The following is a 57,671-nucleotide window of genomic DNA, read 5'->3' on the forward strand; positions in this document are numbered from 1 at the left end:
GAGTGCTCCTGCGATCAACGGCTAATATAAAGTAGTCTGTCAGATAAATAAAAAAGCTCCCTCCGAAGTGGAGGGAGCTTTTTTTTAAACGCAGAGGGACGCAGAGTAAACGCAAGGGAACGCGGAGTTTTTTTACAGAGAATTTGCGATGAATTGATGAAACACTCTATCAACGCATACGATTAATCTATCTGTGTCAATCGGTGTTCATCTGTGTGCATCTGTGTTCGATTTCAACCCAAATATAAAATTACTGGGTCTTATTTCCATCTAACGCAATGCTCAGGCGCTACATTAGCAGGGAAACAAGACCCAGTATAAAGTTGATGTATTTACTCTAAGCGATCGCAGTAGGGATTTTAGCGTCTACTACGATTTGGTACTAAGTTGAGGTAATCAAGCTCAGCCGCACGAATGTTTTGAGCGTAGTTGCCCTTAGCATTAATTGAGGCTGCCATATCGGCGTACTTCCGTGGATCACCTTCTGCCAGGCGCCGTTCTTGGAACTTGCGGCTGTAGAATTTCTCTAGGGTAAAGCGCCAATCTGTGGTAACAGTACCAGCACTTTCTTGGAAATCTTCGCCGTAGCGAGGTGTTACCAAGTTGTGGGGACGATCTACCAAACGCTTACGCTGGTAGGGTACGGTGTTATCACCAAATGCCTCGGTGTACTCATCACTGTCTAGTAAGGCATCAACGAAACCGTCAAAACCTTTGGTGGCGATGACAATAGACCAAGCAATTTCTTCTTCTTTGTTGTAAGCAGAACGACCTAAAAAGCGCTTGAGGCAGATGTCTACAAGACGGTAGTTATTGTTAACTGAAACAACCAAGCGGTAGAAAGCTTCAGACTTTGCCAAACCACGAATGAAGTCGCGTACAGTCAATGAGCCATTTTTCAGTTGAGATTCGATGTGCTTTTGGCGGTTGAACTTGAGAATCTCGTGTTCGCTGAAAACTTGGCGATAAGCTGCCCAAATGATGTCTTGCATGTCAGAAAAAGAACTGACATCTTCTAGGCGGTAAATATACGGTGTATCTTCGTTTAGGTCAGCCTTGCCAAAGCTTTTGACTCGATGATTTTGGCTGCTGGGTTTGTATTCAAGTAATGGCAGTGCCATTTGCGATTTTCCCCTTTAATTATTAACAGATTAAACAGAGCTTGCTCTTGAAAACTGAATGAGGTTTGATTTATTGAATCAATCCTCTTTCATTTTTTAGTTAAGTTTCTGCATTTTGTTAAAAAGCAGAACTGTTTACAAACCAGTTTAGTATGAGCAAGAAAGCGATTATTCCAGACAGGCCGATAATTACGGCTGATATTGTCCTCCAATCCACTTGCTTGGGATATGGCGATGGAGCCAAAAACCCATACCATTCAGTATGATGTATCCAACTGGTCTGAACAATACCCGCGCGATCGCGATAATCTTCACCGTAACGCGGGGTAAAGCTGAATGGTCTATCTGTTGACATTCGTTTGCGTTGATAGGGTACGGTATAATCACCAAAAGCCTCTGTGTACTCTTCACTATCAATTAACGCATCTACGAATCCTGACCAACCGCGAGTAGCGATTTGAATAGACCAAGCAATTTCTTCTTCTTGATTGTATGGAGCGCGACCCAACAATCGCTTTAAACAGATTTCTACCAGCCTATAGTTATTATTAGCTGCAACTACTAGCTGATAAAATCGTCCAGATTTTGCCAAACCACGAATAAAATCACGTACCGTGATGGAGCGATTTTTCAGTTGTGTTTCTAAAGCAATCTGACGATTAAATTGTAGGATTTCCTGTTCGTTAAAGACTTGACGATAGGCTGCCCAAATCAGTTTTGCTATTTCACCACTGGAATTTGTGTCTTCGAGACGGTAGATATAAGGACTGTCTTCATTTAAATCCGCCGTTCCAAAACTACAAACTCGTTGATTTTGACTAGTGGGTTTGTATGTATGTATAGGTAGTGCCATATTTCCATTCACCTTTTACATAACTTGCCACATAAGAAGGTTGTGAGATTTACACTTTAGAAAATTTCCAAAAGCAAATCTTGCAACCTTCTAAACTGTGTGAAACAATGACTGGATTTAGCAGACCCACTCTTAATTTTTTGTTGTTAGTTATTTGTTGTTAGTTATTTGTTACAAGCAACAATCAACAACCAACCACCAACACAGTTTACTAACTACTTTACTTTAGCTTAACGCACAGGAAAACTTGCACTAGGGCTGATAGAAATAGGGATACCTTGCGGTTTTTCCTTCTTTGTTGTATCGGGTATTTGAATGTTGGCGGTGCTAACTGGTGTGTAAGAAACTGTTTTGATCTCAATAGACTTCGCCATATCCAAGAAGTTATTAATATCACCCCATTTATAGCGCTCAGTTTCTTGTTTATCACGCCAGTAATCACCGTAACGAGGTGTTACCAAATTAAATGGTCTGTCTTTAAAACGACGGCGTTGGTAGGGAACAGTGTTATCACCAAAATTGATTTGATACTCTTCAGAGTCTACTAAAGCATCAACAAAACCGCTAAAACCTTTGGTGGCAATTTTAATTGACCAAGCTATTTCTTCGTCTTTGTTGTAGGGCGCACGACCTAAAATCCGTTTGAGAGTAATTTCTACAATACGGTAGTTAGAGTTTGTCTCTACTACTAGACGACGATAAGCTTCTGATTTGGCCAAACCCCGGATGAAGTCACGTACGGTAATTGCCCGATTCTTCAACTGGGATTCTAAATTTTTTTGGCGGTGAAATTTGAGATTTTCGTGTTCGCTAAATATTTGCCGATAGCCAGCCCAAATTAATTCTTTGATTTCGCTTTCGGTGGGAGAATCTTCTAGACGATAAATTCTGGGAGTATCTTCGTTTGGGACTTCGTAACCAGGAACACGCTGGTTTTGAGAACTGGGTTTGTATTGGAGTAGTGGTATTGACATTGTTAATATTTGTCCTTTGTTATGTTAGTTGTTGGTCGTTGGTTGTTGGTTGTTGGTTGTCAAAAAGTATTGCAAACCACTAACAACTAACCACTAACTATGAACTAATTAAGTTGTTTTGTTACCAGGAATGTAACGATAAGGTAAAGCAACTTGTGCAGGTTTTACGGTTGGAGGCGGGGTAGTAGATTCGCGGCTGGTATCGGGAATCTGTACACTAGAGGCAATATTTCTCGCGCGATCGCTTGAGCGTTGATATTCTGCCCCACCTGGTGTGACACTAGCAGCCATTGACAGGAAGTTGGCTGGAATGGCTTGACGAACTCCTCGTTGCACAGCTTGTCCTGAGCGAACGACTTGATAGAAGGAACGTCCGCCGAGATACTGCTCTATTAAGCGACCACGCCAGTAATCGTTATAACGGGGGTTAACTAAGTTAAAGGGTCTGTCTTTGAAGCGGCGGCGTTGGAAGGGTACGATGTCATCACCAAAGTTTTGACGATACTCTTCAGAATCTACAATGGCGTCGACAAAACCATGCAATCCTTTGGTGGCAATGACAATTGACCAAGAAATTTGCTCGTCTTTACCGTAGGTAGCCCGTCCCAAAAACCGCTTGAAGCTGATGTCTACTAAACGATAATTAGAATTGGTTTCTGCTACTTCATCACGATAAACATCGGATTTACCCAATCCCCGAATAAAATCTCGGACGTTAATAGCCCGATTTCTTAACTGTGATTCTAGGAAGGGTTGACGATATTTTTCTAAAATTAGGTGTTCGCTAAATATTTGCCGATAGGCTGCCCAGATAATGGCATCAATATCAGCATCGGAGGTAGCGTTTGCTAACCGATAGATAGTAGGTGTGTCTTCGCCGGGTACTTCGTAGCCGTCTACACGCTGATTTTGGGTAGTTGGAGTAAATTCAAGTAATGGTATCGGCATCTTGAAATTGTTACCTTGTTTTAGGGTTGCGCAGAGACTGGTTAATGGTTGTTTGTTGTTTGTTGTTTGTTATTAACAATTAACAATCAACTACGAACTAACAACTAACCAATACTTGTTTTTGAGCTAACTGCACGCGAGCTCGAAGTGAGTGTTCGGCATCAGTAGCTAAGATTTGTGCAAATTTTGCTAAGATTTGCTGTTGCAATTCGGGTATTTTTGCTAGACTTTGCAAACCAACAACAGCGGCATAACGAATTGACCAGTCTGGGTCTTGAGAAATAAACATTAGGGTTTCCAATGCTTTTGCTTGCGCTTGTTGACGTTCTGGGTTATCCAACTTGTGAAAACGCAAGTTTCCCAAGCCTTTGGCTGCGGCGCGACGAACGCTAGGAGCAAAATCGCTAGCAGCTGATGCTAACAACACATCTAGGGCGCGGGGATCTGCGATCGCTGCTAAAGCACGAATTGAATAAGCCCGTGCGCCATAGTTGTAGTCGTCAATTTGCTCTAGCAAATGCGGTACTGCTACTTCTCCTAACTGAGTTAATCCAGTTACTGCTGCTACTGCTGCGGCTGGATTGTTATAACCAAACACGGCAATTAATGTGGGAATTGCCGCTTCATCTTGCGCTGCTGCTAATTTTTGTACTGCCGCTACCATTCGCGCTGGCGAGTCTGCCTCTGCTACGGCACGAATTAATTGTTGGGTGTTAGTCATTGGTCAAGAGTTAGTAGTTAGTAGTTAGTAGTTAGTAGTAGTTCTTTGACCAATAACCACTAACCCTTCGGGTTCGTCAGTCGCTCATGGGGGACTCACCGGCCCCCACGACCGACAGGGAGGAGCCAGTGCGGTGGACGGGTTTCCCGGCATAAAGCACCTGGCGTTGGGGATTGGGGGCTAGGGGCCCCCTTTGGGGTTGGGGGAGGGACCCCCCTTGGGGCGCGCTGACTCACCACTAACTACTAACCAATCACTACAAAAGTGAATCCATCAAGTTCATTACCCGAATAGCATCCTCAGAAAGAGAGGAAACATCTAACTCCTGTTGAAGTTGATGTTCCAGTAAACCTTTGAGGGCTATCAGTTTGAAGCTATTTTCGACTTTGGCGTTCGCGATCGCATCTGCTGCTGGTAAATAACCTATGGCACCCAAATCTCCTAAGGCAACGCGTCGCAATTTCAAGTCGTTGCTGTCCAAAACTTGCACTAAACGCTCTCCATATTTGGCGTCTTGCGTCAGCTGGTACATTGCTCTTGCTGCTGCACACTGCACTCGTGGTACTGGATGCTCAAGGAAAGGTTCTATTAGGGAAATAGCCTCAGTTGCACCAATTGCTCCCAAGGCTTCTAATACTGCTTCATAGGGCTGGGTCAAGTGGGGACGTCCTGGCACTGGCACTGCTGCTGCTACTCCACCATTGAGTAATTGCATCAGCGCTGGGGCAGCAGCTATGCCTTTTAGTGTTGCTAAGGATTGGGCAGCGGCTTCGCGCACATAAAAATCAGAGCATTCCAAGGACTTAATTAAGCTTGGCACAGCTCGCATGTCGCCCAATTTTCCTAATGCTCTTGCAGCATTACGGCGTAGAGGATAGCCTCCCATTTCTGTTCTGTCGGCTTCATCCTCTAATGCCACGATCAGAGCATCTACAACAGCTTGCTCCTGGACGCGGTTTTTACCTAGCCACCAAGCGGCATAATAGCGGAGACTTAAATCTGAAGATTGCAGGTTAGCGATCGCTTGCTCTTTTGTTAAGGGCGGAGCGTTTTCGGCAGAATATTCTTCTGCACTTGGTTCAATCATTGCCAAAGCGTTAGTTTGCTTCCGCTGTCGTTAAAGGCTCGATTTTAACGATTCTGCCGCCCATACGAGTGATCCGCTGCATTTCTTCATTCATGCGGTTGTATGGCACAGTCATGAATACGCTGCCGCTGTTGCGGATGTTGTAGTTATTTTTGTCGTTTTCTTCGTTTTGCCGCAAGCCTACGACTTCATAACGAAACATCCGGCTGTTTGCACTAGAAATGCCATTAGCACCAACTGTGGTTTGACCGAACATTTTTGTTAACCTCTCCTGTAAAATTAGCTTTTGGGCAATTGTTAAGGAGTTAGGAGCTAGGAGTTAAGAATTAGGAGTTAAGAATTAGGAGTTTTGAAGTTTATATTTTCTTCAACCCATAACTCATAACTCATGACTCATAATTCTTAACCCATAGCTCCTCACTACTAACTTTTATACGGGTGTTCGTGCTGCCTCTCCCTATAGGGGAATGGCGTTGAGAGAGAAGTACTTGGTATCAAATCGATAAATTACCACCTAAATGCTTCGCTCGTACGATTATGCTGGGGTGACACTAACGATTTTGCCGCCTTGACGGACAATTTGCTGAATTTTGTCCGAAAGACGCTCGTAAGGTACAACCACGGCGTAGCTACTACGACGTACGCTGGGGAAGCCGGGATTGCGCTGTCCGGTAACTTCGATGCGATAAACGCGATCGCTTTCTCCTACAGCATTTCCCATGTTTTTTCTGGGTGTGACATCCGCGCTTGCACGGTATCCCCAGTTAGCATTGCTACCAGAAGGCCCGACGATTGAGGAAGTGCTATTGGTTGCTAGTTCACGGGCAAGACGAGTTTTAGTGCCTTCTACTTGGGCGCGATCGCTATTGGCATAACCCCGGTACAAACGGAACATCCGGGTAAACCCAGCTGTTTTTTGTCCGGTTTGAATCTCAAAACCGCGATAGTAGGGGACAATATTGTCGCCGAAGTTATTCAGATATTCAATTGAATCTATGTAGGAGTCGATTTCAGTATCGTACCCTTGATTTTGGTACAAGTCTAAGTGGAAAATCACCTCAGACTCATCGTAGGGAGCGCGGCCCAATAAATGCTTGTAGTTGAGTTCGATAAACCGGGTTTGGAAGCTGTTGTAGAAAAATTTCTTCTTGTAGAGTTCTGACTTGGCAACGCTACGCACGAACTCCCGCACTGTCAGGTTCCCATCCCGCAGGAGTGATTCTGCACTCTTCAAGCGTTCTGATGCCATGATGTAGTCATTACCCAACACTTGCCGATATACGGCTCGAATTACTGCTTCTACCTCATCTCTGCTTGCATTGGGGCGTAACTCAACTTTAGCTGCGCTTGTGCTACTAAAGGCTTCTGTTCCTAGCCTGGATGCTGCTGCTGTAATCGGCATGTTTATTTCCCCCTATTTATTTACACGCTTAACTTTTGCGTGTCTGAATAAATATTTTTTTATCAATCCCCAGATAAAACTATGCCCGGAGCTAGATCCAACTGCTTGGTGATTCCATACAGCTGCATCCCTCTCCGGGCATTACGCTATCTAGCTAAGAGCGTTGATTGCGTAATCAATGTAGGTGTTGGCTTCGTTAGCAGCTTGACCACTCAAACCGTGGTTAGCTTTGATGTACTTCAGAGCTTCTACATACCAGCTGGGAGACAATTCAAAAGCGCTGTTGATTTCATCCAAACCAGCAATTAGGTATTCATCCATTGGACCAGTACCACCAGCAACTAGGCAGTAGGTTACCATGCGTAGGTAGTGACCGATGTCACGAGCGCACTTGGATTTACCACGAGAATCAGCAGCGTACTGAGGACCACTCATTTGGGTGGTGTAGGGGAACTTTTGGTATACAGCTTGAGCTGCACCATCAATCAAGCGCTGAGCGTTGGAGGTCAAAGCACGAGCAGCTTCCATGCTAGCGGTAGCACGCTCTAAACGACCACGAACAGCCTGAAGTTCGGTGTTGCTCAGAAAACGTCCTTGGGTATCAGCAGCTGCGATTGCTTCGGTAATGGGTGTTTTCATGATGTTAAATCTCCTTAACGTTTCGTAATTTTTTTGCCTGAATACCTAGCTTTTTGGTTCTGGGCTTTTTTTATGTTTATTACGCAACAGCAGCAGCAGCGCGATCAAAGTAGCTAGCTACTTCAGACATTAACTGACTGCAATCACCCTTGGTGATACCGTTGGGGTCGTTAGCAATGTTGATCGCAGCTTCTTTCATTTTCTGAACACCAACTGCTACAGAAGAACCGGGAGTTCCCAGAGCTTGGTAGGTTTCGCGCAAGCCATTTAAGCAACGATCGTCAAGAACGCTTGCGTCACCTGCGAGGATAGCGTAGGTAACATAGCGCAAGATGATTTCCATATCGCGGAGGCAAGCAGCCATACGACGGTTGGTGTAAGCGTTTCCACCAGGAGAAATCAATTGAGGTTGCTCTTCAAACAAAGCACGAGCAGCGTTGGTAACGATGGTGGAAGCATTGCTGGTGATGCGGTTGACTACATCCAGGCGCTTGTTGCCGTCCTTAACTAAGTTGCTCAGACCATCGAGTTGTTCGCTGCTGAGAAATTCGCCTCTGGAGTCAGCTTGAGAAACCACCTTGGCAAATGCGTCTAACATGGAAGATTCTCCTAATTCCTTAGTTGAGTGCTGTCTTGATTAAAACTGGAATTGTTTTATCAATTTGGATTGGTCTATAACAGACGTTAAACAAGAGCGTTTCTCTTTTGCTCTTCACTTTTCTGCTCTGCAAACAGAATCAGAAAAATGAGAAACTGGGGTGATTTTATGAGAAACTGGCAAACTTTACGAATTGATTGCCATCTTTAACTTTTGCCTGTTAATTAACCCCTCCAGCTTATGTTTATACAACGCTACAGGGGCATTATTTGTTACAAATTATGAATAAATGAGATATACCAATAAGAAAAGCCTCAAAACCTTTACATGCAAGGACTTTAACTGAGAAATAGTGCTTTTTTTTTAACACTACTTCACAAAACAGCAAGATAAGACGCAACTTTTCTTTGCTTAGATTTTCTTAATTTTTGCTCAATATCTATACAAAACAACCTATTCAAGTTCTACATGACTTTGATAGACATAGTCTGTATGTTAAGACTTTTTAACAAAAAAATTCTAAATGTTGCCATTAATTGCAGAAATTTGTCACCACAGATGGAGAAGTGGGATTGATTGAGTTTTGAAAGCAAAACAAGCAGGAGGAGAGGAAGGGGTGGCAAAAAATTAATTCCTCTCATCCTGCTGATTTATATATTTCCAGTCTGTAGTTAATCTGGCAGATTTTTTGTTGCAGCCATTGTAATGCGCGATCGCACTACTTTGTCTGCTTCTTGATTTAGTGACGCCTGTAAGGCAGCATAAGCTGCTGGTGTGGCAATTTCTTGTAGAGAAACCGCAGCAGCGTAACGTAGTCCCCAATCTTCTGGAGTTAGTAAAGCCCAAGTTAGTTTTTCGACAGCATAGCGGATGACTTCTGGTTGTTCAGCAGTCCTCCCTATCTTTCCTAGTCCGCGTGCGGCAATCCGACGGACATTTCCTTGACAGTGGTTAGCTACTTCTGTGCCAACAACTTCTGCTAATAAATCAACTGCTCGCTTGTCACCAATTAGTGCTAAAGCTTGAATAATGTGAGCCTGCACGCCCTGATCAGGAGAATTACGGAAAGCAAAAATCAGTGGTTCTACGCTTGCAGGTGCTAGCTTTACTAAAGCTTCAACTGCCGCTTTACCTACAGAAGGGTGATGATGGCTAAAAGCTTGAATTAAAGCTGAAATCGCCTCAGGTTCCGTAATTTTGCTAGCCGATAGAGCAGCAATTGCAGATATCGCATCAGTTGGTAGCGGGGCATTATTTAATTGCGAAATTAGTTGCTCGGTATTTACATTCTGTGTATTCATGATTGTTAAAGATTGCAGACATAAAATAAATTGTTGATTGTTAATAGTTGGTTGTTGTTTGGAATCACCAATCAACAACCAACTAACAACCAACAACTTCTAACTCAAAGCTGAATTAACAAATCATCAATTGCCTGAAAAATTAACTGAGTTGTTTCCTGATCAGCTCGTTCGTTATCTAATAAGGCTTCCAAAATGCGTTTCAAATTTAATAACTTTAAACTGTTAGGAACCCGAGCAGCTAAAATCGCATTTATTGCTTGACGATGACCAACGGCTCCCAAATCAAATATGGCTGCCCAGCGCAAATACATATTGTCATGATTCAAATTATTAATAATACGTTCTATGTACTGGGGTTCTTGGGTTAAAATAAACAAATACCGTGCCGCAGCACATTGTACTCGCTCGGAAGTGTGATTGAGAAAGGGTTCTATTTGGGGACGAGCAGACCATACTTGTAAAGTCGCTAGCGCTTCTATCAAGGCTTCTAGTGGTTGCTGTTGATGAGATTGTAGCAGTTTCAGCAACGGCTCAACAGCCCGCTGGTCGCCAATCGCTGCTAAAGCTTGAATAACTGCTTCCCGCAGGTGCAGATCATCATCACATGCAAGTGCAGCAATTAACGCTGGTACTGCTTGTGGATTCTTTAATTGTCCTAAAGCACGTGCAGCTTGACGACGTAGGGGATAGCCTCCTGATGGAATGCGATAGCGCTCATCAAACAGGGCTTCACACAATGCTGTACAACCTGCTTGCACTTGATGTTTTCCCAACCACCAAGCAGCGTAATAACGAATTTGATTATCTTCGCTCTTTAGTGCTGCGATCGCTGCTTCTTTTGAAAGAATGGGTTCGGCAGAATATGCAGCAGTCATAAGCAAGTCAAAAGTTAAAAGTGACAGATGTGGGGAGGTGGAGAGGTGGGGAGGTAGGGAGGTGGGGAGGTAGGAAGAAATATATTTATCCCCCCATCTCCCCATCACCCTATCCCCCCATCTTCTACGAGGCTGGGGTAATCTTGACTATCTTACCGCCACGCTTGTGAATTTCTTGGTAGGTAGCTGACAGTCGCTCATAGGGTACGGTGTAAACTTGTCTGCTACGACGCACTGCAACTTTCGTGTTCACTCCACCAGCGATCGCTTCGATGATGAACATGCGATTATCTCCCAATACAGGAGAACTAATCAAAGTTGGTGCAATTGATGTAAAGCCAAGGCCTGGAGATGATGGTGGCGAAATCATGTTGGACATGTTCATCGCAATTTTCGAGCGTAAGCGCGAACTTTTACCACCAAATTGAGCGTTGTCGCTGTTACCTCTGCCACGGTAAAGCTCGAAGATACGGTTGTATCCTACCGTCTTCATACCAGGAATCGACTGAAATCCCCGGTAATAAGGAACAACATAATTACCAAAGGCATTGTCATATTCGGAACTGTAAATGTACGATTCTATTTCAGCGTCGTAACCACTAGAAGCATAAAGGTCTGTGTGGTATGCAATTTCTGATTGATCGTAGGGTGCGCGTCCCAACAAATGCTTATAGTTCAATTCAATGAACCGCACTTGGGAGTTTTTGTAAAAGAAACATTCTCTATAAAATTCAGATTTTGCCAGGATTTCCACAAATTGTTTAACGCTGATTTTGCCGTTACGTAGCATTGCTTCAGCGCTGGTAAATCTCTGGCTAGCATACACACCTTGACGACCAAAAATTTGCTCATAGGCAGCTCGAAATACTAGCTGCAATTCATCTTCAGTCCAATTTTGACGCAGCTCTATTTTTTTGCCTATCTCATCTCTAATTGCTAGACGTTCTGCGACTGAAGTAGTCATCTTGACAATCGCTCCATATTTGCGAATTTTTTATTGTTTCTTTTCTCAAATACAACGAATGGCTAATTGCTAATTGCACTCTTGCTAGTTGTTAGTTGTTGGTTGTTAGTTGTTGGTTGTTAGTTGTTCCAGACACCAAACAACTATTAACGATCAACAATTACTAACTACTAACCAGTCTCGATTAGCCATTAGCCATCAAAGAAGGACAAAGGACACTTGCTGTCTAGACTTAGCTCAATGCATTAATTGCATAGTTGATATAGGTGTTGGCTTCACCAGCAACATCACCTGTCAAACCATGATTGTCACGGACAAATTCTAGAGCCGCTACATACCAGCTGGGAGACAAGCCAAGAGCGCTGTTGAATTCTTTTAAGCCTGCAACTACGTATTCATCCAAGGGGCCAGTGCCACCAACTACGCAGCAATAGCTGATAGTACGTAAGTAATGGTCAATATCACGTACGCACTTAGATTTACCTTCTGGGGTAGAAGCGTACTGAGGCCCTTGCATTTGGGTGGTGTAGGGGAATTTTTGATAAACGTGATTGGCTGCTGCTTCTGCCCATTTTTGGCCATTGTTAGCAAATGCTTTAGCTGCTTCTAAGCCAGCGCGAGCGCGGTTAAAACGACCAAATACTGCTTGGAGTTCAGTATTGCTCAGATAAGAACCGCGAACATCAGCAGCGGCGATCGCTTCAGTTAATGGGGTTTTCATGATTTAATTAATCTCCAAAAATTGCTAACTAAAAAACTCAAAAAGTCTTGCCAAAAAATTATGAAAACAAGTTGTACATGCAACTTTTATATTCATATCATTTGCAATTACAAATGACCCAGGCATCATGACAAAGGATACTTACAAAAAGTGCAATCTACAACCAAAAAATTTTTAAGCAACTGCCGAAGCAGCACGGTCAAAATAGCTGGCAACTTCAGACATTAACTGACTGCAATCACCTCTGGTAATCCCATTAGGATCGTTAGCAATATTGAGGGCAGCTTCTTTCATTTTTTGAATTCCAGAAGCTACAGCATCACCAGGAGTACCAAGAGCTTGATAGGTTTCGCGTAAACCATTCAAGCAGCGATCATCCATCACACTGGAATCACCTGCTAGTACAGAGTAGGTAACATAGCGCAGAATAAATCCTAAATCGCGGATACATGCAGCTTGATTGCGATGGTGGAAGCAAGCACCACCAGGATTAAAGACTTGAGGGCGTTCTGCTACCAAAGCACGATAAGCATTAGCAACAATGGAGGAAGCATTGCTGGTGAGTCTATTAACAACGTCTAAGCGCTTGTTGCTATCAGCAACCATTCCTTGCAGAGCGTTGATTTCGTCACCGCTTAAATAAGCACCTTTCTTATCAGCCTGTTCAACTACTCTGGAAAAAGCATCAAGCATTTTTTTCTCCTAGTATTCACAGCAGCAAATTAAAGCCATTAAATCAGCTTGTTTTGGTAGAAGCAATCAGAAATTCAGGACAAATAGGCAATAGTATATTTAGCAAATATTGCACATAGAAAAATCAAATCAACATGATTGATGTGTGCAAATATTTACCACGAAAAACCTTTATTGTCTTGATATTTTTAAATTGCTTTCTCACCTAGTTCGTATTTTATATTTGGCTTGCAGATTTTTTTATGAACTTTATTTAACAAGTGTAAAAATCTAGATTATTTAGTGAAACCTATGAATCGACAGGCATATATACTTATGACTTAAATCCTTACTTTACATTATGAAATTTTTGTTAATCTAACTTCATGTTTTTGTTCCATAGGATTAATAGTAGTAAAAGTTACATTGAATGTTATTTTGGTCTGAAAAAAATAAAGTTTTTCTATCTTTCTTGAAGAAGATGCAATTAAAAAATCTGTATTGTATGTAAAGATTTTATTGATTTTTCATTTCAGCCAAAATACTTAAAATCTAAATCTGGAATTTTCTCAAAAATAGTGGTTAAAATTAAACATCTCGCAAGTTTACTGAAGCTTTGATGAATGATAAATATGTAAAATTATGTAAAGATGAGTAAAGAAGATTCGTAAAGATTTCTCATTTGTAATTTTTATCGGCAGTGGTCACCCGTCTTTTCAAAACTTCTAAGAGAGTCTTGAAGGTTTGAGGAATAGGTGCAGTGACTTCGATCCATTCTTCAGAGACCGGATGCTGTAACCTGAGTCGCCATGCATGGAGTGCTTGTCCCGGTAAATTCACACCCACCGAACGGCCAGAACTATAAACAGGATCGCCGACGATGGGATGACCTATGTGGCTGCTATGGACACGAATTTGATGGGTACGTCCGGTTTCCAATTGAAAGTGCATTAATGTATAGTTGCCCAGACGTTCAAGTATTCGCCAATGGGTAGTTGCATGTCTTCCACCTTTTTCTGGTGAGACAACAGCCATTTTTTTTCGATCTACTGGATGACGACCGATGGGTAAGTCAACTGTACCGTTTTCAGTTTTTGGGACACCGTAGACAACACCTAGATATTCTCGTTGTGCGGTTTTAGCTTTGAGTTGTGCTTGGAGATGCTGATGGGCAAATTCAGTTTTAGCAATTGCGATCGCCCCTGTTGTATCTTTATCTAATCGATGCACAATTCCTGGACGCTGCACACCCCCTATGCCGGGTAAATTGGGACAATGAGCTAAAATGGCGTTAACCAATGTGCCATCGGGATGACCGGGTGCAGGATGGACAACTAAGCCCGCAGGTTTATTGAGAATTAATAGTTGGTCGTCTTCGTAGAGGATGTCTAGGGGAATATCTTCTGCTGCAAGTTCAAGAGGTTCTGCTGGGGGAATTTCTAAGGAAATGCGATCGCCTCGTTTCACAGTAGTCTTTTTAGATGTGCAAACTTTGCCGTTGAGTTGAACTTGACCCTGTTCAATTAACTGTTGGATGCGGGAACGAGATAGGTCTGTTAATTGTTCAGTAAGGTAGCGGTCGAGGCGTTCTCCCTGTTCTTCTACTTGTAAACTAATTTCGGTCACAGTTGTATTAGTCTCATCTCCAGTTTTTGTAGTTTAGCTTGTCTGGAGAATAGCAGAAAGTTTTATTAGCTGGTTGACCGATAACTTGATCATTCTTCTTGTCTCCCTTACGCTTTACACTTTGCTCAATTTTCATAGTGGGGGGTGACAGCAATACTGGTATTGCACCCATTGCCATACTCTAATTTCAAGTTTATTGTTGTTGGATAAGAGAAAATATATGCAGTTATTTTAGATGTGGATAATGTCGAATGGCTGAGTTTCACATCTTACATATTTCTTGGCTAGATTTTGTATAAGAAACTGCTTCTCAAAAGGCGAAGATTTCATGCCCATATTTGAGCTGATTTAGCTCTTGATTTGCTGCGTCGTTATTTTGACTGCGCTGCACTATTACTATATGGACAGTCAAAAAATTGCTAGTAAAAATACACTATTTTTATGATGCTATCCGGATAAACTTTAATTTTTAAATCTAAGTAATAGTTCTTAGTTTTATCTTTATTGATTGAAAACAAAACTTCTATTTGTATCAAAGATACCTAAATCAACTATCCAGCTTTACTCGGTTGATTTGATGACTTGAATAGGAAGCTTGAGTTTGTGATTTTTTCTTTAGTTACTACTGATGCTTGTGAACGCACTAACTTCAGCTTTAGCTTTTTAAGCACCAATAAGCGGTGCAAAAAATTAAAATTAACACAGTCAAGATAATGCCATTTTGGCTAAATAAAATCCTATCAATGGGCTTATAATGCATACATCATTACAATTATTCTAGTATTTCTCTATTTATCAACATGAACTCTCAAGAGTATTTATTTAGTTATAATTGTTAATCGAACAATCTTTTCAATTATATAAATGTATCCGCACAAACAGAATGAGAAAGGATTAGTTGGTAAATAAACTACTAAAATGATGTATCAAATAAATAAAAACCTCTAATGTTAAGTTGTACATTTTTGTACAATTAGGTATCGATATTTGCAACAATAAACCTTGTAGATAAATTTGTTGTTACTTATGACAATAACTTCTATTTCACAATATCTTTACTTCTTAATAGTATTTTTCATGCTTCTTTTATTTTTTTTCTTTAAATTAGAGTAATCTAAAAGTAAGGAAGATCATTTTATTTTTAAACATGGAGTAAATTGTTCGAGTTACACCACGCTCATCGAATTTAATAGTTGTAATTCACTACAGTAGCTACTTATCCAGATCATCAGGGCAAACTTTATTTTCATTAAGACAATACTTTAGAGGGTGTTTTCAAAACATATGCAGAAATTACCTTCTTGGGAGTCAACCACAACTGCATCTTCTACTCCAGCATTAAAATTCATGCAGAATCTGCGGGAAAGGTAAGCAAGTGTACCGTTAAAGGTTTCCTCATTGAGTACAACTGCGTTTAAAGGACAGGGTGCAAGGCATAATTTTTTACCTTACTCCTGTCATCTGTAGCCTTTCTCTATTTCTTGCTAATGCGATCGCAAAATTAGTGACGATGAAATCTCAGTATTGACAAAATGCCCTACACCCGACTCAAAAATGATCAATTTTGGGTTAGTCAATTACGTAAGTCACATTAATTATTAAATTTATGGATTAAATCTTTAACAGCCTGCTTGTATGCTACCTGCTATTCCATTCTGCTCCAAAAACCAACAGCAGAGTCTGTACAAAGCACTAAATAACCTTAATATGGCTCTGTCAGTAAGTTTTGCTATTGCTTTTTGAGACGAATTATCTACTTTACCCATTTTTTATCTTTTTATGTGGGTATATGCACCCACGCCATAAGCTAATGTTAAGTAAGTGCAATATGCAGGCGCTGTTTCATGGCAACAAGTAGAGCCATTTGCATTTGTCAATTTTGAATTTATTTGAGAGCCGTAGCCATGAAGATACTCCCTATTAATAGATACAGGTTTTATCAATCGTTACAGCCGTTATTTCTACTGAAGAAAATAACTAGTAAATCTACTACTGGTTGTTTACAAGTTTTTACTGCTTCTGGTTATTGGTCAATCTACGTAGAGGAGGGTAAATTAGTTTATGCGTGCTGTACAGAAAAAATGTTTGAGTTGCTTTACAAGCACTTGCAGCGTTTAAGCCAAAAAATACCTACTCTCCACAATGGCATCAAAGAGCAATTGCGGGCAATTTTTGAAACTGGGATTGAGAATCAAGCAATACCGAATCCAGACTATCTAGCTATTTGCTGGTTAGTTAATCAGAAATATATTACCCCAGCTCAAGCCGGAATATTGGTGGAACAATTGGCACTAGAAGTTCTAGAGTCGTTTTTATTGTTAAAAGAGGGGAGTTACGAATTTGCTCCTGAAAGCTTTTTGGATGAGATGCCAAAGTTCTGCCATTTAGATGTGCGTTTGCTAGTGGAACGTTGCCAAAAGCGATCGCCTGGCTATGCATCTATCCCTAGTAGTAAATCAGAAAGATCCAGTACTGATGCAGCGCCACCACAACCAGCTTCCTTTGAAAGACGCCATCTCAATCATCAATCAGCTTCGGAATTTGCAGCTAACTCCCCACAACAAACTTCCCAGAGGGCATCTAAGGGGGAAAGTACACCAAATTCTGGACAGCAACAGCATCTGCATGTTGTCCCCCCAACTCAGCAACCCTTGCCCAAACCAAGGTTGAATAATGTCTTACCTCATCCTATTAACACTAACAACACTAATCGTCCACAAATTTCTCAACCAAACGTTGATAAAAAACTCTACACAGTTTTTTGTATTGATGACAGTCCCGCAGTGGTAAAGGCTATTAGTCAATTTTTGGATGATCAAATGTTTTCTGTTGTGGGCATCAACGATCCACTCAAGGCTTTAATGCAAATTATTCGCCTCAAACCAGATTTGATTTTACTAGATATTGAAATGCCAAACTTAGATGGTTATGAATTGTGTTCATTGGTACGGAAACATTCTCATTTTAAAGATACACCTATAATCATGATTACGGGTAGAACAGGTTTTATCGATAAAGCTAGAGCCAAACTTGTGAGGGCATCAGGCTATTTGAGTAAACCTTTTACACAGGCAGACTTACTTAAAGAAGTATTTCAACACATTAAGTAGCTGTAAAAAATTTAAGTTTTAATTGTAGATGCACAGACTCTTGTGTCATCTTCTATTTTCTGCAACATACATATAGTCATTACAAGGAGATAGAAGGCATAAGAAAATAAATTATATTATGCCTGTATTGTTGCTTTTTGCCATACTTTACTAATACAGCTTTATGTGGAAATGGTAATGTTTTTAAACGCGGAGGTACGCAGAGTTTTTCTACATAGAGTCCGCTACGAGTTAATGAAAAATTACATTAGTAACTCTCAACCTCCAGAAAAATCTGTAGAAATAATCTAAAATCCAACATCGCTTCACCTTCTGAGTATAGAGATAACTTAATGGTTAACAGAATTAATTCAGAACCGAAAAACAGTGGTTATAATCGGCGCACGTTTAGAGTTACTTCCGAAACCGAAACTGTACTTCAGCGTAGAAATTATTCTCTCTATTCTCCGATCAATAGTGTTATAACATGGGCAAAACAAGTTAGTTTCCGCACGAAAGCGATCGCTTTTGCTGTTGCTATTTCCACATTACCAACGTTGGGAGTGGGAGCTATGACATATTACCTAGTAAATCAATCTCTCACCAAAGAGATTAGTAATATTAAACAAGCCAGCGCTCGCAATTTAGCAGACAATGTTGAGCGATTTATGCTGAAACGATATAAGGAAATTCAGCTATTCGCTAGCCAAAAATTTCTCGCTGACTCCGTACTGCGAGAGAGTTTAGATGCTCAAGATAAAACAGCGCGGCTCAATAACTGGCAGGATATTTATCAAGTCTATGAAAGTATTGCTGTTGTGGATCTCAGTGGTAATGTTGTTTTACAAACTCAAGGTGAAGCAATTCCTAACCAAAAAAATCAGGAATATTTTCAAGCAGTTTTGAAAACAAATCAACCATATATTAGCCAGCCACTGGTAACTACAAATGTAGAACAAACCAAAATTTACTTGGCTGCACCAGTTAAGGATAGTGTGACTAATGAAATAATTTATATTATCCAAGCAGTTATACCTATACAATCATTAGCGCAAACACTCAATAAGCTTTCCGGAATTAAGGATGAGTACCAGTTAATAGATTCTGGGGGCAAGATTTTTTTGGCAAAAGATCAGAATCATTTGGGTAGAGATGCTCAAAAAGTTATTCCTAAATGGCAGGAATTACAAACATCAAAGCAAGTAGTCACACGTATACTGCGAGATCGAAAAGGTAAAGCTGAAGATTTAACAACCTTTGTTCCTTGGCAAAAAACAGCAGGTTTACCGGATTTAAATTGGCAATTAGTCTTGAGTACAGACAAAGCGATCGCCTTGGGTACACAAAGACAATTATTGTTGACATTGGCGATTGGAACGATTGTGACGGCGTTATTAGTGGGTGCGATCGCTGCTATTTTAGCTAATCGTCTCACCTTACCCATTCAAACTGCCACGATGGTAGTAAAAAAACTGGCTCGAGGTAATTTTGACACACGTATTACTGTTAAAGGAGAAGATGAATTTGCTACTTTGGGAGCCAGTATTAACCGTATGGCTGACCAACTGCAAGACTTGCTCAACAAACAAAAAATCGAGGCTGAACGCCTCAAGATGTTTACAAACATTTTAACGGCGATTCGTCAGTCACTCAATTGTGAGGATTTATTTAATACTACAGTTACAGAAGCCAGACAAGCATTAGGGGCACATCGAGTTGTCGTCTATCACTTTAATGCTCACGGTAGGGGACAAGTCATCGCCGAGTCTGTCGCACCTGGATTACCGGTAACTTTAGGGGACACAATTGAAGACACTTCTATTGCTAGGCAATTAGTGGAAACCTACACAACCAATGGCATTCTCATCGCCAATAACGTCTTTGAAACAGACTTGGTTCCCGAACATCTCAGATTGATGGAAAGACTGCAAGTCAAGGCAGTATTAGCGACACCAATTCTCAAAGACAATCAAATTTTTGGCTTTTTGATTGCTCATTACTGCTGGGCGCCCCATGTTTGGCAACCTTTTGAAATTAATTTCTTGCGCCAGTTAGCAGTTCAAGTCGGATTGGCTTTAGAACGAGTCCATCTACTGGAAGTCAGCCAGGTACTTAAGGACTTTGCGATTCATTTATCTGGAACTCTCAATTCCCAGGAAATCTACAACTTGGCAGTTCAAGACATCCGTAAAGCCTTAAAGGTGGAGCGTGTCGTCATCTGTAAATTTGATGAGAAATCCCAAGGTAGTATTTTAGCTGAGTCGGTAGTTGAGGGTTTACCTGGTGTAGAAACAAGATTTCATGAAGCTGTTGTGCAAGATTACCTAGAAAAGTATCGCCAAGGTGGTGTACTGGCTGCAAATAATATTTACCAAGCTGGTTTTTCAGAAGTTTACGTCAAACAGCTAGAATCATTTGCAGTCAAAGCCCACTTGCAAGCACCAATTTTGTTGGGGGGTAATCTACTGGGCTTGTTAATTGCTCATCAATGTACCAGAACTCGGGTATGGCAACAGGCAGAAATTGAGTTATTTGAGCAATTTGCTAGATTGGTGGGACTGGCTTTAGAAAGAGCTAATCTGCTAGAACAAAGTGAAAAAGCTTCCCAGCAGCAACGTCAACAAGCAGAACAACTGCAACAACAGCTAAATAGGCTTTTAGATGATGTGGTGGGAGTCAAAAGAGGCGATTTAACAGTACGCGTCGAAGTTAGCAAGGGCGAAATTGGAGCGATCGCAGACTTTTGCAACTTCATTGTCGAAAGCTTGCGGGAGGTTGTCGTACAGGTGAAAGCAGCTGCTACCCAATTGAATGTAGCGATCGCGGAAAATTCCGGGATCATCAGCCAATTAGCTATTGACACATTTAAACAAACACAGGAAATAGATCGTTCCTTGGATGTTGTTGATCAAATTCGGCTTTCCATCAAAGGCGTAGCCAAAAATGCCAGATTAGCCACAGCAGTGGCGCGCACAGCCTCCCCTACTGCCGAAATTGGCGACGCCGCTATGGATCTCACCGTCGAAAATATCTTTAGCCTGCGGGAGTCGATGGGAGAAACAGCTATAAAAATCAAGCGTCTAGGGGATTACTCGCAACATATTACTCGTCTGGCTTCCTTAATCAAACAAATCTCCTTACAAACTAACTTATTAGCTATCAACGCTGGTATCGAAACAGCGCGTGTGGGTGGAGATAGTGACGGTTTAATCTCTTTTTCTGAAGAAGTCGCTGCACTAGCAACCGAAAGTGCCACAGTCACAGGTGAAATCGAAGGAATCGCCGCCAATATAAACCTGGAAGTTAACGAAGTAGTCAAGACAATAGAATTAGGAAGCGCCCAGGTAATAGAAGTAACTCGCCTGATTGAAGATAGCAAACACAGCTTAAATCAAATGCTCAATGTTTGTTGCCAAATTGACGAATTAGTACAGTCAATATCTCTGGCTTCAGTATCTCAAGTGCAAACTTCTAAAGAAGTAATTAATTTAATGAAAGAAATTGCTAAAGTGTCTGAAATGACTGGTGGTTCCTATCGCAAAATATCCGCATCTCTTCAAAAAACATTAGAGATTTACCAGCAGTTACAAGCAAGTGTTCGTAGTTTTAAAGTTTAAGTAAAAGGCAGAGGGCAGAAGGCAGAAGGAGTAAAAGAAACTTTCCTAACTTTATTGTGAACTCTGCTGATGAAAGCACTCTTGCACTAGAAGTCGCACGTCAGGATTAGAACCCGCCTAGAACTTCAGTTCTAGGCTAATAGTCTAAGTCCACTTAAGTGGACTGAAATTTTTGTTGACTCTACTGAAACTTTTGTTGAGTCTACTTCAGTAGACTTTAGTTATTAGCAAGAGAATTTATTCCAAGGCGGGATAGCAACGCCGCGCGAGAGATTTATAAAGATGTGGGTAACGACAAGCCTTACTAGGGAAGGGGTTGGGGTTAGGTTTCGTCAAACTCACGTTACCACCATGTAGATATTTTTTTATTGGAACTTCCCTAAGCTGCAATTACATTAACCTAAGTATATGATCATCTGCCAATGGTGTGATTCAATCTACATAATACACAAAAATATTTAAGTGATTAGCAATGACTTCTAGGCAAATATCCTTAAAGACTATAGCGCCAATAGTAGTTGCAGCAGTTGCGATCGCAGCTGGATTATATCTGTTTAAATTACAACCATCGTCCAAAACAGATACAACAGCAGGTTCCAATTCCAAAACTCTTGTACCCCCAGAACTTTGGCGCGATACTCAACTGCAAACTACTCTTGCACAAGCTTCTAGTCGTAATGAGTGGGTTAGTTCTCTAGCAGTCAGCACAGATGGCAAAACCCTAGTTAGTGGTAGCGATGATAAAACTATTAAAATCTGGAATTTAGAAACTGGTAAGCTACAAAATACTCTTTCTGGTCATAATGCTACTGTTAATTCTGTGGCAATTAGTCCTGATGGCAAACAAATTGTCAGTGGTAGTGATGATAAAACTGTTAAACTTTGGGATTTAAGTTCAGGTAAAGAGTTACATTCTTTTACTGATAATTCTGGTGAAATCAAGTTTGTTGATTTTAGTGCAGATGGTAAAACTCTCATCAGTGTTAGTGATGAGAAAAAATCTGACAAAGATGACAAAACTAATAAAACTATTAAAATTTGGGATGTTAATTCTTTTAAAAAACTTGAGACTTTCACTGGTGGTACAGGGACAGTAAATGCTGTTGCTTTTAACCCCAAAACCCAAATTCTGGCTATTGGTAGCAATCATGCTAATACCATCGATTTGTGGTATTTAGCCAACAAAAAATTAGTAAATACTGTGACAACACAATCACCTAAAGTTGTGGCTGTGGCACTCAGTCCAGATGGTACAACCTTAGCAGCTAGCGGTAATTATGGTGTGGTTGAACTTTGGAAGCTTGACTTGGAAAAATTAAAGTTACCCATTGCTAGTTTAGATCCTCAACAAAGCAAAAGTCTTTCTGGCAATTCTGGTACTGTGGAAGCGATCGCTTTTAGTCCAGATGGTAAGACATTATTTACTGGTTCGCGGGATCTAACCGTCAAAACATGGAATGTTAGCAACGGTGAGTTAGTTCGGATTCTCAAAAATAGTGCTTGGGTAGAAGCTGTTAACGTCACGCCTGATGGCAAAAGTCTCATCACTGCTACCGCGCTAGGTGAAATTAATTTATGGCGTCCTTCTAGTCAAGTATATACACTTAGAAAAGAAGTGGCAGAAAATGTGAGTAAATTGTTATCAACTAGAAACTGTAAAGAATGCGATCTTAGTGGTGCGGACCTAAGTAATTTAAGTTTAAATGATGTAGATTTACGTTGGGCAAATCTTAGCGGCGCTAACTTAAGTAATACGAATCTCACTAGTGCGAATTTAGAAAATAGTATTCTGTTTGCAGCTAATTTAGAGCGTACAAATTTAACTAAAGCTAAACTTGAAGGTGCAAATTTAGCAAAAGCAAAATTAACTGCTACTATTATGCCTGATGGCAAAGTTACCCAGGATCAAACCAAGCAGGAAAATAGTGCATCCATTGAGGCAGTTAAAGAGTAAATTTGTTGTTTGTTGATTGTGTGTTGTTAGTTTAAATCAACAAACAACACGCAACGAACCACTAGTCAATTTTTTAATAATCGTAAACCACTCAGGGTAACTAACACAGTAGATCCTTCGTGTCCTACAACACCGATAGGTAAGTTAATTTCACCTAAGAAATTACCAATCAACAATAAAATAATAAACCCTAAAGCAATAGTGATATTCTGTTTTACTATTGCTTGTGTTCTTTTACCTAAGCGTATAGCTGCTTCGATTTTTTCTAATCTATCTGCCATTAAGACAATATCCGCAGTTTCTAATGCTACATCACTTCCTGCTGTACCCATGGCAATACCCACGGATGCTTGGGCTAGGGCTGGTGCATCATTAATACCATCACCTACCATTGCCACTGTTTTATACTCTTGCTGCAAACGGCGAATGACATGCAGCTTATCTTCTGGTAGTAACTCTGCATACACTCGATCTACTCCCAACTCTCGCGCTACACTTTCAGCCGTCTGTTGGTTGTCTCCAGTCAACATGACTATTTGCTCAATTCCCAATTTTTTCAGACGAGAAATAGTTTCTGCTGCTTGCGATCGCACTGTGTCAGCAATGGCAATTATACCTAGTACTTGATGTTGGGGTAATGGAATGTTGGGCTGAAATCTTTCTCCCCATCTCCCCATCTCCCCATCTCCCCATCTCCCCATCTCTCCTTCTCCCCATCTCCCCATCTCCCAATCTCCCCATCTTTTTTCTGCTATCCAAACAACTGTTTTCCCCTGTAACTCTAAGTTTTTAGCAATCTCAATTAAATTTTTCGGTAAATTTGCCACATATTTTTTGACAAAATCATCTTTTCCAGCTAATACTTCCTGGTCATCGATCATACCTACAATTCCCTGTCCAGGGAAAGCCTGTACTTCTGTTGCAGCCTGCCAATCTAGGTTTGTTGAAGCTTTGACAATTGCTTGTCCAAGGGGATGTTCGGAACGCGATTCTACAGAAGCAGCAGCTTTTAATACATCAGCTTTTGTGTAATCACTAGTAGAAATGACTTCACATACTTCTAAGAATCCTGTAGTTAGAGTACCTGTTTTATCAAAAGCGATCGCTCGGACTTTCCCAATCATTTCTAACTGCGCGCCATTTTTAAACAAGATCCCCTGTCTTGCACCATTAGCAATTCCCGAAAGCAGTGTTGGCATAATAGCAGCCATCAACGCACAGGGAGAAGCCACCACCAAAAAAGTCAAAGCCCGATAAATCGCTGTTTCCCAATCCCAATTCCAAAGGAAGGGTGGCAAAATTAACAGCAGTATTCCAGCGATCACAATTACCCGCGCATAGCCTCGTTCAAATCGTTCAATAAATTGTTGGGAAGGAGGCGTTTCTGTTTGGGCTTGCTGTACCAAACGAATCACCCGTTGAATTAAGCTACTTTCTGGTGGTTGATGCAGCTTTAATTTCAACGCCCCATACCCGTTTAACGTACCGGCAAATACTTCATCACCCACCGTCTTCTCCACAGGTAAAGACTCACCAGTAATCGCAGCTTGGTTGAGAGTACTGTAACCTTCCACAATCACTGCATCTGTGGGAATTAACTCTCCTGGCTTGACGATGATTTCATCTCCTACTTGCAATTGCTTGATGGGAATAACCTCTTCTTTTCCCCGACGCACAACCCTAGCTGTATCTTGCGTTAAACTCATCAAACTGCGGATACTCCGTTCAGTTCGCTGCATAGCATAACCTTCTAAAGCACCACTAATTGCAAAGATGAGAATCAAAATAGCCCCATCAATAATTAAGTAATACTCTCTACGCCATAAACCAAGCCCCGCAGCACCAAGCGCCGCCACAATCATCAGCAAATCTACATCCAGTTCTTTTTCTTTGATGAGGGTTGTCAGTCCCTCGCGGGCGCTTTCGTAGCCACCAATCACATAGGCTATGGGTAGCAGCAGCAACGCCCATCCCAAAAAGCCAAGATGCAAAGCAAACCATCCGCACAATAAAAACAACGCACACGCAAGGGCTGCTACCGCATCTGCATGTTCTTTGGTAAATTGATGCAACCGTTCTGGATAAAGCATGAGAGTCGAATTAGTACTGACTCTCTTACGCTAAACTTTGACATTAATGTCAATGTCAAGGTTTAGTTGTTGGTTGTTGGTTGGTGGTTGTTGGTTTATTTCTCCAAACAACAAACAACGATCAACAAATAACTATTTAGGAATCTCTTCGCGGGATTCAATCACTATTTGCATGGTTTCAATTGCTAAATCGCGTAAATCATTGTTCAGAAAAACCACACCATGGGAACCAAACCAGCGATCGAAGATAGTAGTATATCGTTTGTCACCATCCACAAATCCTTGCATGAACTTGTAGAGAGTATAGTTAACTGAGTCGAGGAATCTGGAGTTATTCTCAGGAACCATACATGCAATGCCTTCTCTAGAGTAAGGGCGATCGGGTACTACTTGAAAAGCATCTGGATTTTTCGTTGTTCCTAACCACCCTTCTAACAAGATGCTATCTGATGCGAAAGCATCTATTTTCCCCTGTTGCAATGCAGCATATCCTTCTGCCCGATCTTTTAAAAAGACTAGTTTAGCTTGGGGTTGTACTCGCTTGAGTGCTAATTCATTGGTAGTTTGGCTAAGTACACCAATACGTTTACCAATTAAAGACTCAGGAGAACCTAAGTTGCTTCCCTTTTTGACTAATAATTGAGTACCTGTAGCACCATAACTAATTGAAAAATCTACTTTTTTATCCCGTTCCCAAGTAAAACTACTCGCATCACAAACAATATCAAGTTGTCCATTCAGAATTTTTGGAATCCGTTCTCCTGGTGTCACTGTTACCAATTGCAATCGAATTTTCCTTCCCAGTTCTTTTTCTAATTGTTCTTTAATCAGATTCAACATATCTACGGAATAACCAACCAATTGTCCCTGATTATTGGTGTAGGCAAAAGGAATCGCATCTTTGCTTGTGCCTGCTGTCAGTACTCCTGTCCGTGCTATTTTTCCCATCACCGTTTCTGCTTTAGCAACGGCAGGTGTGAATGTTGTTAATAAGAGACTCAAGGTAGTTATTGCCAGTTTTTTATACATATTCCATCTGGGAAATATTGCTTTTTGTCGGCATATTGTACAAGGATGTTCAAAAGTAGTAAAGTCGCTTTATTTTTTTACCTTAGCTTTGTCGATGGCAAAATTACGGATTAAATTCCTACTTGTCAATGGGAATTATAAATTACGTTTTGTTAAACTCAACTTAATAATCAATAATCATATTTACCTTGAGATAGATATACAATATCAAGAAATATATGTTACTTTATTGTTTTAAGTAGAGTAAGTCAGCCTAATCTAGCGATTCACAACGCTAACGCTGGAGCGGAGGAACCATATTTTGGGGCGTATCTCAGATGAGAAGGGCATCTCTCAGCCCTAGCCCGTCAGCTAACTTCGTAGGCATTGAGAGGAGACTGAAGAGGCAGCATTTTTTTAATGTTTTAACCTCATCAGAATCCTTGGCTGGTACTGCTCAGGTTTTTGTACCTGCACTTAACTCTGTTGAGGTTGCATCTGATGATATTTCAACTGAATTTGGCTGCAATATTTGCAGTCGCTGGGCAAACAGCTTGGAAAAAGGCAAAACCTTTCGTTCTCAAGGATGTAATCTTATACCCTGCTTTGGGATTTTTAGGGATTATCCTGTTGTGGTGGGTAATTGCGCTGGTAAATCATGAATTAATGCCCACCCCACCAGAAGCACTGGTTGCCAATTTGGACTACATACTCAACCCTTTCTACCAACGTGGACCGGGCAACTTGGGGATTGGTTGGTTATTACTGGCAAGTATCAGACGAGTATTAATTGGTTTTCTTTTGGGTGCTGTAGTGGCGATTCCTGTGGGATTTCTGATTGGCATGTCTCGATCAGCAATGCTAGCGATAAATCCTATCATTCAGATTTTTAAACCTGTGTCGCCTCTAGCTTGGCTACCTATTGCTTTAGCGATATTTAATTTGGCAGATCCTTCAGCGATTTTTGTGATTTTTATCACTTCTTTGTGGCCGACAATTATTAACACTGCTCTGGGAGTTTCTAGCGTTTCTAAAGATTATTTAGATGTGGCGCGAGTATTGGAAATGCCGCGTTGGCGACAGATTACCAAGATTATTTTACCTGCTAGTTTGCCTTACATTTTTACAGGTTTGCGAATAAGTTTAGGAATTGCTTGGTTAGTAATTGTTGCGGTAGAAATGCTAACAGGCGGTATTGGTATTGGCTTTTTTGTTTGGGATGAATGGAGTCGTTTAAACCTGAGTTCTGTATTTCTTGCTGTATTGGTGATTGGCTTAACTGGGTTAGTTCTTGATTACGCTGTGGGCAGGCTGCAAGAATTTGTCACCCATCGTCCGAAAACTTCAACTTAAGCTAGTGATTTATCGCATTAATTTTGATGGGCTAGATAAAATTACCCTTTTTTTCTCTTCTCTTGGCGCACTTGGCGTCTTTGCGGTTTAATTTTAACCCCTCAGAACTAATAAAACAGACCACTACTGCCTAATAACTAAGTCCAATCAACAATTAACAATTCATCTCCTGTGGAGCTAAAGCCATGAGTAACGCCGACCAAAATTATTGGCATCGACGAGACTTTATTAAGGGAATAGGAGCAACAGCAGCAGGAATGGCGCTCTCTTCCTGTGCAATCTCAGGTGATCGCTCTGCCAAAGGACTGACGGAAGAAGCTGCGGCTGTCGAACCTGTAGTAAATCCCAAATCTTTAGAAAAACCAAATATTACTGTTGGCTACGTTCCAGTTAACGACTGTGCGCCCTTTGCGATCGCTTGGAAAAAAGGTTTTTTCCGTAAATATGGATTGAATGTCAAACTCAACCGGGAAGCCAGCTGGGCAACATCCCGTGACGGACTAATTTTTGGTCGTCTTGATGCCTCACCTGTAGTATCCGGTGCTGTTACCAATGCCAGAATCGGTGCAGAAGGTGCACGTCACGCTCCTTTGTGTGCAGCGATGACCATTCACCGCCACGGTAACGCCATGACGATGAACAAAGCCATGTGGGATTTTGGGCTGCGTCCTTGGTACGAGTACAAACAACAGTATGGCGATCGCGCTTTGGAAGCTTTTGGTCGTGATTTTAGAAGCTATTTTGAAAAACAACCAGCAGAACGCAAAGTCTGGGCAGTAGTCTTAAGTTCCGCCATTTACGAATACTTTGTCCGCTATGTATCTGCTGCTGCTGGTGTCGATCCCTTCAAGGAGTTTCGCATTATTATCGTCCCCCCGCCGCAGATGGTAACTAATGTGCGGATTGGTGCAATGCAAGCCTACATGGTCGCAGAACCTTGGAATACACGGGCAATTACTGGTAATGAAGGTGTCGGTTTTACCTTCGCTCAAGGTAAAGAGGTCTGGTTAGGACACCCAGACCGATTATTGGGGGTGATGCAATCTTTCATCGACAACTACCCAAAAACCTACCGTTCTCTGGTGAAGGCGATGATTGAGGCTTGCCAATATTGCAGTAAACCTGAAAACCGCAAAGAAGTTGCTGAACTGATCACAGACCGCTCATTTACAGGTGCAAGACCCAAAAAGCCGGGTGCGCCAATCACCAAATTTACAGGCCCTGCAATTCTTGGCAACTACAACTATGGTGGGTTTGATGGTAAAGACCGCACTATCAAAGCTGCCGATACAACTATTTTCTTTGACATTCCTGACAATCTTCCCCAAGAACCAGGTGAACACTCTACATTTTTGTGGAGTTCCAGAAGTATTTGGTTGATGACACAAGCTGCTCGTTGGGGACAAATTAAGGAATTTCCCAAAAATGCAGACAAATTAGCCGCAGAAGGGTGGCGAACAGACCTTTATCGAGATATTGCCGCTGAAATGGGTCTTGAGTCCCCTAAAGAGGATTACAAAGTTGAATCACCAGAGGTATTTATCGACAATAAGGGTTTTGACCCCAGTGATCCTGTAGGGTATCTCAACAGTTTTGAAATTAGAGCCAACGCTCCAACTCGTTTTTATATGTCTTAATTGTTGGGAGAAAAAATTATGGCGATCGCCCTCTTGATCAGTACAACTAAATAATACCTATTTAGGCTTTAGATTTTACGAAAAAAATCTGACCATTTACTTCTAACAGTATCAATAATTCTTCTAACTTTGGAGTATCCCATGACTAAATCTACCGCCTTTACTATGGATGATAGGCATAAATTGAATAACTCTGCTTTTTTAGAAATAGAAAATTTAGTCAAGTCTTATCCCAAAAAAGATGGCGGTGAATTTGTCGTCTTAGATAATGTCAATCTCACAGTAGGTGAAGATGAATATATTTCTGTAATTGGTCATTCTGGCTGTGGTAAATCAACGCTGTTAAAGATTGTTGGTGGTTTGGAAAAAGCAACTTCCGGATCTGTACGACTTGATGGCAAAGAAATTCGCAAGCCTGGTGCAGAACGCATGATGGTTTTTCAACATTATTCCCTCCTACCTTGGTTAACTGTGAAAGAAAATATTCGCTTAGCAGTTGACGAAGTGTTAAAAGATGCCACTCGTGCCGAAAAAATTAGCATTGTTAACGAACATTTAGCAATGGTAAATTTGACAGCAGCAGCAGATAAATATCCTGATGAAATTTCTGGAGGAATGAAACAACGGGTCGGCATTGCTAGAGCCTTAGCAATTCGTCCAAAAATGTTATTAATGGATGAACCATTTGGAGCTTTAGATGCCTTAACTCGCGGAAAATTACAACGTCAAGTTTTGGATATTTGGGAAAATCATCGCCAAGCAGTGATGATGATTACTCATGATGTTGATGAGGCTATATATATGTCCGATCGCATTGTTTTAATGACAAATGGCCCAGCTGCTAAAATAGGAGAAATTTTAGAAGTTCCCTTTTCCCATCCACGCGATCGCTCCGAAATGCGAAATTCAAAAAAATACTACGAACTCCGTAATTATGCGCTAAATTTCCTAGAGCAGAATTTTACTACTGATGACTAGTGATTTGTTAGTAAATAGTAGATAGTTGTTTGTTGATGGTTGTTTGTTGTTTGGAGAAAGAAACTACCAACAATCAACAATCAACCAGCAACTACTAACATCCAATTTTGATTGCAAAGAAGTGAATGCTGTGAATATCAAGCCAATGTTAATGCGTTTGCAAGACGCGCTCAATAGAGATGACTTAATTGAGCAAATGTTATTGCACTGTAACCCAATCACATCTTTTTCAGAACAAGTTCAATCTACAAAATCAATCAACTTTATAGTTGGTTATAACAGTTCTCCCAAGAGTCATACTGCCTTGGATATTAGTTTATTGATTGCTCATCAAACACGCTTAGCAACAAAATCACATGTGATAGTTCAAGCTGTCTATGTGTTAGAAGAATACAAAACCAATGATTTTTTTGACGTTTTGCCAACACAGGATTTTAAAACTAGTGAATCCTTTGAGGCACGTCTATCATATTGCCCAGTCAATTTACCATCAACAAATGTTCAAACTCCCGTATTAACTCAAACAAATAAGTTTGCACAAGCAGAACATATCTTATGGCAAGCACGTTGTTTGGCTGAAGAATGGCAGAGTTATTTTAAAGCTCATCTGCGGTTTGGTTGTGTTGCTGATGAACTAGAGAAAGTAGTTGCATCAGAAGCTGCGACTGTGCTGTTTTTAGGTTGTAAATCAGCAAAACATCCGATTGTGCAAAAACTTGGTTCCAATTTTCCTTGTGCGATCATAGGCATACCCACTAGCATTGATGAAGAATGAAGATTAAAGCTTGTAATGAGTACTAATTGATCAGAAACTACTACACCTCTGCTGCGCTCAATACAAGCTTATATATATTATTCGATTTGGTTCATGAGCTTATTCGTAGAGGAAGGCAATAGGCACGAGGAAAAAGGAAACACAACTCTTTGAGATGTGTTGAGTTTTTTCAAAAATTAAATAATAATCATATATAGTAATTCTTTTTGATGTATGTTTAGCTCTACTTAAAAACTTGAATTTGTCTTTTTAATTTTGCAAATAAAACTTAATTTTTTATCATTTGTATTTATATATCTGGAAATAATCACTATTTATAATACTATATAAAAGTCATCTGTAATAGGTGGCTTTTTCGCTTAAGATGCGAATTATTAAATTAGTTAGAGTAGATAGTAATCCGCTTTCAAATTTGCATTAGGGATTCAAACCTCCAGCAAAATAAATAACTGATAACTGATAATTTTATCCAGGTGTAGTCTGTGGAAAACTGGCAAGCTATTCTGAGCATATTTACTTTTGTTACTGTCATTTTTTTAATAATGACAGAGTGGGTTCATTTAACAATAGCAGCGTTATTAGGTGCTTTGTTATTAGTATTTACCAATGTCATGACTTTACAAGAAGCTATTGGCTATATAGGCAAAAGCCACAGCACACTTGGTTTATTTTTTGGTGTAATGGTACTGGTACGAGCATTTGAACCGACAAAAATATTTGAGTATTTAGCGACTCAAATTGTGCTACTAGCTAAAGGAGAAGGTAAACGGCTTTTACTCGGGATTGTGGCGATTACTACTCCTATTTGTGCAGTTTTACCTAATGCCACAACTGTAATGTTATTAGCACCTTTAATTCCGCCAATGGCTGAAGAAGTCGGAGTTAATTTTGTACCATTACTTATTCTAATGGTATTCATAGCTAATAGTGCTGGATTACTGACAATAGTCGGTGATCCAGCAACATTTATTGTGGGTGATGCCATCAATCTGAGCTTTATAGATTATCTAGAGCGCTTAAGTTTAGGTGGAGCGATCGCTGTTGTTACTGTAATAGCTACTTTACCATTTTTATTCCGCAAAATTTGGCATACAAAACTAGAGAATCTAGAACAGTTGCCACATCCGCAAATTAATCATCCACGTATTTTATCAATAGGAGGATTCATAGTAGCTTTTGTACTACTATTTTTTGTCATTGGAGAATCCCTACCAGTGCCGATTTCACCAGCTGCTGTAGCTTTACTAGGAGCAGCTTTGGCAATGCTTTTGTCACATCATAGCAAAATAGATTCTGTTAATAATATTTTACGAGACGTTGATTGGAGTACATTGATATTTTTTATGAGTATCTTTGTGCTAATTGGAGGACTAGAAAAAACTGGCGTCATCCACAATTTATCAGGAATTTTAGGAATTGTTTTGGGAAAAAACATTTTTTTAGGTTCACTGGTTTTACTATTTTTGATAGGACTATTGTCCAGCGTAGTTCCTAATATCCCTTTAGTAGTGGCAATGGTTCCTTTACTCCAACAGTACGTTGTCAATGTTGGATTGGCGCCAACAGAAATTCTAGAACCAAACTTTCAAGGGCAATTTCCGCCAGAGGTATTACCACTATTTTATGCAATGATGTTTGGTGCTACTTTAGGAGGTAATGGAACTTTAGTAGGAGCATCGTCTAATATCGTAGCAGCCGGAATTTCTGAACAACACGGACGCCGCATTTCCTTCAAAACCTTTCTGCACTACGGTATCCCTGTTATGTTATTGCAACTATTTACCGCGTCAGTGTACGTGTTGGTTCGCTTTTTACTCTAAACTAGATAGAAAACTAGACAAAAGTCCACGCGAAGATGATTTTCATCTTGTTTGTGTATTTACAAGTAGGGTTCTACGTAATCACAAGCAGATAGGAAGACACGTAGAGACGATTTCAGGAACTCTGTACATAGATGTGTCAATAAACCTCTTGCAAAAATAAAAATAACCCCACACCCATTTTCAAAATAGGTGTAATCTACCTCTTTGTCCTCTTCTTTATTCAGAAACGATATTACGTTAATATATATTTCCAGCTTTTAGAAATACTATATATTGCTGGATTATAGGGTGGTACTCTATAAAGTGATACTTTAAATCAACTGTAGGGCAATAAAAACAAATTGTCTTCAGGGGTAAAAAAGCTAAAAGCGAAACTAATTTACAACCCAAAAAGGATTACAAATATGAGTTCGCTAGAAGGAGAAAATTTTCATTATAGTTTTGCAGATTCTGCACCAGGTGGTTTAGTTCCAAGCATAAATCAGCCTACATTGAGTAATAACTTTGGCGACATTAGCAGTTTAGATAAAGTCAGAGATATTCTTTTTGGCGGGCAAATGCGAGAATTAGAAAAAAAATTTACACGCCTAGAAGAGCGTCTCTTGAAAGAATGCAATAGCTTAAGAGACGAAACGAAAAAACGTTTAGATTATTTAGAAAACTACATCAAAAATGAGATTGAAGCTGTAAATGACCAAGTAAAAAGTGAACAATCAAAACGAGAGGAAGCTATCAACACCCTCAGTGAAGAGCAAAAGAATATCAATAATTCCTTAGAAAGAAAAATTTCTCAATTTGATGAACAAACAGCAACAAAAACACGAGAGTTACGCGAACAAATTCTCAATCAATCTCAAAGCCTACAGGATGATATTCGGCAAAAATACGAAGAAATTTTAGCACTGCTACAACGAGAATCTCAAGAAATACGTGCAGAAAAAACAGACCGTTCCACTCTCGCAGCTATGTTTACAGAATTAGCAATACGGCTGAATTCTCGACAGTAGTACCTGGCGTGGAAGATTTGGAGCAATAATTTGTGAAATGGTATGAGTAATTGAATGAGTCTACTTAAGTAGACTTAAACTATCAGCCAAGAAATTTATTTCTTGGCGCTCAAAAAAAATAGTTGCAATATTATGACAGGTGCCTTTTCTGGGTAGTAAATAACTACTAACAAGCTTATCACTTTTAGTTGCTAACTCCTATTTATAACAAAAATTACAAAAAAGATGCAACTCAATATAAATCATGAGTTGGGCGGTGTTGGCTATGAATGAATATTCTCGCAATGAATTAACATACAAATCACCTAAAGTTTCTAATGTTAGCAAACCCGAGGAAAGTAACAATGGTGCGGAAGCTACTGATGAACTAAGTGAACTCCGTAGTTTGCTTTTGGGGGTAGAAACTGCACAACTTAGTAAACTATATGATCGATTAGAAAATCCTCAAATTCAAGCAGAAGATTTGAGTCGTCTGCTTCCAGAAGCTGTAATTCTGCGAACAATGCAAGATAAACAGTTAGCTGAAGCAATAGTTCCCACAGTTGAACAAGCAATTCAGTCTTCTGTTAAGCAAGATTTAAATGTTCTTTCTGAAGCATTTTTCCCCATAATTGGCCCTGCTACTCGTAAGGCAATTAGCACAGTTCTAGGCGAAATGATTCAATCTTTAAATCAAACACTAGAACACAGCATGTCTCCAGAAAGTTTTAAGTGGAGACTAGAAGCACGACAAACAGGGAAAACATTTGCTGAAGTTGTTTTGCTACGTACCCTGATTTACCGAGTAGAACAAGTATTTTTAATTCACAAAGAAACTGGATTATTGCTGCAACATATTTTAGCGCCACAGGTAGCTGCTCAAGATCCTGATTTAGTTTCAGCTATGCTGACGGCTATTCAAGATTTTGTCAAAGACTCTTTTAATATCGAAAAAGGTGAGGCGTTACAAAGTTTGCAGTTTGGAGAACTCACCATCTGGATTGAGGAAGGACCACAAGCAGTATTAGCAGGTATCATCCGAGGGAATGCTCCCCAAGAACTGCGATTAATCTTTCAAAAAGCTATTGAAAATATTCACCTGAAATTGCATAGAGAATTTCATGCTTTTACAGGTGAAACAAAACTATTTACAGCTAGCAAACCATATTTAGAAGAATGTTTAGAAGCTAGGTATAAAGTTCCATCTCAGAAAAATTACATCTATGCATGGAGTTTCTTGGGTGCGATCGCGATCGCACTGGGAATGTGGAGCTTTTTTAGCTTTAGAGAACAACTACGCTGGAATGCGTATCTAGAAAAGCTTAACTCTCAACCTGGTATTGTTGTGGTTAAAGCCAACAAAGGGTATGGAAAAAATTTCATATTTGGAATGCGTGATCCTTTAGCTACAGATCCATATTTATTAATGAACCAAGCTAAAATTAATCCCCAAACAGTGATCAGCCAATGGGAACCTTATCTGTCCTTAGAGCCACAAATCATAGTCAAAAGAGCCACAAAATTACTACAACCTCCCAAAACTATATCACTTAAAGCTGACGAAAATCGCATTCTTTATGCTACAGGAACAGCACCACGTCAATGGATTTTAGAAGCAAGAAAAACTTGGCGTTTTCTTCCTGGTGTAACTCAATATATTGATAAAGATATAGTTGAATCAGAACTACAACAATTACAATTATATCAACAACAAATAGAACAAGAAAAACTTTTATTTCTTGAAGGTACTACTGAATTTGTTCCCGGTGAAATTGCTAAATTACAAAATATAGTATTAGCAATCAAAAATTTATCTAGTGTGGCCAAGTCTTTAGGAAAAGATGTGCGTTTTGAAATCATAGGACACACAAATACCACAGGAACAGAGCAAAGAAATATGATACTCAGTCAAGCTCGTGCTAGTAAAATTCTCGCTTATCTAAATTCCCAGGGCATCAATACTAGGAATTTTACTACTGTAGGTGTAGGTTCAACTGAACCCTTACAAACAGGTCTTACAGAACAAATTCAGCAAGTTAACCGTAGGGTATCTTTTAAGGTATTCTTAATTGATGCGCGTAACTGAAGGACAATACTCATGCTCCAAAAAAAAATTTGCATGGTAGGTGCGTTTGCTACTGGTAAAACTAGTTTAGTAGGAAGGTTTGTTCACAGTATTTTTTCAGAAAAATATCAAACGACTGTAGGTGTAAAAATTGATAAAAAGACAGTAAATATTCAAGATAAAGATATAAATTTTATCCTTTGGGATCTATATGGAGAAGATGAATTTCAAAAAGTGCGTATGTCATATTTACGTGGTGCGTCGGGTTATTTGTTAGTAGTAGATGGAACTAGAAAGAATACTCTGGAAAAAGCTTTTAACTTACAAATTAAAGTAGAAAATACTATTGGAAATGTGCCATTTATACTTGTACTTAATAAGTGGGATTTGACAGATGAATGGGAAATCAGTGATGTCGAAATTAACGAAGTAGTGCAAAGGGGTTGGATTGTGATGAAAACCAGCGCTAAAACAGGTTTGGGCGTAGAAGAATCTTTCCAAATTCTTGCTAATAAAATTTTAGAAAATATAGATAAATAGTGAAGTAAAAATATAATTGAATAGCATAAGTGATAAACAAAAGCTAGGTTGATTCACTTCTATTTTTTAAGTAAAAATAGCGGTTTGCAGTTAGGTTAAGTATAGGAAAAAACGAACACAGATAAACACAGATGAACACAGATGCAAACCGATAAAACTGTACTTAATCCAAGCAAGAAGTGCTATATCAAATCAACAATATTTAATTACAACTACCTATCATGAGCAACTCGATTACGGCAGATGTGTTTGCTGCTTTGGATATTTTAGTCTTGGAACGATTAGACTTTGGCCGCTTTAGAATTACTGGAACTCCACCAGATTGGTTACAACTATTTTGTCGCCATCAAGTCAAATCTGGTATGCAAATACTTATACCGCAACAAGAGTTTCCTTTTTTAGAAAATTTTCTTATAGACGCAGAAGAGCTATGGAATAGAAATGATAAAAATCAATTGAAATCAGGCATATGGTATCAATTAGATTTATCTGGTAAAGAATATCATTTTGAAGCTACAGCAATTTATGTTCAAGATACTAAAATTTTATTAATAAAATTATTACATGAAGAATTTGAATAAAAAAGAAATTTGATCCAAAAAGCTAGAGATAATCAACTCAACTACCAATATATTACGAAAGAGAATCAAAAAAAAGATATTTTGATTCACTGTATTATGCATGATATTGCTGGGCAACTCAGTGGTATAAATTGCTGTTTAATGTTATTGGAAACTGAAAATTTAACACCAAAAGCTAGAGAATATTTAGAAATTGCTAAAAAACAAGCACTTCAGGAAGAAATTTTAATTAGAGATATTTTAAATGCATTTTCTGCTGAGGTAACTTCTCTAGAATCTTTTACTGTAGATGCAGATATGGCTCCAAATGTACTAACTTCTGCACAAGAAGTAATCCAACTTTTATCACCTACTTTTGTACTGAATCAAGTACAGTTACAGCTTGCTGATAATATTGATAAAACATTAGATTGGCGGGTTATTAGTGATAAATCACGTTTGAACCGGATTATCGCCAATTTGGCAGAGAATGCTTTTCGTCACAGTCCAATGGATTCTACAGTTACAATTGGTTTACAGGAAGAAGAAGATTCTATTGTTATTACTGTAGATGACCAAGGGTCTGGTGTACCACCAGAAAGTGTGAAGCATATATTTGAAAAGTTTTCTCAAGTTGGTAAGTCGGGTAGAGTTGGACTCGGACTATATTTTTGTCGTATAACAGTAGAACGTTGGGGTGGACAAATTGGTTATCAGCCTCTACCGCAAGGCGGTTCTCGGTTTTGGGTTCGGCTATTAAAACCCAAGCCAAAAACTGAGGAGTAATAGGCATATATACAATTCAGTATGAGTAATAGAAGAATAAAACCGCAGAGGAACAGAGGACACAGAGTAATAAGAGTTAGAGAATTATGTTGCGTAAGTCCTGATAAGTTATTACATTCAATTGCATAAAATTTAGGGTGCGTTAGCTACAGCGTAATGCACCAAGGTTTGGCAACAATGGTACTTTACGGATAGCACTAACACACCCTACCAAGTTGGACTCAAGTCCTTAATTTCAATTCAAGGTTAACAGACTACTAGCCTTCTAGTAACCAATAAAGTGTAAAACATCGCGTAAAACACTGTAACCAGCTAAATCCCAAAGCAAATAAGCAAGAAAGCCAATCATTGCCAAACGGCCATTCCATAATTCCGCCTGGGGATTTAAGCCAAAGATAAAAGCATTACGATCGATGCCATTGTAAGCGTTAGCTACTGGTGGTAAATCTGTAGAAGGACGTTTTTCACGAGTTTCCATTTTTTGTCTCCTTTAAACCAATACTGTTGAGTTAAATTGCATCATTACAGAGAGTTGGTGTTAGTATCCAACAATATGTAAAACATCACGTAACACGCTATAACCAGCTAAATCCCAAAGTAAATAAGCAAGAAAGCCAATCATTGCCAAACGACCATTCCATAATTCTGCTTGGGGATTCCAGCCAAACAAAAAGGCGTTGCGGTCTTTGCCGTTATATTCTGTAGCAATTGGTGGTAAATCTGTAGAAGGACGAGTTTCCATTTTGCCTCCGAGTTAATTCTATTGATTGCTTAATTTTTTGCTTATTAGCTACTAGTTATTGGTTTTTATTTCAAGCTGAATAACTAATAACTAATTGCTTCTTCCGAATCACTTGTTACATATGTTTACTTTAGCTAGGAATTATTAGCTTGCTGTATTCCTATGGTTACAAAGTCTAGGCACTCCTAATGGACGATAATTCAACCTGTTTTTGAATGCAGGAATATGCCTTAAGAGGATGAAAAAATTTGATTTCTAAATAAATTTTAAAATAAACAATTTATTCAGTAATATTACTGAATAAATGATAATAACGCCAAGCTGAAGTATGAGTGAGAAAAACTTATATCTAATGTAGTATATGTTATCAGACCTGAGGCGGATGCCGTAATAGCCTAAATTCCACGATTCTGAGCTAAGGAATTGGGTATGGCGAATGATATACGAGTAAAAGTAATTAGCAACTTTTTATACCACATAGTTAAAACATAGAGGAAGGAAATAGAATGTTTCAGAGTACAGTAACAACGCTGGAACTCTCCCAGTCCCTATTTTGGATAGCGCAGGTGATAGTACAGCCACAGGATATATCACCAGCACAGGCATCGGTTGCTTTCTCAGGACCGCGTTTTTTTACTGCTTTAATCTCTGGTGTGATCCTGGCTTTTGCGTTTCAGTTAGTATTAACTAACCTTTCAGTTGCCGCAGGTATTTCCTATTTGGGGCGTCCCTCTGATTCAAATTCAGAACACGGGGAAGTCAGCAGTTTAGGGGGAACGATCCGCAAGATTGGTACAGCAGTAGGAATTTGGACTTTAATCACAGTTACGATCGCATTGGCGATCGCTTGCTTTTTGGCTGTGAAAATGAGTCTGATGATTTTTAGTCCCGGATTGGGGGCAATTCTCGGTTTGGTAATTTGGGGCGCATACTTCCTATTGTTGGTGTGGGTGAGTTCCACCACGGTAGGTTCTTTAGTCGGTAATGTGGTTAACAGTGCCACTTCTGGTTTTCAGGCAATTATGGGAACAGCCACCGCCGCCTTGGGTGCAAAGGCTGTTAACCAGCAGGTAGTAGCCACCGCTGAAGCCGCAGCCGCAGCAGTTCGTCGGGAATTAGGTAGTGCGATCGACCCTACCAGCGTCCGCGAAAAGGTGGAAGATTACCTAGAAATGGTGCGTCCTCCGGAACTAGACTTAAACAAGATTCGCGGTGATTTTGAAAGATTGTTGAGTGATCCGCAAATCAGGGAAATGGCTAAAAGTGGCGATATTCGTAATATAGATCGCCAGAAGTTTATTGATTTAGTCAGCAGTCGCACCGACCTCTCGAAGCGCGATGCTAACCGGATCGCTGATACCTTGTATAGTGTTTGGCAACAGATAGTAGGTCAAACTCAGTCCCAAGACCAAATGGCTGAGTTGGTTAATTATCTGAAGTCACTCCAGCCAGGACAAGCGAACACAGACGAACTCAACCGCAAACTAGATCAGCTGATTGCAGAAATGCGTTCTGCTAAAGATGCTAATCAAAAAGCAGCCCAAGAAGCAACTCCTGGCCCGATTCAACGGACGTTACAACAGGGAATAACAGCTTTAACTGGGATTGTGTTAGGACGGACTGATCTGTCAGATTTAGATGTCGAAAAAATCTTAGGCGCTTTAACCACAGCCAAAGAAAAAGTCACTGAAAAAGCAGATCAATTAGGACTATCAATACCAAAACGACCTTACAGCCCGATTCGTGCGGATGTAGAAAATTACCTACTCAACACTTATGCTTGGCAGTTGAGTCAGGAGAAAATCGCTCAGGATTTCCGCGATGTGATCTACGATCCTGCTGCTGATCCCGGAACGGTGCGCCGGGAATTAGAGGAACTATCTCGCAGCGATTTTGTTAACATACTGCAACAGCGTGGTCTTTTGACCCAGGCAGAAATTCAGCGCATTGCTGATCAATTAGAAGCTGTGCGGCAAAATGTATTGGTGACAGTCACTGCTGAGGAAGAAAGAGAAATAGTACAGGATTTACAACGCCGAGTTGAAAGTTATTTACTCGTCACTCCCAAATCAGAATTAACTCCAGAGGGAATTGAACAGAACTTTAAACCACTGTTGCAAGACTCCGATGCAGATTATGAAACCCTGTCGCGCCGCTTAGCATTGTTAGACCGTCAAGAACTGCGGGAGATACTGCTAGAACGCAACGATATTAATCCACAAGAAGCAGACACAATTCTCAACGAACTGGAAAGACAACGCGATCGCGTTTTAGTTGAATCCAAAGGACTAGCAGATCAAGCCAAATACCAAGCCGAAACCCTCTGGTTAAATTTAGAGTCATATCTGCGTAACACTGGTAAAGAAGAACTCAATCCCAACGCTATTAGAGCCGAGTTAAGAAGACTCTTAGAAGACCCGCGGGCTGGAATTGCAGCGGTTCGGGCGCGTCTGTCTCGTTTTGATCGCGATACTTTAGTCAAATTGCTCAGTCAGCGCCAAGACTTGAGTGAAGACCAAGTTAACCAAATTCTCAGCACAGTTGAAGAATCTTGGCATAGTTTTCGCCATGCACCCCAAGCCGTAGTCGATAAAGCTAAACAACAGTACGACTCGGTTACAACTACCATCGCTGATTATCTGCGAAACACTGGTAAAGAAGAACTCAACCCCGAAGGTATTCAACGGGATTTAAATCGACTGTTGCAAAATCCCAAAGAAGGAGCGATCGCTCTCCGTCGACGTTTGTCTCAAGTAGATAGAGATACCCTCGTAAAATTACTGAGTCAACGTCAAGATTTATCCGAAGAACAAGTCAATCAAGTCATTGATTCTATTCAAGACACAATTCGGAATATCGTCCGCTCACCCCGTCGTTTAGCTGCTCGGACACAACAAAGAGTAGAAACATTCCAAACTTATTTGGAAGAGTATTTACGGCGCAGTGGCAAGGATGAACTCAACCCAGAAGGTATTAAACGCGACTTGTATCTGTTATTACATGATCCCCGTGTGGGTATGGAAAGTTTGAGCGATCGCTTAGCTCAATTTGACCGCTCTACAATTATCACCTTGCTGAAACTGCGCGAAGACCTCAGGGATGATGAAGCAGCGCGGATTGCAGATACAATCATCTCTGTCCGGGATTCCTTTGTAGAGCAAGTACGGGCAATCCAACGCCGTATTCAAGACGCCATCGACTCAATTTTTGAGCGTATCCGTAACTACCTCAACTCCTTAGAGCGTCCCGAACTGAATTATGATGGTATTAAGCGGGATATTCGCACATTGTTTGATGATCCCCAAGCTGGGTTTGAAGCCTTACGCGATCGCCTGTCTTCTTTCAACCGTGACACCTTGGTAGCTGTCTTGAGTTCCCGGGAAGACATCTCCGAAGAAGATGCTAATCGGATTGTCGACCAAGTAGAACGAGCGCGTCAAACCGTCCTGCAAAGAGCAGAACGCTTGCAACAAGAAGCACAGCGACGCCTAGAAGAGGTGAAGCACCAAGCCCAAAAGCAAGCCGAAGAAACCCGCAAAGCAGCCGCATCAGCAGCTTGGTGGTTGTTTGCTACAGCCCTAGTATCGGCAATATTCTCTGCAATTGCTGGAGCAGTAGCAGCGATCGCTTTATAGTATTAGCAAAACAATTACAAGTTGTCTCCGCTAAACCTACTGTAGCCTCTCATTTATGAGAGGCTTTTTTAACGCAATACGGTTCAGTTAAGGATTTTTAGTACAAAAAATTGATCTGTACAGACGCGCCATTGATCTGTAGAGACGCGCCATGGCGCGTCTCTACAAAGGATTGTAAGCTTATCTGAACCGTATTGTTTTTAATGTGCGCCTCCGTTGCAGACTCACGTAAATTTAATTTTGCCTAACTACATTAACACATTGAAAAAGCCAGCCCCCTATTTTCACGAGAGAACCAGCTTTGTAACTTATTATATGCATCCTAATTGCTGTCCTGATCAGGGCACATTTCTTAACCAAACTTACCACTTACATATTCTTTGGTGGCTTGTTGTTGAGGATTTTGGAAAATTGCCTCGGTACGGTCATATTCTACTAAGTAACCAGTACGACCACCTTTTTCGGATGTTTGGACATTGAAAAAGGCTGTCATATCAGACACACGCGAAGCTTGTTGCATGTTGTGAGTCACAATCACCACAGTATAGCGTTGTTTGAGTTCGTGGATCAGTTCTTCAACTTGCAGAGTAGAAATAGGGTCAAGGGCAGAACAAGGTTCATCCATTAAAATCACATCTGGCTGAACTGCGATCGCTCGAGCAATACACAAACGCTGTTGCTGACCACCAGATAAAGATAAACCACTTTGTTTGAGTTTGTCTTTAACATCGTCCCACAAAGCAGCTTGTTTGAGCGATCGCTCTACTAATTCATCCATATCCCCTTTGTAGCCGTTGAGTCTAGGCCCAAAAGCGATATTGTCATAAACTGATTTGGGGAAAGGGTTGGGTCTTTGAAACACCATCCCAATTTTCCGCCGCACTTCTACCGGGTCAACTTGGGGTGCATAGAGGTTTTCATCATAGTAAAAAACCTTACCCTCTGCCCGAAATGATTCAATGAGATCGTTGAGGCGGTTGTAGCATCTTAGCAATGTACTTTTACCACATCCAGATGGGCCAATAAAGGCTGTAACGCGATTTTTCGGGATATCCATCCAGACATCACGTACTGCTAAGAAATTACCGTAGTAGATGTTCAGTCCCTCAGTCCGTAGGACAGTATCTGTTTGGTTGGCAGTGCTTATGTTTGTTACCATAATATAATATGATTACTGACTTAACTTTTGATTAGAGATGTAGACAAAACGGAAATTATGTGTACTTTTTGCGATGAGTTGCCAAACGAGCAATGATACTAGTAAGCAGAACCATCAACACCAAGATCAAAGATGCTGCCCAAGCCATTGATTGCCAGTTTTTGTAGGGAGAGATCGCGAAGTTATAAACCAAAACTGCCAGGGAAGCTGTGGGTTGAAATAAGCCTTCAAACCAGTACTGAGAAAACAACGCAGTGAACAAAAGAGGTGCGGTTTCACCTGCGGCTCTAGCGATCGCCAGTGTGGAGCCTGTAACAATTGCTGGTAAAGCTGCTGGTAAAACTACCCACATCACTGTTTGAAAGTTTGTTGCTCCTAAACCAACTGCGGCTTGTCGTAAATCATCTGATACCATCTGTAAAGCTTCGTCTGTGGTTCTTACAATAATTGGTAGCATCAATACTGACAGTGCTACTCCCCCAGCCAAAGCAGAATAAGTGCCGATTGCCAACACGACAACGCCATAGGCAAATACCCCAGCAATAATCGAGGGAACACCACTGAGAATGTTGGTAGAAAAGCGTACCCAGCGAGCTATTTTCCCAGAGCTAAACTCAGTTAAATAAACAGCAGCCAAAACACCTATGGGGATACTGATCAAAGCCCCTATTCCTACCATGATGATCGTACCGATGATGGCATTACCAAAACCCCCTCCTAGGGCCAATGGAGGTGGTGGCAATTCAGTAAACAAACTTGGCCGCAAACTGCTAAAGCCTTGAATGATGACGTAAGAAAGCACTGCAATTAAAGGTACAAGTGCCAAAACTCCACAGATAAATGCTATGACTGTCATCACAATGTTAATGAGTGTCCGGGGTGATGACGAGCGAGCTAAGCTACTGCGGAGCGATGTACCTTGAGATTTATCTGTATAAGCCATATTTCAACACGCTTCAAAACAAAAAAGGCCACATTCTACAGTCGCTTCACTCGCAAGACTATATACTCAGCCAAAACATTTACTATGAGGGTCAAAACAAACAGAATCAAAGCAGCGTACATGAGAGCAGATATTTGCAGACCACTGGCTTCGGCGAACTGGTTTGCTAACAAAGAAGAAATGGTATTAGCTGGTGCAAACAATGAAGGGCTGATTCTGTTGGAGTTACCAATTAACATTGTCACAGCCATTGTTTCTCCCATTGCCCGACCTAAAGCCAGCATCACAGCACTGACGATTCCCGAGAAAGCAGTAGGTAAAATAACTTTGAAAATGGTTTCCCAACGAGTTGCTCCCAGTCCCACAGCTGCTTGACGCAAACTAGAGGGTACAGAAATTAAAGCATCGCGAGAAATTGCTGTAATGATTGGCAAGGTCATAATACTTAAGATGATTCCCGCAGCAAACATTGATGGCCCTGTGGGAACGGTACTAAAAATTGGCAGCCAACCAAAAGAACCGTTCAACGATCTACCAAGGGGTGTAAGCAAAGGAATCAAAACAAAAATTCCCCAAATGCCATAGACTACGCTGGGAATTGCTGCTAGCAATTCTATCAAAAACACCAGTACTGTCCGTATGGGTAACGGTAGCCAATTTTCGCTTAATAGGATAGCAGTGCCAACACCAATCGGTACAGCTATTAACAAGCCAATAAAAGCACTAACTAATGTACCGTAAACTTGCGGTAGCACACCGTATATATTGTTAACAGGGTTCCAATTACTTTCACTTAAAAAGCGGAATAAACCAAATTTTTGGATAGCAGGTACAGACTCAATACCAACCTCTATGGCTATCCACAATAAAATACCAGCGATCGCCAGAGCAAGTACCCGTGTTACCCAAATAAAGCCTTTATCTAAAAACTTTTCAAACTCAGAGCGTGGTTTAACTGTAAATTTGTTACCTTGGGCAGATGTATTCATGAATAACTTTACCCATCAATGGTTCAAAAAATGGGAGCGAACCAGACTAATCATAAAATTAGGGATTTTAATGAATTCGGAAATTGGCATAAACCTGTGTTGATCCACGCTAGTCCTTGAAATTTAATAGCTTTAAAATTCAAAGGTTTATATCTCAAAATTCCGAATTCTGAATTCATAACTTGTTGTTATTGTTTATTTCCACCTTGTTGTGGCGCACCTGCACTGGTATTGTCAGCTGAACCTACAGCAATTTTGTAGTCAGAGCTAATTGCATCCGCAGCCGTAGCTACTTTCTGAACTACGTTTGCAGGTAGAGGAACATAACCTAGTTCAGCAGCATTTTTCTGACCTTCTGTCAGGCCGTACTCAATCATCGCTTCTATGGCTTTGGCTTTTGCTGGATCAGAGTATTTTTTGGCAGTTAAAAGCCAAGTGTAGGTAACGATGGGATAAGATTCGTCTCCTTCTGGATCTGTAATGAAGGCACGGAGATTTTCTGGTAGGGTAACTGCTTCTAGAGTTTTAGATGCCGATTCTTCGGTTGGTACAACAAACTTACCTGCTTTATTTTCCAAAGCAGCATATTTGAGGTTATTTTGTTTGGCGTAGCCGTATTCTACATAACCAATGGAGGCTGGTGTTTGGGTAATTTGGGCAGTCACACCTTCATTACCTTTCGCACCAACTCCCACAGGCCAGTTAACAGTTTTGCCTTCACCGACTTTACTCTTCCATTCTGGGCTAATGGCGCTAAGGTGTTTTGTAAACACACCTGTGGTTCCACTACCGTCAGAACGATAAATTACTGTAATTGGTTCGTTAGGAAGTTTGGCGCCTGGGTTGGCAGCAGTGATTTTTGGGTCGTTCCAAGACTTGATCTTGCCCAGAAGAATATCGGTATAAACTGCCCGTGGAAGCTTTAACTCTGGAACATCTGGCAAGTTGTAAGCTAACACGATACTACCAGCTGTCATGGGCAACATGAGTACACCCTTGTCTGCTGGTACTTTTTGGATTTCTTCATCTTTCATGGCCACGTCACTGGCGCCAAAGTCTACAGTACCTTGGGTAAATTGCTCAACTCCAGCACCGCTACCAACAGACTGATAGTTAATTTGTAGGTTGGGATACTTTTTGTTTAAGTCAAAAAACCAACGACTGTACAGTGGTGCTGGAAAAGATGCACCAGCTCCAGTTAACGATACTTTGCCACCAAGATCCAATTTGGCAGGACCAGAGGCTGTGGTATCAGTAGCTGCACCAGGAGTCGCGTCGCCAGTGGAAGTGTTGTTTTGGGCTTCCTGTCCACCGCAAGCAGCTAGGCTAAATGCCAGTGCTAAGACTGAAATAGTTCTCGTTAGGCGAGATTTATTGATTACTGACGTACGGGAAAGCATGGATTGTAATATTCGGTGTTATTTTTCCAGCTAAGCCCCTACAATATATAACTTTTTGGTAAAGGGAAGGTTAAAGGTAGAGGTTTATTATTCTTTTAAGTAGTAAATTTATGAAAATTTTATTTTCTTTACTTGATGGAAGTTGTTGCTTGCAATCTATTTTCGTTTCAGAACAAATAGACAATTGGTACATTTGTATTACTATTGAATATAATTGAATGGTTATACAAAGTCAAAAAAGTAATCCTTTTCTAGGGTTTATTAAATAATTAGAAAAAAGAATCAAGAAGGAAAAATAAATCAAAAATTGAATAAATAACTATAGAAAAAATTTTTTTGTTTATTAACATATATTTAAAAAGATTTGTTTCATGATTGATTTTAATCTGTTTTTAATTTTGCAATTCAGAATTATCGCAATTTAAAAATCATGAGCATCTATTTATAAATATTACCTTTATTGATTAAAATCATGAAACTAATTGCATATTTTGTTGAATTTAAGACTGAGAAAAAATAACAACATTATGTTTTTAAGTAAAATCTATTCTAAAATTTAGGTGCATGTTTAACAAAATTTTTTATTAACAAAAGAAATGAAAAGAGACAGAGTGTAAATCTTGATCGTAATTCACTAATAGAAAAGCTTGATAAAATGTGATCGCAACAAAATTACAACACCAACAACAAACGAATATTGTGGTCAAACTAATTAAGGTTACTACTTAACTAAATCAACACTTTCTCGATTGATATTTTGCACCAATTTTTGGTTTTGCCAAGAAATTTATTTCACTGTGAGAAGTTCTAGTTTGCGAGTAGCTGACTAGGTAATACCAATTCCCTTTAAACGTGAAACATATTTGTGTTGAACAGATGTGCCATGGCACCTCTGGTACAGGATTTAAATGTATCGTGATTAACGTGAAATGGTATAAGTCTTCGAGGTCCGTTTCAGCAGACTTAAGCTATCGGTAAGTGCAAAATATCAGCCGACCACTAGCGACGATTGCCACTAGTAGTTCACCAAATTGATTTTGACAGTTTAGCTAGATCCCCGACTTTTTAAAAAAGTCGGGGATCTGACGTCTGGCAAGCTGTCAAAACTTGTGTCGTAGAGTACTAGCAACAAATGAAAGAAACAAAATTTTTCTCCTACACCCCCATACCTTATGTGTTTCTGAAGAGCAAACTTTTGTACCACAAAAGAAAACTAGACAACACTGTCTTGAAAATAGGGATCGGGGATTGGGGCAGAGATTTTCATGCCCTCGTTGTAGGCGATCGCCCATGAGAGGCTGACTTGAAGATCACGCCTGTCGCAGTCAACAGCGGTTAAACTATAATGATATTTCTCAAAAAAAGGATAAAATATAGCACTTATAGAAAAATGGTCAAACTTTTATTTGAGGCAGTTATGAGTGAGTCATTGCGGTTTTGGCATTGTCTTCATGAACAACTAACTTGCTCCTTGGGTTATTGCTTAGCAGTGGTTTGGTATGGTGAATATACATTAACCAACAAAGAACAAAGGCTCAAGCTGAATATCTTACAAATCAAGTTTTACTGACGCATCATTAAATTAGTTATTTTCGCTTTTACATCAGAATCATTTGCACGAGTGTATTGTAAATGCTAGCTGCTTCCAATCAACTGTTATGGTCTATGATTGGCTTACTGCTAACTATGGGTGGAACCTTCTTAGAAGCAAATATTACCACCTTACCTTGGAGTTGGAGTAAGCACGGAATTCATACTTTTTCTCTGGGTGTCACTTTTCAAATTGGTGGGGTATTACTTGTAGGATGTTTAGGAGGCAAAAATGCTGGCGCCATTTCCCAGATAGCTTATTTAGTTATGGGGTTAACTCTGTTACCCGTATTTGCTGCTGGCGGTGGTCCTGGCTATGTTAAGCTATCACAGTTTGGCTATTTACTAGGTTTTATTCCAGGAGCTTGGATTTGTGGCTTTTTTGCCTTTAAAGCTAGACCTAGACTGGAAACACTAGCGTTTAGTTGTATTTGTGGCTTGTTAACTGTTCACGTCTGCGGTATTAGTTATTTGATTCTCAGCTATGTTTTGCAGTTGCATAGTACAGAAACTATGACCCTGATGCAAGCAATCCTCAAATATTCTTGGTTTGCACTACCAGGCCAACTAGCTGTCATCTGTGCTGTTACTGTCATAGCGTATGTGCTACGGCACTTGATGTTTTATTAGTCTTTTGTCATTTGTTATTTGTCATTTGTTATTTGTCATATGACCAATGACCAATGACTAATGACTAATGACTAATGACTAATGACTAATGACTAATAATTACTTTGCCATGCGTTTTAAAAATAAATTCTTCTGGATTACTGCCTTTGTTGCTTTTTTTTTAGACCAAATCACAAAATATTGGGTGGTGCAAACCTTTAGCTTGCAACAAACATTGCCCCTGTTACCCGGTATATTTCACCTAACTTATGTGACTAATACTGGTGCAGCTTTTAGTTTGCTATCAGGAAAAGTAGAGTGGTTACGTTGGCTATCTTTGGGAGTAAGTTTAGCACTAATAGCTTTGGCATGGTTCGGTCCGCTCTTAAACCGTTGGGAGCAGTTAGGCTATGGTTTAATCTTAGGCGGTGCTATGGGTAATGGTATAGATCGCTTTGCTTTAGGCTATGTTGTTGATTTTCTGGATTTTCGACTAATTAACTTCCCAGTATTTAATTTGGCAGATGTATTTATTAACATTGGCATTGTCTGTCTGCTGATTGCCGCTTTTCAAAAAACACCAACCTCCAGTCGTAGGCATTAAACTAGGGATCGGGGATTCAAGGGGCGACAAGGAAGACAAGGGAGACATGGATAAAGATTTCTCCAACACTTCCTACACTCCTTACACTCCTCACATTTCCTGTTAGTCGTGGGGACCGGTGAGTTCCCCGATCCCTATTTTCAAGCTAAATCCCTATAAAGATACAAGAGGCCATTCAACATGGCCTCTTGTCGTTTTAAAAAAGCCGCAAATTGTTAAACACGTCAAAGACTAATAAATTTGTATCAGAGTCATCTCACAACAATGGGAAGCCTGATTTTTGTAATTAGTTACCAGTACCAGTACCAGTACCAGTACCACTGCCAGGAGTGATCTGAGTTGGACTGCTAGAGTCGGGTGCAGGAGTTGTGCTATCTGGAGACGGAACTGTGCTGTCTGGTGCAGGAGTGATTTGAGTTGGACTGGTTGAGTCGGGTGCAGGAGTTGTGCTATCCGGAGCCGGAACTGTGCTATCTGGCGCAGGAGTGATCTGAGTTGGACTGGTTGAGTCGGGTGCAGGAGTTGTACTGTCAGGAGCCGGAGTAGTTGTGCTATCTGGAGCCGGAGTTGTGCTATCCGGAGCCGGAGTTGTACTGTCAGGAGCTGGAGTTGTCTCTTCTGGAGTTGTACTGTCAGGAGCCGGAGTAGTTGTGCTATCTGGAGCCGGAGTTGTGCTATCTGGAGCCGGAGTAGTTGTGCTATCAGGTGTTGTAGTATTGCTAGATGCTCCCTGACACCGGGAATTTAATGGGAAATACTCACACAGAATCTTCTTCCCTTCTGGTGAAAGCTTGATTTCTGGAGGTGTACCAGTTGTTTCTGTTTGTTGTTGACTTAGTTCAGGAAATTTGGTGATTTGGGCAGCAGCAATATTGCTGGTTAATGCCAGAGTCAGGGCTGTACCTGTTAGGGTCAAAAATCTCCCCTTCATATTACTTAACCTCAACACCTTCAAAGAATACTCGGCCCATTAAATCAAACAATAGGTTTTATAAAATCTGCCTAAAAGTAGATGTATTTTTTGACGTTTACATGTTTCAGCTAGTAAGATTGTAACAATTAAATCATTATATAATAATCTTTTAGTAGAAATAAATACCTCCAATTTAAGGCTTAGCTGTGATCATGCAAGCAATTGGAGTATTTTAAGCATAAAACTAACATAAACAAGATCAAATTTTGATACTCGATTAAGATGTAAAAAAATTAACGCCCAAAGTCATATTGATATATATTATCTTGATGTCAGGAAAAATCGGGAACAACTCTGTGCTGCCAACGTCTTCATAGCGTTATGAGTACAATGGTGGAATACTAACATCGAGATGGCAATTCGCCGATTTTTCAGTAATATCCGTGGTTTCTATAGCCGATGAGTTCCCCCCAGCCCCCTCAAAAGCCACAAACATTGCTTGGTCAAATAACACAAGCAGTACACACAATTCAAGCTCGGGTTGATTTTTCTAAACTATCACTTAAGCCTAATGCCAGAGTACCAGAACTTTGGGTACAGGATGCGGGGTCGGATAAGGCAGAAGTATATCCGCTGTTGGGCGATCGCTATATGCTGGGTCGCAGTTCCAAATCCTGCGATATTGTTGTCCGCAACCCGGTTGTCAGCCAAATTCACCTGTCACTGTCGCGGGATTCTACTCAACGGCAACCTGTTTTTGTAATCAAAGATGAAAATTCCACCAATGGCATTTATCGCGGTAAGCGTCGGCTCACATCCCTAGAATTACGTCATGGTGATGTTCTCACCTTGGGGCCACCAGAATTAGCTGCCTCAGTGAGACTACAATACGTTGATCCACCCCCTTGGTACATCAAAGCAGCAACTTGGACTACTTACGGCATTGGTAGTGTCAGCGCCCTGATGCTGCTAGTGATTGGTGCGGAATGGCTAAAATTTTCAGTCAGACCCCTACCTAACCCTACTCGCGCTCCTGTGGTTGTATACGCAGGTGATGGGGAAACACCGCTACGTGAGCCAAGAAATACTGCTCACGTAGACATGAAACGATTGCAAGATTTTGGCCCGTATTTGCCTGCGGCGGTGGTTGCTTCTGAAGATAGCCGTTACTACTGGCACTTTGGAGTAGATCCCTATGGGATTCTCCGAGCCGTCTTGATCAATACCCGTAGTGGTGATGTCCAACAAGGTGCTAGTACAATAACTCAGCAAGTTGCCCGTAGTTTGTTCCGTGATTATGTAGGCAGACAAGATTCTTTGGGGCGCAAAGTGCGAGAGGCGATTGTCTCTTTGAAATTAGAAACGTTTTACAGCAAAGACACGATTTTACTGACTTATTTAAACCGAGTATTTTTAGGGGCAGATACTTCTGGATTTGATGATGCAGCACGGTATTACTTTGACAAGTCAGCCAAAGAATTAACTTTGGCAGAATCTGCAACATTGGTGGGTATTTTGCCTGGTCCTAACAGTTTTAATTTCTGCGGCGATAACCAGAGCAGAACACGCATTATAGAGTATCGCAACCGCGTACTGCGGCGGATGCTAGAGGCGGGCAAAATCAAGCAGGATGATTATAATCGAGCCAGGCGATCGCCTGTGGACGTCAGCCCCAAAGTTTGTGAACAGCAGGCAAAAACGATCGCTCCCTATTTCTACAGTTATATTTTCCAAGAACTAGAATCGATCTTGGGAAAAGACTTAGCGGGTGAAGGTAACTTTATCATTGAAACTCAGCTTGATATTAGTATGCAACAACAGGCAGAAGCCTCATTGCGTAACTATGTCAACAGCGCTGGGGGAAATTTTGGTTTCTCGCAAGGAGCAATAGTTACCCTAGATTCCAGTACTGGCGCTATCCGGGCAATGGTGGGTGGTACAGACTACAGAACGAGTCAGTTCAATCGAGCATATCAAGCCAAAAGACAACCTGGTTCCACCTTTAAAGTATTTGCTTACGCTGCCGCCATTGAACAGGGAATTTCACCCGCTACAAGTTATTCCTGCGCTCCTTTAACCTGGCAGGGTTTTACCTATAAACCTTGTCGGGCAGGTTCTGATGTGAGTTTAAGTATAGCCACTGGACTTGCTCTATCTGAAAACCCCATCGCCTTACGAGTTGCTAGGCAAGTAGGGCTAAATAAAGTGGTAGAGATGGCAAAGCGTTTAGGAGTCAAATCAAATTTAGACCCAGTACCAGGATTAGTGCTAGGACAAAGCGAAGTCAATGTTTTAGAAATGACTGGTGCTTTTGGCGCTATTAGTAATGGCGGTGTATGGAACCGTCCCCATGCTATTAGCCGCATATTAGATAGTAGTGATTGCCGCGATCGCAAAGATTTAAAAACTTGCCGTGTAATTTACTCTTTTGATCAGGATGCCGAAGCCAACAAACGCGTACTGCGAAAAGATATCGCCGATACTATGACTCGCTTACTCCGAGGAGTAGTCACAAATGGTACTGGTGGGCGTGCTGCGATCAGTGATTTCGCAGTATCTGGTAAAACTGGTACAACCAACGACAACGTTGACTTATGGTTTATTGGTTATATTCCTAGTCGTCAACTAGTGACTGGCATTTGGCTGGGCAACGACAACAATTCCCCTACATCTGGTAGTAGCGCTCAAGCTGCCCAACTGTGGGGGAATTATATGGGTAGAGTCGTTCGATAGGGAGCAGGGAGCGCGGACAAGGAGGACAAGGAAGACAAGGAAGAGAGTAATGCACTAACCAATTTTCAATGCCCAATTCCCGATTCTCGATCCCCGATCCCTGATCTCCGATCCCCTCTTTACTGATACCCCTGCCAGGGAGTAATTTCTAGTTTGCCACTAGGCTGAAAGATAACTTGGAAATGAGCCAGAGGTTCTTTGCTAATTGGCACTGATAGATTTGAGGCATTAGATGATTGAAACATTTGTGGCAGGGGTGTTTCTCGGAAGTAATCAAATGCTACTTGGTTGAGTGGTTCATAATCGGCAATGATGCCATCTTTATTCACTGCCACACGATATTTTAAATCGATGGTATAGCTGGGTTTACCGTGCCAGTTTTGGCGGATACCATCATACAGTTTTTGGTTTAACTGTCTAACTTGATTGCTGTCACTAATTTTAGCTCCGACAACATCCGGTTTTGTTGTGTAACCCCGCCAAGGGCTAACTTGCAGTACGCCATCTCTGGTGAAAACGACTCGATATTGAGCGATCGGTTCGTTGGTAATGGGAGGGCGAACAGCAGGATTATAAATTAGATTTGGTAAAGGAGTTTGGTTGACAGCTTCATTTGCTCCTGGAGTGACAGCTTTGTAACCAACAATCGCACCATCTGCCGCTACACCCACACGAAAGATTAAATCCTCCTTCAGTCCTTGGCGATTTTTCCAGTTGGGATGAATTTGGTTATAAACTTGACGGTTTAAAGCACGTAACTGGGATGCATCTGTAATCTCCGGAACACTAGTTAAAAGTGCTTCTAAATCTTGATTTCCTACAGACGATGAAGTCGGTATGGGGTTAGCAACAGTTGTAGAAGTGGGTGTAGGAGTAAATTCGGGAGTTGCAGCTATCTGTTCATTAACAGTGGGAGTGGGAGTAAAGGCTGGAGTCGCAGCTATTTGTGCATTAACACTTGGGGTAGGATTTGTAGCTATAAGTTGGTTATTAGGCTCTGAAGGAGTGGTGGTAGCAGCTGGAGTATTATTAGCTGGGGTTGTAGGAGCAACACTTGAGGTTGTGGAGCCAGTGTGTTGTTGTGTAGCTGGTTGTGGTGGAGGGGGAGGTGGTATCATGGCAAATGCGATCGCTGCTGCTGCCAAACTAGTTACCCCTACAGTAGCTGGTACTGCTTGCTTGAGCAAAACCTCATTAGTAGAGCCATAGCGCCTGGGAACCGGTTGTAATTCTAGTGATAGCTCTGGTAAAGTTTGAGTATCAGCAAAGAATTGATCAACAGCTTCTACCAAATCAAATAATTGCACCGTATTTAAATCTATTTGAATAGGCTGCTTGCCATCATGAACATAACTAGGCTGTGAAGCTTCCCAATTGGGAACTTCTGAATTTACAAACAACCGATGGCGATTGTTTTCAACTTTCTGCATTTGCACCAATTCTGAATCAAAATTGTGTGCTTGTGGGTGAGAAACACCACTCAAAAATTCTTGAGCATAGGCACTAACTGTCCTAACCAAACTTTCAAAAAATTCTCTGCCGCCCGATAATGGTTGACTATAACCTGAAAGATAACATTCGGCATTTACCAAGATAGATAATGCTGGGCGCAGTTCCTGAAACTGTGCTGCCCTTGTAGCATCACTTAAACCCTCTAGAACTAGCGTACAATTCGGTAGACTATACTTACGTTGAATATTCATTCCACTTCACCGTCAAAAAGACTGATCCAAAACCGCTGCATACCAGCCGTACCGGTACAAAATAGTAATTTACCCAGCAAATCTATAGCCAACTCATCTAATTTTTCATCTGAATTTAATGCTATTATCCCGGAACGTCGCAGATTCATCCGGCTTTTGAAATGCGCTCTAAACCGTTCTAGGTAATTAGATAATCGCAAATTTTGTTCCAGTGGAATCTGCTTTTCATCCAGTTGCTGGTAGATCATCAGCAACTGACGAATTACAACCGTCAAGCGTCGTGCTAAATAGCAAGCAATTACCACCAAGGCTTTGGCTTCCATGATTGTCAAAGAACGGCGATTATGGGCTCTTCTGAGGGGATTAGTGCTACGCATTCGCCACAAATTCACCCTGTCTTTAATAATTCCTTTCAATTCCAACTCTTGTGCAAATGACAAAATGGCTTCTGAACCACCAAGTTCCAAAGCTTCAATTGCCAGTAGAATTAAGTCAATTTGCACTCTAGTTTTACGAGGGCAGACCTGTCCCTCAATAGCAGGATCAGGTAAAGTATCCAAAATCATCGGCGGTGACTGGGGAGTTGGACTGTTATAAGGCGATAAACTAGCGGAGACATTCATTATAAATACCTTGTACGGCTACGACAGAGTCGGTAAAACTAATTTAAGATATATAGCCTAGTTGGCGTGGCATGTGTTTAGTTGTGATCAGGGCATAGTTGCCCGATATATACATTAACTTACCCGTTCTACTTAAAGTTTTCCGCATACACAAATGCAACTTTTCCAAGCACAGTTGTTTCTTATAGTTTACTTAGTATCATTTCATCCTTACCTTGGTGTAATTTCCGGTAATCGTCAATGGATGGCATTTATTACTAATTCAAAGCGTACGACATAATAGTGTACGATTTGTCAGGTATCTGCCCGCCACCGCCTGATGTATTTCCGTCGGCTGAAGTGGCTAATTAAGAAGGTAAAGGAAATTCAGTAAAAAAAGGTTGTCATTTTATGACTACAAGCATTTTTGCCTTTTGCCTTCTGATTTGAAAGAGGGTGTAGGGGTGTAGGATTCATCTTTGGTGATGAAGCTGCCTTCTGCATAGCTGCCTTCTTGCTCCACCTTCATCTACGCTATCTTTACCTATGGATCTAAAATCTCTGATTCGTGATATTCCAGATTTTCCTAAACCCGGAATTTTATTTCGAGATATTACTACACTACTGCGCGACCCCCAAGGACTGCGCTACACCATAGACTTGTTTACACAAAAAATTTTAGATGCTGGACTTAAAGCAGATTACGTGATTGGAATGGAGTCACGAGGCTTCATGTTTGGCACACCTCTGGCTTATCAATTAGGAGCAGGTTTCATCCCTGTGCGTAAACCAGGCAAACTACCAGCAGCAGTACATTCGATTGAATATGAACTAGAGTACGGTACAGATTGTTTGGAAGTACATCAAGATGCTTTGCACCCCCAAAGTCGAGTTTTGATTGTGGACGATTTGATTGCCACAGGTGGAACCGCAGGTGCAACTGCAAAATTGGTAGAAAAAATTGGCTGCCAACTGGTAGGATTTGGGTTTATTATCGAGCTACGAGATTTACAAGGGCGTAAAAATCTGCCAGATGTGCCGATTGTCAGCCTTGTTGAATATTAGTCATTGGTCATTGGTCATTGGTCATTGGTCATTGGTCATTGATTAATAGTTACTATTTGTTACAAATAGCAAAGGATAAAGAACAATAGCAAATGACTAATAACTAATGACTAATGACAAAGGACTAATGACAAATGACTACTACAAGAATTTCCCCGGAAGCATTTTGGGATTGGCTAGTAAGAATATTTACTAGCGAAACTTTTCTTTATGTGATTAAAAGGTTATTACAGGCGCTGTTAACTTTGTTTTTGGCGTCAGCTTTGTCGTTTTTTATTATTCAACTTGCTCCTGGAGATTTTTTATCCACACTACAGCAAAACCCAAAAATCGATCCAGCGAGAATTGAACAACTGAGGCGACAATTTGGTTTGGATAAATCATGGCCAGAGCAATTTTTTCTTTGGCTGTGGCGCATTATCACAAAAGGGGATTTTGGCACAAGTTTTGTTTACCAACGTTCTGTAGCGTCACTGATTTGGGAGCGAGTTCCAGCAACTTTATTATTGGCGATTTCTTCTTTGATTGTGACTTGGGCGATCGCTATTCCATTGGGCATCGTTGCTGCTGTGAAGCAAAATCGCTTTACAGACCGGATTTTACAAGTCATTAGCTATGCTGGACAAGGATTTCCCAGTTTCATCACTGCTTTGTTATTGCTGATTTTTGCTCAGTTGACTACTCCCCTATTTCCTGTAGGTGGGATGACTAGCATCAATTACACTGATTTAACATGGTTTGGTAAAATTCTCGATGTCGGCTGGCACATGATTTTACCCACCATTGCTTTAAGCATCACAAGCTTTGCTGGGTTACAGCGCATCACTCGTGGTGAACTACTAGATGTACTGCGTCAAGATTACATCCAAACAGCTCGCGCTAAAGGACTACCAGAAAATCGAGTTATTTACGTTCATGCTCTCCGGAACGCCATCAACCCCTTGATTACTTTGTTGGGTTTTGAGTTGGCGGGTTTATTAAGTGGTGCATTTATTGCTGAATTTTTCTTCAATTGGCCTGGTTTAGGAAGATTAACTTTGCAAGCAGTGCAAAATCAAGATTTATATTTACTGATGGCAAGCTTGGTAATGGGTGCAGTGCTATTAATAGTTGGTAACTTGATAGCAGATTTGTTGCTCAAAGCCGCCGATCCTCGTATTCGTTTAGAAAATTTAAATTAGTCCTTTATTTGTTGTTGGTTGTTTGTTGTTAGTTGTT

The 57,671-nt window shown here is 40.6% G+C and carries 45 protein-coding genes, 1 pseudogene and 1 riboswitch; of the genes and pseudogenes, 19 read left to right on the forward strand and 27 right to left on the reverse strand.

The annotated features are described in order from the left end of the window. Nucleotides 1-359: 359 nt before the first annotated feature. The 16 genes from UYI_RS0111255 to UYI_RS0111330 all read right to left on the reverse strand — a co-directional run bounded on the left by UYI_RS0111255 (nucleotide 360) and on the right by UYI_RS0111330 (nucleotide 14,505). Nucleotides 360-1,121, reverse strand: a complete 762-nt coding sequence (locus tag UYI_RS0111255) for a phycobilisome rod-core linker polypeptide (protein WP_016866766.1) — start codon at nucleotides 1,119-1,121, stop codon at nucleotides 360-362. Nucleotides 1,122-1,239: 118 nt separating this feature from the next. Next, nucleotides 1,240-1,974 (reverse strand): phycobilisome rod-core linker polypeptide, encoded by a 735-nt coding sequence (locus tag UYI_RS0111260; RefSeq protein ID WP_016866767.1) that lies wholly within the window; start codon nucleotides 1,972-1,974, stop codon nucleotides 1,240-1,242. 230 nt (nucleotides 1,975-2,204) lie between these two features. Next, nucleotides 2,205-2,948, reverse strand: coding sequence for a phycobilisome rod-core linker polypeptide (locus tag UYI_RS0111265; protein WP_016866768.1), 744 nt, complete (start codon nucleotides 2,946-2,948; stop codon nucleotides 2,205-2,207). A gap of 108 nt (nucleotides 2,949-3,056) precedes the next feature. Continuing rightward, the gene (locus tag UYI_RS0111270; protein WP_016866769.1) at nucleotides 3,057-3,896 is read right to left on the reverse strand and encodes a phycobilisome rod-core linker polypeptide; all 840 of its coding nucleotides are present in this window, start codon (nucleotides 3,894-3,896) and stop codon (nucleotides 3,057-3,059) included. Between the two features lie 97 nt (nucleotides 3,897-3,993). Then, entirely contained in the window at nucleotides 3,994-4,617 is a 624-nt protein-coding gene (locus tag UYI_RS0111275; RefSeq protein ID WP_016866770.1) for a HEAT repeat domain-containing protein, read from the reverse strand. A gap of 256 nt (nucleotides 4,618-4,873) precedes the next feature. Beyond that, nucleotides 4,874-5,704 (reverse strand): HEAT repeat domain-containing protein, encoded by an 831-nt coding sequence (locus UYI_RS0111280; RefSeq protein WP_016866771.1) that lies wholly within the window; start codon nucleotides 5,702-5,704, stop codon nucleotides 4,874-4,876. A 10-nt stretch (nucleotides 5,705-5,714) separates the two neighbouring features. Beyond that, nucleotides 5,715-5,960, reverse strand: a complete 246-nt coding sequence (locus tag UYI_RS0111285; protein WP_016866772.1) for a phycobilisome linker polypeptide — start codon at nucleotides 5,958-5,960, stop codon at nucleotides 5,715-5,717. Nucleotides 5,961-6,239: 279 nt separating this feature from the next. Further along, complete coding sequence (locus tag UYI_RS0111290) at nucleotides 6,240-7,106, reverse strand: phycobilisome linker polypeptide (protein WP_016866773.1); 867 nt, start codon at nucleotides 7,104-7,106, stop codon at nucleotides 6,240-6,242. A gap of 150 nt (nucleotides 7,107-7,256) precedes the next feature. Further along, nucleotides 7,257-7,748 (reverse strand): phycocyanin subunit alpha, encoded by a 492-nt coding sequence (gene cpcA / locus UYI_RS0111295; protein ID WP_172451495.1) that lies wholly within the window; start codon nucleotides 7,746-7,748, stop codon nucleotides 7,257-7,259. Nucleotides 7,749-7,824: 76 nt separating this feature from the next. Further along, on the reverse strand, nucleotides 7,825-8,343 hold the full coding sequence (locus UYI_RS0111300; RefSeq protein WP_016866774.1) for a phycocyanin subunit beta: 519 nt from the start codon (nucleotides 8,341-8,343) through the stop codon (nucleotides 7,825-7,827). Nucleotides 8,344-9,014: 671 nt separating this feature from the next. After that, complete coding sequence (locus UYI_RS0111305; RefSeq protein WP_026085890.1) at nucleotides 9,015-9,644, reverse strand: HEAT repeat domain-containing protein; 630 nt, start codon at nucleotides 9,642-9,644, stop codon at nucleotides 9,015-9,017. 104 nt (nucleotides 9,645-9,748) lie between these two features. Then, nucleotides 9,749-10,522 carry a HEAT repeat domain-containing protein gene (locus tag UYI_RS0111310; RefSeq protein ID WP_016866776.1) on the reverse strand — a complete coding sequence of 258 codons (774 nt, stop codon included), beginning with the start codon at nucleotides 10,520-10,522 and terminating at the stop codon, nucleotides 9,749-9,751. Nucleotides 10,523-10,646: 124 nt separating this feature from the next. Next, nucleotides 10,647-11,486, reverse strand: coding sequence for a phycobilisome linker polypeptide (locus UYI_RS0111315; protein WP_016866777.1), 840 nt, complete (start codon nucleotides 11,484-11,486; stop codon nucleotides 10,647-10,649). Between the two features lie 232 nt (nucleotides 11,487-11,718). Then, nucleotides 11,719-12,210, reverse strand: coding sequence for a phycocyanin alpha subunit (locus UYI_RS0111320; RefSeq protein ID WP_197672419.1), 492 nt, complete (start codon nucleotides 12,208-12,210; stop codon nucleotides 11,719-11,721). Nucleotides 12,211-12,381: 171 nt separating this feature from the next. Beyond that, entirely contained in the window at nucleotides 12,382-12,900 is a 519-nt protein-coding gene (locus UYI_RS0111325; protein ID WP_016866778.1) for a phycocyanin/phycoerythrocyanin subunit beta, read from the reverse strand. A gap of 657 nt (nucleotides 12,901-13,557) precedes the next feature. Further along, the gene (locus UYI_RS0111330) at nucleotides 13,558-14,505 is read right to left on the reverse strand and encodes an RluA family pseudouridine synthase (protein WP_016866779.1); all 948 of its coding nucleotides are present in this window, start codon (nucleotides 14,503-14,505) and stop codon (nucleotides 13,558-13,560) included. Between the two features lie 1,904 nt (nucleotides 14,506-16,409). Between UYI_RS0111330 and UYI_RS0111340 the strand changes: the two genes are divergently transcribed. The 3 genes from UYI_RS0111340 (at nucleotide 16,410) to UYI_RS0111350 (ending at nucleotide 23,165) form a co-directional block, all read left to right on the forward strand. Beyond that, nucleotides 16,410-17,615: a response regulator gene (locus UYI_RS0111340; protein WP_026085891.1), complete on the forward strand. Its 1,206-nt coding sequence runs from the start codon at nucleotides 16,410-16,412 to the stop codon at nucleotides 17,613-17,615. Nucleotides 17,616-17,947: 332 nt separating this feature from the next. Then, nucleotides 17,948-21,211, forward strand: a complete 3,264-nt coding sequence (locus UYI_RS0111345) for a GAF domain-containing protein (protein ID WP_016866782.1) — start codon at nucleotides 17,948-17,950, stop codon at nucleotides 21,209-21,211. A 472-nt stretch (nucleotides 21,212-21,683) separates the two neighbouring features. Then, a complete protein-coding gene (locus UYI_RS0111350; RefSeq protein ID WP_016866783.1) occupies nucleotides 21,684-23,165 on the forward strand; it encodes a WD40 domain-containing protein in 1,482 nt (493 codons plus the stop codon). 65 nt (nucleotides 23,166-23,230) lie between these two features. On the opposite strand, the gene UYI_RS0111355 is transcribed toward UYI_RS0111350, so the two are convergent. Together UYI_RS0111355 and UYI_RS0111360 are read right to left on the reverse strand one after the other, a co-directional pair. Continuing rightward, nucleotides 23,231-25,255 carry a heavy metal translocating P-type ATPase gene (locus UYI_RS0111355; protein WP_016866784.1) on the reverse strand — a complete coding sequence of 675 codons (2,025 nt, stop codon included), beginning with the start codon at nucleotides 25,253-25,255 and terminating at the stop codon, nucleotides 23,231-23,233. Nucleotides 25,256-25,387: 132 nt separating this feature from the next. Continuing rightward, nucleotides 25,388-26,284, reverse strand: coding sequence for an amino acid ABC transporter substrate-binding protein (locus tag UYI_RS0111360; RefSeq protein ID WP_016866785.1), 897 nt, complete (start codon nucleotides 26,282-26,284; stop codon nucleotides 25,388-25,390). A gap of 240 nt (nucleotides 26,285-26,524) precedes the next feature. Further along, nucleotides 26,525-26,665: riboswitch (cyclic di-AMP (ydaO/yuaA leader) on the forward strand. Nucleotides 26,666-26,764: 99 nt separating this feature from the next. Here UYI_RS0111360 and ntrB point away from each other — a divergent pair. From ntrB to UYI_RS32420, 9 genes and pseudogenes are all read left to right on the forward strand, one after another. Continuing rightward, nucleotides 26,765-27,616: a nitrate ABC transporter permease gene (gene ntrB / locus UYI_RS0111365; RefSeq protein WP_016866786.1), complete on the forward strand. Its 852-nt coding sequence runs from the start codon at nucleotides 26,765-26,767 to the stop codon at nucleotides 27,614-27,616. Between the two features lie 185 nt (nucleotides 27,617-27,801). Beyond that, nucleotides 27,802-29,253 carry an ABC transporter substrate-binding protein gene (locus UYI_RS0111370; protein ID WP_016866787.1) on the forward strand — a complete coding sequence of 484 codons (1,452 nt, stop codon included), beginning with the start codon at nucleotides 27,802-27,804 and terminating at the stop codon, nucleotides 29,251-29,253. A gap of 141 nt (nucleotides 29,254-29,394) precedes the next feature. Next, nucleotides 29,395-30,231 carry an ABC transporter ATP-binding protein gene (locus UYI_RS0111375; RefSeq protein ID WP_016866788.1) on the forward strand — a complete coding sequence of 279 codons (837 nt, stop codon included), beginning with the start codon at nucleotides 29,395-29,397 and terminating at the stop codon, nucleotides 30,229-30,231. Nucleotides 30,232-30,376: 145 nt separating this feature from the next. Beyond that, nucleotides 30,377-31,006 carry a hypothetical protein gene (locus UYI_RS0111380; RefSeq protein WP_026085893.1) on the forward strand — a complete coding sequence of 210 codons (630 nt, stop codon included), beginning with the start codon at nucleotides 30,377-30,379 and terminating at the stop codon, nucleotides 31,004-31,006. Between the two features lie 482 nt (nucleotides 31,007-31,488). Further along, nucleotides 31,489-32,826: an SLC13 family permease gene (locus UYI_RS0111385; protein WP_016866790.1), complete on the forward strand. Its 1,338-nt coding sequence runs from the start codon at nucleotides 31,489-31,491 to the stop codon at nucleotides 32,824-32,826. Nucleotides 32,827-33,233: 407 nt separating this feature from the next. Continuing rightward, complete coding sequence (locus tag UYI_RS0111390; protein ID WP_016866791.1) at nucleotides 33,234-33,836, forward strand: OmpH family outer membrane protein; 603 nt, start codon at nucleotides 33,234-33,236, stop codon at nucleotides 33,834-33,836. Nucleotides 33,837-34,101: 265 nt separating this feature from the next. Beyond that, nucleotides 34,102-35,901, forward strand: a complete 1,800-nt coding sequence (locus UYI_RS0111395) for an OmpA family protein (RefSeq protein WP_026085894.1) — start codon at nucleotides 34,102-34,104, stop codon at nucleotides 35,899-35,901. 12 nt (nucleotides 35,902-35,913) lie between these two features. Further along, nucleotides 35,914-36,420: a Rab family GTPase gene (locus tag UYI_RS0111400; protein WP_016866793.1), complete on the forward strand. Its 507-nt coding sequence runs from the start codon at nucleotides 35,914-35,916 to the stop codon at nucleotides 36,418-36,420. A 221-nt stretch (nucleotides 36,421-36,641) separates the two neighbouring features. Then, nucleotides 36,642-37,766: pseudogene (locus tag UYI_RS32420) on the forward strand (sensor histidine kinase). Nucleotides 37,767-38,031: 265 nt separating this feature from the next. Here UYI_RS32420 and UYI_RS0111410 read toward each other — a convergent pair. Both UYI_RS0111410 and UYI_RS0111415 read right to left on the reverse strand, forming a co-directional pair. Further along, a complete protein-coding gene (locus UYI_RS0111410; RefSeq protein ID WP_016866796.1) occupies nucleotides 38,032-38,244 on the reverse strand; it encodes a chlorophyll a/b-binding protein in 213 nt (70 codons plus the stop codon). Between the two features lie 60 nt (nucleotides 38,245-38,304). Then, nucleotides 38,305-38,508 (reverse strand): chlorophyll a/b-binding protein, encoded by a 204-nt coding sequence (locus UYI_RS0111415; RefSeq protein WP_009457290.1) that lies wholly within the window; start codon nucleotides 38,506-38,508, stop codon nucleotides 38,305-38,307. A 506-nt stretch (nucleotides 38,509-39,014) separates the two neighbouring features. Here UYI_RS0111415 and UYI_RS0111420 point away from each other — a divergent pair. Further along, nucleotides 39,015-42,143: a hypothetical protein gene (locus UYI_RS0111420; protein WP_016866797.1), complete on the forward strand. Its 3,129-nt coding sequence runs from the start codon at nucleotides 39,015-39,017 to the stop codon at nucleotides 42,141-42,143. Between the two features lie 352 nt (nucleotides 42,144-42,495). Here the strand turns inward: UYI_RS0111420 and pstB are convergent, their stop codons facing one another. The 4 genes from pstB to pstS all read right to left on the reverse strand — a co-directional run bounded on the left by pstB (nucleotide 42,496) and on the right by pstS (nucleotide 46,634). Then, a complete protein-coding gene (gene pstB, locus UYI_RS0111425; RefSeq protein WP_016866798.1) occupies nucleotides 42,496-43,302 on the reverse strand; it encodes a phosphate ABC transporter ATP-binding protein PstB in 807 nt (268 codons plus the stop codon). Nucleotides 43,303-43,357: 55 nt separating this feature from the next. Beyond that, complete coding sequence (pstA, locus tag UYI_RS0111430; protein ID WP_026085895.1) at nucleotides 43,358-44,158, reverse strand: phosphate ABC transporter permease PstA; 801 nt, start codon at nucleotides 44,156-44,158, stop codon at nucleotides 43,358-43,360. Nucleotides 44,159-44,280: 122 nt separating this feature from the next. Continuing rightward, nucleotides 44,281-45,234, reverse strand: coding sequence for a phosphate ABC transporter permease subunit PstC (gene pstC / locus UYI_RS0111435; protein WP_016866800.1), 954 nt, complete (start codon nucleotides 45,232-45,234; stop codon nucleotides 44,281-44,283). Between the two features lie 188 nt (nucleotides 45,235-45,422). Next, entirely contained in the window at nucleotides 45,423-46,634 is a 1,212-nt protein-coding gene (pstS, locus tag UYI_RS0111440; protein WP_016866801.1) for a phosphate ABC transporter substrate-binding protein PstS, read from the reverse strand. Nucleotides 46,635-48,051: 1,417 nt separating this feature from the next. On the opposite strand from pstS, the gene UYI_RS37615 reads away from it, so the two are divergent. The 3 genes from UYI_RS37615 (at nucleotide 48,052) to lspA (ending at nucleotide 49,437) form a co-directional block, all read left to right on the forward strand. Next, complete coding sequence (locus UYI_RS37615) at nucleotides 48,052-48,204, forward strand: hypothetical protein (protein WP_162140393.1); 153 nt, start codon at nucleotides 48,052-48,054, stop codon at nucleotides 48,202-48,204. 62 nt (nucleotides 48,205-48,266) lie between these two features. Then, a complete protein-coding gene (locus tag UYI_RS0111445) occupies nucleotides 48,267-48,854 on the forward strand; it encodes a biotin transporter BioY (RefSeq protein WP_016866802.1) in 588 nt (195 codons plus the stop codon). Nucleotides 48,855-48,963: 109 nt separating this feature from the next. Further along, the gene (lspA, locus tag UYI_RS0111450) at nucleotides 48,964-49,437 is read left to right on the forward strand and encodes a signal peptidase II (protein ID WP_026085896.1); all 474 of its coding nucleotides are present in this window, start codon (nucleotides 48,964-48,966) and stop codon (nucleotides 49,435-49,437) included. A gap of 286 nt (nucleotides 49,438-49,723) precedes the next feature. Here the strand turns inward: lspA and UYI_RS0111455 are convergent, their stop codons facing one another. Continuing rightward, nucleotides 49,724-50,368 (reverse strand): hypothetical protein, encoded by a 645-nt coding sequence (locus UYI_RS0111455; protein ID WP_016866804.1) that lies wholly within the window; start codon nucleotides 50,366-50,368, stop codon nucleotides 49,724-49,726. 441 nt (nucleotides 50,369-50,809) lie between these two features. On the opposite strand from UYI_RS0111455, the gene UYI_RS0111460 reads away from it, so the two are divergent. After that, nucleotides 50,810-53,083: a transglycosylase domain-containing protein gene (locus tag UYI_RS0111460; protein WP_016866805.1), complete on the forward strand. Its 2,274-nt coding sequence runs from the start codon at nucleotides 50,810-50,812 to the stop codon at nucleotides 53,081-53,083. A 119-nt stretch (nucleotides 53,084-53,202) separates the two neighbouring features. Here UYI_RS0111460 and UYI_RS0111465 read toward each other — a convergent pair whose 3' ends face one another. Then, nucleotides 53,203-54,786: a DUF4335 domain-containing protein gene (locus UYI_RS0111465; RefSeq protein WP_016866806.1), complete on the reverse strand. Its 1,584-nt coding sequence runs from the start codon at nucleotides 54,784-54,786 to the stop codon at nucleotides 53,203-53,205. After that, nucleotides 54,783-55,409 (reverse strand): DUF3038 domain-containing protein, encoded by a 627-nt coding sequence (locus UYI_RS0111470; RefSeq protein ID WP_026085897.1) that lies wholly within the window; start codon nucleotides 55,407-55,409, stop codon nucleotides 54,783-54,785. Before UYI_RS0111470 ends, UYI_RS0111465 begins: the two co-directional genes overlap by 4 nt. Nucleotides 55,410-55,934: 525 nt before the next feature. Here UYI_RS0111470 and UYI_RS0111480 point away from each other — a divergent pair. Both UYI_RS0111480 and UYI_RS0111485 read left to right on the forward strand, forming a co-directional pair. Then, entirely contained in the window at nucleotides 55,935-56,453 is a 519-nt protein-coding gene (locus tag UYI_RS0111480) for an adenine phosphoribosyltransferase (protein ID WP_016866809.1), read from the forward strand. Between the two features lie 134 nt (nucleotides 56,454-56,587). After that, nucleotides 56,588-57,634: an ABC transporter permease gene (locus UYI_RS0111485; RefSeq protein ID WP_016866810.1), complete on the forward strand. Its 1,047-nt coding sequence runs from the start codon at nucleotides 56,588-56,590 to the stop codon at nucleotides 57,632-57,634. The last annotated feature ends 37 nt before the right edge of the window (nucleotides 57,635-57,671 follow it).

It is taken from the genome of Fischerella muscicola PCC 7414 (assembly GCF_000317205.1).
GTDB classification, from domain to species: domain Bacteria; phylum Cyanobacteriota; class Cyanobacteriia; order Cyanobacteriales; family Nostocaceae; genus Fischerella; species Fischerella muscicola.

Coding starts and splice junctions, on each gene's coding strand:
- UYI_RS0111255 (WP_016866766.1), bottom strand. CDS start 1,121: ATGGCACTGCCATTACTTGAATACAAACCCAGCAGCCAAAATCATCGA.
- UYI_RS0111260 (WP_016866767.1), bottom strand. CDS start 1,974: ATGGCACTACCTATACATACATACAAACCCACTAGTCAAAATCAACGA.
- UYI_RS0111265 (WP_016866768.1), bottom strand. CDS start 2,948: ATGTCAATACCACTACTCCAATACAAACCCAGTTCTCAAAACCAGCGT.
- UYI_RS0111270 (WP_016866769.1), bottom strand. CDS start 3,896: ATGCCGATACCATTACTTGAATTTACTCCAACTACCCAAAATCAGCGT.
- UYI_RS0111275 (WP_016866770.1), bottom strand. CDS start 4,617: ATGACTAACACCCAACAATTAATTCGTGCCGTAGCAGAGGCAGACTCG.
- UYI_RS0111280 (WP_016866771.1), bottom strand. CDS start 5,704: ATGATTGAACCAAGTGCAGAAGAATATTCTGCCGAAAACGCTCCGCCC.
- UYI_RS0111285 (WP_016866772.1), bottom strand. CDS start 5,960: ATGTTCGGTCAAACCACAGTTGGTGCTAATGGCATTTCTAGTGCAAAC.
- UYI_RS0111290 (WP_016866773.1), bottom strand. CDS start 7,106: ATGCCGATTACAGCAGCAGCATCCAGGCTAGGAACAGAAGCCTTTAGT.
- UYI_RS0111300 (WP_016866774.1), bottom strand. CDS start 8,343: ATGTTAGACGCATTTGCCAAGGTGGTTTCTCAAGCTGACTCCAGAGGC.
- UYI_RS0111305 (WP_026085890.1), bottom strand. CDS start 9,644: ATGAATACACAGAATGTAAATACCGAGCAACTAATTTCGCAATTAAAT.
- UYI_RS0111310 (WP_016866776.1), bottom strand. CDS start 10,522: ATGACTGCTGCATATTCTGCCGAACCCATTCTTTCAAAAGAAGCAGCG.
- UYI_RS0111315 (WP_016866777.1), bottom strand. CDS start 11,486: ATGACTACTTCAGTCGCAGAACGTCTAGCAATTAGAGATGAGATAGGC.
- UYI_RS0111325 (WP_016866778.1), bottom strand. CDS start 12,900: ATGCTTGATGCTTTTTCCAGAGTAGTTGAACAGGCTGATAAGAAAGGT.
- UYI_RS0111340 (WP_026085891.1), top strand. CDS start 16,410: ATGAAGATACTCCCTATTAATAGATACAGGTTTTATCAATCGTTACAG.
- UYI_RS0111345 (WP_016866782.1), top strand. CDS start 17,948: ATGGTTAACAGAATTAATTCAGAACCGAAAAACAGTGGTTATAATCGG.
- UYI_RS0111350 (WP_016866783.1), top strand. CDS start 21,684: ATGACTTCTAGGCAAATATCCTTAAAGACTATAGCGCCAATAGTAGTT.
- UYI_RS0111355 (WP_016866784.1), bottom strand. CDS start 25,255: ATGCTTTATCCAGAACGGTTGCATCAATTTACCAAAGAACATGCAGAT.
- UYI_RS0111360 (WP_016866785.1), bottom strand. CDS start 26,284: ATGTATAAAAAACTGGCAATAACTACCTTGAGTCTCTTATTAACAACA.
- ntrB (WP_016866786.1), top strand. CDS start 26,765: ATGATATTTCAACTGAATTTGGCTGCAATATTTGCAGTCGCTGGGCAA.
- UYI_RS0111370 (WP_016866787.1), top strand. CDS start 27,802: ATGAGTAACGCCGACCAAAATTATTGGCATCGACGAGACTTTATTAAG.
- UYI_RS0111375 (WP_016866788.1), top strand. CDS start 29,395: ATGACTAAATCTACCGCCTTTACTATGGATGATAGGCATAAATTGAAT.
- UYI_RS0111380 (WP_026085893.1), top strand. CDS start 30,377: ATGTTAATGCGTTTGCAAGACGCGCTCAATAGAGATGACTTAATTGAG.
- UYI_RS0111390 (WP_016866791.1), top strand. CDS start 33,234: ATGAGTTCGCTAGAAGGAGAAAATTTTCATTATAGTTTTGCAGATTCT.
- UYI_RS0111395 (WP_026085894.1), top strand. CDS start 34,102: ATGAATGAATATTCTCGCAATGAATTAACATACAAATCACCTAAAGTT.
- UYI_RS0111400 (WP_016866793.1), top strand. CDS start 35,914: ATGCTCCAAAAAAAAATTTGCATGGTAGGTGCGTTTGCTACTGGTAAA.
- UYI_RS0111410 (WP_016866796.1), bottom strand. CDS start 38,244: ATGGAAACTCGTGAAAAACGTCCTTCTACAGATTTACCACCAGTAGCT.
- UYI_RS0111415 (WP_009457290.1), bottom strand. CDS start 38,508: ATGGAAACTCGTCCTTCTACAGATTTACCACCAATTGCTACAGAATAT.
- UYI_RS0111420 (WP_016866797.1), top strand. CDS start 39,015: ATGTTTCAGAGTACAGTAACAACGCTGGAACTCTCCCAGTCCCTATTT.
- pstB (WP_016866798.1), bottom strand. CDS start 43,302: ATGGTAACAAACATAAGCACTGCCAACCAAACAGATACTGTCCTACGG.
- pstA (WP_026085895.1), bottom strand. CDS start 44,158: ATGACAGTCATAGCATTTATCTGTGGAGTTTTGGCACTTGTACCTTTA.
- pstC (WP_016866800.1), bottom strand. CDS start 45,234: ATGAATACATCTGCCCAAGGTAACAAATTTACAGTTAAACCACGCTCT.
- pstS (WP_016866801.1), bottom strand. CDS start 46,634: ATGCTTTCCCGTACGTCAGTAATCAATAAATCTCGCCTAACGAGAACT.
- UYI_RS37615 (WP_162140393.1), top strand. CDS start 48,052: ATGAGTGAGTCATTGCGGTTTTGGCATTGTCTTCATGAACAACTAACT.
- UYI_RS0111445 (WP_016866802.1), top strand. CDS start 48,267: ATGCTAGCTGCTTCCAATCAACTGTTATGGTCTATGATTGGCTTACTG.
- lspA (WP_026085896.1), top strand. CDS start 48,964: ATGCGTTTTAAAAATAAATTCTTCTGGATTACTGCCTTTGTTGCTTTT.
- UYI_RS0111455 (WP_016866804.1), bottom strand. CDS start 50,368: ATGAAGGGGAGATTTTTGACCCTAACAGGTACAGCCCTGACTCTGGCA.
- UYI_RS0111460 (WP_016866805.1), top strand. CDS start 50,810: ATGAGTTCCCCCCAGCCCCCTCAAAAGCCACAAACATTGCTTGGTCAA.
- UYI_RS0111465 (WP_016866806.1), bottom strand. CDS start 54,786: ATGAATATTCAACGTAAGTATAGTCTACCGAATTGTACGCTAGTTCTA.
- UYI_RS0111470 (WP_026085897.1), bottom strand. CDS start 55,409: ATGAATGTCTCCGCTAGTTTATCGCCTTATAACAGTCCAACTCCCCAG.
- UYI_RS0111480 (WP_016866809.1), top strand. CDS start 55,935: ATGGATCTAAAATCTCTGATTCGTGATATTCCAGATTTTCCTAAACCC.
- UYI_RS0111485 (WP_016866810.1), top strand. CDS start 56,588: ATGACTACTACAAGAATTTCCCCGGAAGCATTTTGGGATTGGCTAGTA.